At 59.5% G+C, this 57,671-nt stretch carries 43 protein-coding genes, 1 tRNA gene, 2 rRNA genes and 3 pseudogenes (1 of these 49 only partly in view); 35 read left to right on the forward strand and 14 right to left on the reverse strand.

Features of this window, described 5'->3' with window-relative positions; all coding sequences use genetic code 11:
* The 3 genes from JG747_RS08425 to JG747_RS08435 form a co-directional block, all read left to right on the forward strand.
* Positions 1-2,049: ribosomal RNA gene (locus tag JG747_RS08425) — 23S ribosomal RNA — on the forward strand (it extends 751 nt beyond the left edge of the window).
* A gap of 203 nt (positions 2,050-2,252) precedes the next feature.
* Positions 2,253-2,367: ribosomal RNA gene (gene rrf, locus JG747_RS08430) — 5S ribosomal RNA — on the forward strand.
* 156 nt (positions 2,368-2,523) lie between these two features.
* Positions 2,524-2,600 (forward strand) — tRNA-Met (locus JG747_RS08435).
* Positions 2,601-2,854: 254 nt separating this feature from the next.
* Here the strand turns inward: JG747_RS08435 and JG747_RS08440 are convergent.
* The 3 genes from JG747_RS08440 to JG747_RS08450 all read right to left on the reverse strand — a co-directional run bounded on the left by JG747_RS08440 (position 2,855) and on the right by JG747_RS08450 (position 5,891).
* Entirely contained in the window at positions 2,855-3,502 is a 648-nt protein-coding gene (locus tag JG747_RS08440) for a response regulator transcription factor (RefSeq protein ID WP_202361564.1), read from the reverse strand.
* An 86-nt stretch (positions 3,503-3,588) separates the two neighbouring features.
* Positions 3,589-3,963: a response regulator gene (locus JG747_RS08445; RefSeq protein WP_202361565.1), complete on the reverse strand. Its 375-nt coding sequence runs from the start codon at positions 3,961-3,963 to the stop codon at positions 3,589-3,591.
* Positions 3,960-5,891, reverse strand: coding sequence for a PAS domain-containing sensor histidine kinase (locus JG747_RS08450; protein ID WP_202361566.1), 1,932 nt, complete (start codon positions 5,889-5,891; stop codon positions 3,960-3,962). The genes JG747_RS08445 and JG747_RS08450 overlap by 4 nt, the downstream gene beginning before the upstream one ends.
* A gap of 339 nt (positions 5,892-6,230) precedes the next feature.
* Between JG747_RS08450 and JG747_RS08455 the strand changes: the two genes are divergently transcribed.
* The 5 genes and pseudogenes from JG747_RS08455 to JG747_RS08475 all read left to right on the forward strand — a co-directional run bounded on the left by JG747_RS08455 (position 6,231) and on the right by JG747_RS08475 (position 10,558).
* Complete coding sequence (locus tag JG747_RS08455; protein ID WP_202362244.1) at positions 6,231-7,265, forward strand: alpha/beta fold hydrolase; 1,035 nt, start codon at positions 6,231-6,233, stop codon at positions 7,263-7,265.
* A gap of 39 nt (positions 7,266-7,304) precedes the next feature.
* On the forward strand, positions 7,305-7,685 hold the full coding sequence (locus JG747_RS08460; RefSeq protein ID WP_446720468.1) for a DUF305 domain-containing protein: 381 nt from the start codon (positions 7,305-7,307) through the stop codon (positions 7,683-7,685).
* Positions 7,663-9,117: pseudogene (locus JG747_RS08465) on the forward strand (YncE family protein). Before JG747_RS08460 ends, JG747_RS08465 begins: the two are co-directional and overlap by 23 nt.
* A 16-nt stretch (positions 9,118-9,133) precedes the next feature.
* A complete protein-coding gene (locus JG747_RS08470; RefSeq protein ID WP_202361568.1) occupies positions 9,134-10,009 on the forward strand; it encodes an SDR family NAD(P)-dependent oxidoreductase in 876 nt (291 codons plus the stop codon).
* Between the two features lie 114 nt (positions 10,010-10,123).
* Complete coding sequence (locus JG747_RS08475; RefSeq protein WP_202362245.1) at positions 10,124-10,558, forward strand: hypothetical protein; 435 nt, start codon at positions 10,124-10,126, stop codon at positions 10,556-10,558.
* A gap of 188 nt (positions 10,559-10,746) precedes the next feature.
* Here the strand turns inward: JG747_RS08475 and JG747_RS08480 are convergent, their stop codons facing one another.
* Complete coding sequence (locus JG747_RS08480) at positions 10,747-12,450, reverse strand: adenylate/guanylate cyclase domain-containing protein (protein ID WP_202361569.1); 1,704 nt, start codon at positions 12,448-12,450, stop codon at positions 10,747-10,749.
* 100 nt (positions 12,451-12,550) lie between these two features.
* Here JG747_RS08480 and JG747_RS08485 point away from each other — a divergent pair, with 100 nt between their 5' ends.
* Complete coding sequence (locus JG747_RS08485; protein ID WP_244748350.1) at positions 12,551-13,009, forward strand: hypothetical protein; 459 nt, start codon at positions 12,551-12,553, stop codon at positions 13,007-13,009.
* A 129-nt stretch (positions 13,010-13,138) separates the two neighbouring features.
* On the opposite strand, the gene JG747_RS08490 is transcribed toward JG747_RS08485, so the two are convergent.
* The gene (locus tag JG747_RS08490) at positions 13,139-13,387 is read right to left on the reverse strand and encodes a hypothetical protein (protein WP_202361570.1); all 249 of its coding nucleotides are present in this window, start codon (positions 13,385-13,387) and stop codon (positions 13,139-13,141) included.
* Between the two features lie 414 nt (positions 13,388-13,801).
* Here JG747_RS08490 and JG747_RS08495 point away from each other — a divergent pair, with 414 nt between their 5' ends.
* Positions 13,802-14,026 carry a hypothetical protein gene (locus tag JG747_RS08495; protein ID WP_202361571.1) on the forward strand — a complete coding sequence of 75 codons (225 nt, stop codon included), beginning with the start codon at positions 13,802-13,804 and terminating at the stop codon, positions 14,024-14,026.
* A 317-nt stretch (positions 14,027-14,343) separates the two neighbouring features.
* On the opposite strand, the gene JG747_RS08500 is transcribed toward JG747_RS08495, so the two are convergent.
* The 3 genes from JG747_RS08500 to JG747_RS08510 form a co-directional block, all read right to left on the reverse strand.
* Positions 14,344-15,099 carry a hypothetical protein gene (locus JG747_RS08500; protein WP_202361572.1) on the reverse strand — a complete coding sequence of 252 codons (756 nt, stop codon included), beginning with the start codon at positions 15,097-15,099 and terminating at the stop codon, positions 14,344-14,346.
* An 88-nt stretch (positions 15,100-15,187) separates the two neighbouring features.
* The gene (locus tag JG747_RS08505; RefSeq protein ID WP_202361573.1) at positions 15,188-15,973 is read right to left on the reverse strand and encodes a helix-turn-helix transcriptional regulator; all 786 of its coding nucleotides are present in this window, start codon (positions 15,971-15,973) and stop codon (positions 15,188-15,190) included.
* Between the two features lie 44 nt (positions 15,974-16,017).
* A complete protein-coding gene (locus JG747_RS08510; protein WP_202361574.1) occupies positions 16,018-16,479 on the reverse strand; it encodes a hypothetical protein in 462 nt (153 codons plus the stop codon).
* Between the two features lie 63 nt (positions 16,480-16,542).
* On the opposite strand from JG747_RS08510, the gene JG747_RS08515 reads away from it, so the two are divergent.
* The 11 genes and pseudogenes from JG747_RS08515 to JG747_RS08565 all read left to right on the forward strand — a co-directional run.
* On the forward strand, positions 16,543-17,472 hold the full coding sequence (locus JG747_RS08515) for a hypothetical protein (RefSeq protein WP_244748351.1): 930 nt from the start codon (positions 16,543-16,545) through the stop codon (positions 17,470-17,472).
* 7 nt (positions 17,473-17,479) lie between these two features.
* Positions 17,480-20,539: an OmpA family protein gene (locus JG747_RS08520; protein ID WP_202361575.1), complete on the forward strand. Its 3,060-nt coding sequence runs from the start codon at positions 17,480-17,482 to the stop codon at positions 20,537-20,539.
* 11 nt (positions 20,540-20,550) lie between these two features.
* Entirely contained in the window at positions 20,551-21,045 is a 495-nt protein-coding gene (locus tag JG747_RS08525) for a Rab family GTPase (RefSeq protein WP_202361576.1), read from the forward strand.
* A 3-nt stretch (positions 21,046-21,048) separates the two neighbouring features.
* Entirely contained in the window at positions 21,049-22,119 is a 1,071-nt protein-coding gene (locus JG747_RS08530) for an adenylate/guanylate cyclase domain-containing protein (RefSeq protein ID WP_202361577.1), read from the forward strand.
* 163 nt (positions 22,120-22,282) lie between these two features.
* Positions 22,283-23,350, forward strand: a complete 1,068-nt coding sequence (locus JG747_RS08535) for a cyclic nucleotide-gated potassium channel (protein ID WP_202361578.1) — start codon at positions 22,283-22,285, stop codon at positions 23,348-23,350.
* Positions 23,351-24,020: 670 nt separating this feature from the next.
* Positions 24,021-24,167 (forward strand): hypothetical protein, encoded by a 147-nt coding sequence (locus JG747_RS08540; protein ID WP_202361579.1) that lies wholly within the window; start codon positions 24,021-24,023, stop codon positions 24,165-24,167.
* Positions 24,168-24,256: 89 nt separating this feature from the next.
* Entirely contained in the window at positions 24,257-25,186 is a 930-nt protein-coding gene (locus JG747_RS08545) for a cation-transporting P-type ATPase (RefSeq protein WP_202361580.1), read from the forward strand.
* On the forward strand, positions 25,183-26,205 hold the full coding sequence (locus tag JG747_RS08550; protein ID WP_202361581.1) for an ABC transporter transmembrane domain-containing protein: 1,023 nt from the start codon (positions 25,183-25,185) through the stop codon (positions 26,203-26,205). The genes JG747_RS08545 and JG747_RS08550 overlap by 4 nt, the downstream gene beginning before the upstream one ends.
* A 257-nt stretch (positions 26,206-26,462) precedes the next feature.
* On the forward strand, positions 26,463-28,253 hold the full coding sequence (locus tag JG747_RS08555) for an adenylate/guanylate cyclase domain-containing protein (RefSeq protein ID WP_202361582.1): 1,791 nt from the start codon (positions 26,463-26,465) through the stop codon (positions 28,251-28,253).
* A gap of 348 nt (positions 28,254-28,601) precedes the next feature.
* Positions 28,602-29,145: pseudogene (locus tag JG747_RS08560) on the forward strand (arginase family protein); the annotation flags it as partial.
* Between the two features lie 2 nt (positions 29,146-29,147).
* Positions 29,148-29,525 (forward strand): annotated as a pseudogene (locus JG747_RS08565) (ornithine cyclodeaminase); the annotation flags it as partial.
* Here JG747_RS08565 and JG747_RS08570 read toward each other — a convergent pair.
* Positions 29,524-30,246, reverse strand: coding sequence for an antitoxin Xre/MbcA/ParS-like domain-containing protein (locus tag JG747_RS08570; protein ID WP_202361583.1), 723 nt, complete (start codon positions 30,244-30,246; stop codon positions 29,524-29,526). The pseudogene JG747_RS08565 and the gene JG747_RS08570 sit on opposite strands and share 2 nt — an antisense overlap.
* Before the next feature lie 326 nt (positions 30,247-30,572).
* Here JG747_RS08570 and JG747_RS08575 point away from each other — a divergent pair, with 326 nt between their 5' ends.
* Entirely contained in the window at positions 30,573-31,757 is a 1,185-nt protein-coding gene (locus JG747_RS08575; protein ID WP_202361584.1) for a porin, read from the forward strand.
* A gap of 418 nt (positions 31,758-32,175) precedes the next feature.
* Here the strand turns inward: JG747_RS08575 and JG747_RS08580 are convergent, their stop codons facing one another.
* On the reverse strand, positions 32,176-33,858 hold the full coding sequence (locus JG747_RS08580) for a tetratricopeptide repeat-containing sulfotransferase family protein (RefSeq protein WP_202361585.1): 1,683 nt from the start codon (positions 33,856-33,858) through the stop codon (positions 32,176-32,178).
* Between the two features lie 315 nt (positions 33,859-34,173).
* Positions 34,174-35,265, reverse strand: a complete 1,092-nt coding sequence (locus JG747_RS08585; RefSeq protein WP_202361586.1) for a RelA/SpoT domain-containing protein — start codon at positions 35,263-35,265, stop codon at positions 34,174-34,176.
* Between the two features lie 1,033 nt (positions 35,266-36,298).
* Between JG747_RS08585 and JG747_RS08595 the strand changes: the two genes are divergently transcribed.
* From JG747_RS08595 to JG747_RS08605, 3 genes are read left to right on the forward strand one after another with little or no spacing between them, the layout of a single operon-like run.
* On the forward strand, positions 36,299-37,513 hold the full coding sequence (locus JG747_RS08595) for a glycosyltransferase family protein (RefSeq protein WP_202361588.1): 1,215 nt from the start codon (positions 36,299-36,301) through the stop codon (positions 37,511-37,513).
* Position 37,514: 1 nt separating this feature from the next.
* Entirely contained in the window at positions 37,515-38,759 is a 1,245-nt protein-coding gene (locus JG747_RS08600; protein WP_202361589.1) for a glycosyltransferase, read from the forward strand.
* Positions 38,756-39,952: a glycosyltransferase family protein gene (locus tag JG747_RS08605; protein ID WP_202361590.1), complete on the forward strand. Its 1,197-nt coding sequence runs from the start codon at positions 38,756-38,758 to the stop codon at positions 39,950-39,952. The genes JG747_RS08600 and JG747_RS08605 overlap by 4 nt, the downstream gene beginning before the upstream one ends.
* A gap of 108 nt (positions 39,953-40,060) precedes the next feature.
* Here the strand turns inward: JG747_RS08605 and JG747_RS08610 are convergent, their stop codons facing one another.
* Positions 40,061-40,735, reverse strand: coding sequence for a class I SAM-dependent methyltransferase (locus JG747_RS08610; protein WP_202361591.1), 675 nt, complete (start codon positions 40,733-40,735; stop codon positions 40,061-40,063).
* A gap of 159 nt (positions 40,736-40,894) precedes the next feature.
* Between JG747_RS08610 and JG747_RS08615 the strand changes: the two genes are divergently transcribed.
* The 3 genes from JG747_RS08615 to JG747_RS08625 all read left to right on the forward strand — a co-directional run bounded on the left by JG747_RS08615 (position 40,895) and on the right by JG747_RS08625 (position 45,270).
* Entirely contained in the window at positions 40,895-43,609 is a 2,715-nt protein-coding gene (locus tag JG747_RS08615; protein WP_202362247.1) for an ABC transporter ATP-binding protein, read from the forward strand.
* Between the two features lie 222 nt (positions 43,610-43,831).
* Positions 43,832-44,281: a cyclic nucleotide-binding domain-containing protein gene (locus JG747_RS08620; RefSeq protein ID WP_202361592.1), complete on the forward strand. Its 450-nt coding sequence runs from the start codon at positions 43,832-43,834 to the stop codon at positions 44,279-44,281.
* A 134-nt stretch (positions 44,282-44,415) separates the two neighbouring features.
* Positions 44,416-45,270, forward strand: a complete 855-nt coding sequence (locus tag JG747_RS08625) for an MBL fold metallo-hydrolase (protein ID WP_202361593.1) — start codon at positions 44,416-44,418, stop codon at positions 45,268-45,270.
* A gap of 1 nt (position 45,271) precedes the next feature.
* Here the strand turns inward: JG747_RS08625 and JG747_RS08630 are convergent, their stop codons facing one another.
* Together JG747_RS08630 and JG747_RS08635 are read right to left on the reverse strand one after the other, a co-directional pair.
* Positions 45,272-46,036: a polysaccharide deacetylase family protein gene (locus JG747_RS08630; RefSeq protein WP_202361594.1), complete on the reverse strand. Its 765-nt coding sequence runs from the start codon at positions 46,034-46,036 to the stop codon at positions 45,272-45,274.
* Positions 46,033-47,121: a glycosyltransferase family 4 protein gene (locus JG747_RS08635; protein ID WP_202361595.1), complete on the reverse strand. Its 1,089-nt coding sequence runs from the start codon at positions 47,119-47,121 to the stop codon at positions 46,033-46,035. Before JG747_RS08635 ends, JG747_RS08630 begins: the two co-directional genes overlap by 4 nt.
* Before the next feature lie 91 nt (positions 47,122-47,212).
* Between JG747_RS08635 and JG747_RS08640 the strand changes: the two genes are divergently transcribed.
* The 7 genes from JG747_RS08640 (at position 47,213) to JG747_RS08670 (ending at position 57,532) form a co-directional block, all read left to right on the forward strand.
* Positions 47,213-48,373, forward strand: coding sequence for a DUF3095 domain-containing protein (locus tag JG747_RS08640; protein ID WP_202361596.1), 1,161 nt, complete (start codon positions 47,213-47,215; stop codon positions 48,371-48,373).
* Between the two features lie 114 nt (positions 48,374-48,487).
* The gene (locus tag JG747_RS08645) at positions 48,488-49,831 is read left to right on the forward strand and encodes a nucleotide sugar dehydrogenase (RefSeq protein ID WP_202361597.1); all 1,344 of its coding nucleotides are present in this window, start codon (positions 48,488-48,490) and stop codon (positions 49,829-49,831) included.
* Between the two features lie 232 nt (positions 49,832-50,063).
* The gene (locus JG747_RS08650; RefSeq protein ID WP_202362248.1) at positions 50,064-51,404 is read left to right on the forward strand and encodes an adenylate/guanylate cyclase domain-containing protein; all 1,341 of its coding nucleotides are present in this window, start codon (positions 50,064-50,066) and stop codon (positions 51,402-51,404) included.
* A 158-nt stretch (positions 51,405-51,562) separates the two neighbouring features.
* Positions 51,563-53,458 (forward strand): ABC transporter ATP-binding protein, encoded by a 1,896-nt coding sequence (locus JG747_RS08655; protein WP_202361598.1) that lies wholly within the window; start codon positions 51,563-51,565, stop codon positions 53,456-53,458.
* On the forward strand, positions 53,455-55,353 hold the full coding sequence (locus JG747_RS08660; RefSeq protein ID WP_202362249.1) for an ABC transporter substrate-binding protein: 1,899 nt from the start codon (positions 53,455-53,457) through the stop codon (positions 55,351-55,353). Before JG747_RS08655 ends, JG747_RS08660 begins: the two co-directional genes overlap by 4 nt.
* A 2-nt stretch (positions 55,354-55,355) precedes the next feature.
* Positions 55,356-56,354, forward strand: coding sequence for an ABC transporter permease (locus tag JG747_RS08665; protein WP_027055340.1), 999 nt, complete (start codon positions 55,356-55,358; stop codon positions 56,352-56,354).
* Positions 56,351-57,532 (forward strand): ABC transporter permease, encoded by a 1,182-nt coding sequence (locus tag JG747_RS08670; protein WP_202361599.1) that lies wholly within the window; start codon positions 56,351-56,353, stop codon positions 57,530-57,532. The genes JG747_RS08665 and JG747_RS08670 overlap by 4 nt, the downstream gene beginning before the upstream one ends.
* Positions 57,533-57,671 lie beyond the last annotated feature (139 nt).

Consider the following 57,671-nt stretch of genomic DNA (forward strand, 5'->3'; position numbering starts at 1 on the left):
GGTAACACTTACTGGAGGACCGAACCCATAACTGTTGCAATAGTTCGGGATGACTTGTGGCTAGGGGTGAAAGGCCAATCAAACTCGGAAATAGCTGGTTCTCCGCGAAATCTATTTAGGTAGAGCGTCGACCGAATACCCCAGGGGGTAGAGCACTGGATGGGCTAGGGGTCCTCACCGGATTACCAAACCTAACCAAACTCCGAATACCTGGGAGTACTAGTCGGCAGACACACGGCGGGTGCTAACGTCCGTCGTGAAAAGGGAAACAACCCTGACCTACAGCTAAGGTCCCCAAGTTATGGCTAAGTGGGAAAGGATGTGAGGATCCCAAAACAACCAGGATGTTGGCTTAGAAGCAGCCATCATTTAAAGAAAGCGTAACAGCTCACTGGTCTAAATAAGGGTCTTTGCGCCGAAAATGTAACGGGGCTAAAGCCATACACCGAAGCTTAGGGTTCGTGAGCAATCACGAGCGGTAGCGGAGCGTTCTGTAAGCTGATGAAGCCATACCCGTGAGGGGTGGTGGAGGTATCAGAAGTGCGAATGCTGACATGAGTAACGTAAGGGGAGTGAGAGACTCCCCCGCCGAAAGACCAAGGGTTCCTGCTTAAAGCTAATCTGAGCAGGGTTAGCCGGCCCCTAAGACGAGGCGGAAACGCGTAGTCGATGGGAACCACGTTAATATTCGTGGGCTTGGAGGTAGTGACGGATCATTGAGGTAGTCCAATCTTATCGGATTGAACGGGCTGCTGCGTGGTTCCAGGAAATAGCTCCTCCTTATAAACCGTACCCGAAACCGACACTGGTGGTCTGGTAGAGTATACCAAGGCGCTTGAGAGAACTATGCTGAAGGAACTCGGCAAATTGCACGCGTAACTTCGGAAGAAGCGTGACCCTTTTCCACGCAAGTGGAGGAGGGTGGCACAGACCAGGGGGTAGCGACTGTTTATCAAAAACACAGGGCTCTGCGAAGTCGCAAGACGACGTATAGGGTCTGACGCCTGCCCGGTGCTGGAAGGTTAAGAGGAGGGGTGCAAGCTCTGAATCGAAGCCCCAGTAAACGGCGGCCGTAACTATAACGGTCCTAAGGTAGCGAAATTCCTTGTCGGGTAAGTTCCGACCTGCACGAATGGCGTAACGACTTCCCCGCTGTCTCCAGCATAGACTCAGTGAAATTGAATTCCCCGTGAAGATGCGGGGTTCCTGCGGTTAGACGGAAAGACCCCGTGCACCTTTACTATAGCTTTACATTGGCATTCGTAGTGGCATGTGTAGGATAGGTGGTAGGCTTTGAAACCTGGGCGCCAGCTCAGGTGGAGCCACCCTTGAAATACCACCCTTATTACTATGGATGTCTAACCGCGGCCCGTTATCCGGGTCCGGGACAATGTATGGTGGGTAGTTTGACTGGGGCGGTCGCCTCCTAAAGAGTAACGGAGGCGCGCGATGGTGGGCTCAGAACGGTCGGAAATCGTTCGCTGAGTGCAATGGCATAAGCCTGCCTGACTGCGAGACTGACAAGTCGAGCAGAGACGAAAGTCGGTCATAGTGATCCGGTGGTCCCGCGTGGAAGGGCCATCGCTCAACGGATAAAAGGTACGCCGGGGATAACAGGCTGATGACCCCCAAGAGTCCATATCGACGGGGTTGTTTGGCACCTCGATGTCGACTCATCGCATCCTGGGGCTGGAGCAGGTCCCAAGGGTATGGCTGTTCGCCATTTAAAGCGGTACGTGAGTTGGGTTCAGAACGTCGTGAGACAGTTCGGTCCCTATCTGCCGTGGGTGTAGGAATATTGAAAGGATCTGTCCCTAGTACGAGAGGACCGGGATGGACGGATCTCTGGTGGACCTGTTGTGGCGCCAGCCGCATAGCAGGGTAGCTATATCCGGACGGGATAACCGCTGAAGGCATCTAAGCGGGAAACCCACCTTAAAACGAGTATTCCCTGAGAACCGTGGAAGACGACCACGTTGATAGGCCGGGTGTGGAAGAGCGGCAACGCTTGAAGCTTACCGGTACTAATAGTTCGATCGGCTTGATCGTTCTCATTCCTTATGCTCATCTGACAAGGTCAGATGGTTTGTTCTCACTCACGCTTGTTCCGCCCTGCGGGCGGCGCTACGTGGGTGCGGTGCATCAGCGCCGACGGTCGGTCGACCTTGCGAAGCTTCGCTTCGAAAGGCGCCAAGATCAAAGAACGTCCAAGGCACAAAAAACAGCTTCTCGAACAACGTGCGTTTTGCCGACCTGGTGGTTATGGCGGAGCGGCTGCACCCGATCCCATTCCGAACTCGGCCGTGAAACGCTCCAGCGCTGATGGTACTTCGTCTCAAGACGCGGGAGAGTAGGTCGCTGCCAGGTCTGCTAAACGCACGTTGAACTCACATCCAATCGGATGTCAGTGAAATCTTCTCTCTACGAACAAGGCCCGCCAAGGGACCACGGGCCGCGTAAGCGGCCCTTTCATTTGGTGAGCCATCTACCTATTTGTAGGCTTGCGCTTACATCCAATGGTGACGCGGGGTGGAGCAGCCCGGTAGCTCGTCAGGCTCATAACCTGAAGGTCACAGGTTCAAATCCTGTCCCCGCAACCACTTTCATCATAAATCAATAACCGTCCCGGTCTAACCGGGGCGGTTTTTTGTGTTTCGGGGTTCTGAAATGTGGCTTGCAACCCAAAGCGTAGCCGGCGAGGGCCGCGGCCGGCACGCCGCAGATCCGGGCGAAAAAGGCACGCTACTGTGAGGGTGTGCGCACGCGCGCATCCTGCCGCTTGTCGCCCCAAAACAGACGCGGCCCCGATGACTGGTCGACTCTCCCGTTGCCGCCGCTTCCGCCGATCGCGGAATCAAAGCCGGCGCTGGAAACTCGCTTGTGCGACACGGTTGATGCCCAGGCTTGCCGCGAAGTTGACCAGCTCGGGAAGTGAGCGCGCGTGCATTTTGCGCATCACCTGCCCGCGGTGTGCTTTGACCGTAATCTCCGTAATGCCAAGCTCGTATGCGACTTGCTTGTTCAACAGACCGCTTACAACGAGCGCCATGACCTCTTGTTCGCGGTGAGTAAGCGAGGCGTGGCGCTGCTGAAGCAGACGCATCTCGCCGGCAAGTGCAAGTTCGGCGCGGCTCCGTGTGAGCGCCTGTTCGATCGCTTCGATCAATACTGTGTCGTTAAGCGGCTTCGGCAGAAATTCGACTGCGCCAGCCTTCATTGCATTCACTGTCGTTGGGATGTCGCCATAACCGGTAACAAAGATGATCGGCATTTCGGTGCGATCGCTGGCAACCAACCTCTGGAGATCGAGACCGTTAAGGTCTGGCAGGTTGACATCCAAGACCAAGCAGTTGGCAACGTCCGGCCGCACGCAATCCATGAATTCCTTGGCTGATGCACAAATCTGCGGCTTCCAGCCGGCGGAGCGGATTAGCAATTCGAGCGACTCGCGGACGGACACGTCATCGTCCACCACGAAGACAACAGGAGCCTCGTCAACCATCGATATCGCCCTTGCCAGGCACGGTCGCCAGAGCCGCTGGGATCATAATTGTCCTCCTTCCCGGCGGCGCTGGCAAGACAAGGCGCTCAGTCGGATGCGAATGCCGAACCGAGGGCCCCTTGCAATGCTGTGTCGCTGAAAGGCTTGAACAGGCAATCCACAGCGCCCTGCTCAATGAGCCGCGGCCGCATCGTCTCATCCTTGTGTGCTGTGATGAAGATGGTTGGTATCGACTGGCCTTGGCGCTGCAGCTCGTAGTGCAATTCGAGTCCGGTCATCCCGGGCATGGCAAGATCCAAGATCAGACATTTCGTCTCGACGATGCTGCCGGATGACAGAAAGTCTTCGGCGGAGGGGAATGTCTTGGCGCGAAAACCGAATGCGTTCAGCAAGTCCGGTAAGGACTCGCGGACAGATTGGTCGTCATCGACGACAGAAACGAGGGGGCCCGAGCTTGTCATGAGGACCCTGTCGTGGCTGAAGCACGCGTGGCGTCGGTGTCCGGAATACCTGGATTGCTCTTCGCACTGCTGGGAATTGTGAACGAGAAGCTGGCGCCGGGGCCGTCATGGCCTTCCGCCCAGAGCCGCCCGCCATGGCTTTCGATGATGGACCGGCTGACCGACAAGCCGATCCCCATGCCGTCGCTCTTGGTCGTGTAGAAAGCTTGAAAGACCGTGTCCGGATCCTCGGTCCCCAAGCCGACGCCGACGTCCCGAACCGTCAGCTTCACATGATCGTCGCCGCCAGGCTCGGTCTTGATACTGAGCTGTCGCGGACGATCATCGACGTCTCGCATCGCATCGGACGCGTTGCGGAGCAAGTTCATGATGACCTGTTGAAGCTGAATTCGATCGCCACCCACCAGCGGAAGCCGATCAACAAATTCGGCGTGCAGGACCACGTGGTTTCTCTGCAGGTCGCCCGCAACCAGGGCCAGCACCTCGCGCGCCGCCTCGTTCAGATCGACGGGTTGGTACCTGACGGTCTTCCTGCTGAAGAGCGCGCGCAATTGCGCGATGATATCAGCGGCACGGTTGCCATCACGGATAGTCCGGCGAGCCGTCTCTTTGGCGATCTCGATGTTCGGCGGATCGGCAGACAACATGCGAAGGCAGGTGCCGGCATTGGTGACGATACCGGAAAGCGGCTGATTGACTTCGTGGGCGATCGAGGCGGTCAGCGCGCCAAGACTCATAATCCGAGTGACTTGGGCAAGTTCGGACCGAACTCTTTCAAGTGTCTCTTCGGAAACACGCCGCTGAGTAATGTCGAGAACCGCGCCAATGTATTCCACTTCGTCACGATCCGTGGCGCGGTGCGCGATGAGGTGAAGATGTTTGATCCGTCCGTCCGCAAACATGATCCGGTGCTGGTACTCGAAATCAGTTTCGCCGCGCTGTGCTCGCCCCACCATGTCCACCATCATCGGGACGTCTTCTGGAGGGACGCGGATAGCGATCCGATCGAGAGTAACGGCGGTGCCCGGCTCGAACTCGAAGATTCTGTAGAGCTGCTCTGACCAAATGATTTCACCGCTCGCGACACGCCAGGAAAAGTTGCCCATGCGCGCGAGATGCTGGCCTTCCGCAAGGAAGGCCTCACTGCGGCGCAGCCTCCCTTCCATCTGCCGACGATCCTCAATGTCCGTATTGAAACCGTACCACTTCGCAACCTCGCCCTTCCGGTCGCGGCGAGGGGAAGCGCGAAACAGGAACCAGCGATATTCGCCGTCATGCCGTCGAATCCTGGCTTCCGCCTCTCCGGCTTTCCCGAGGATTGACAGCGCCCGCCAGGTATCCAGGAGCTTTGGAAGATCGTCCGGGTGAATTGCTTGCGTCCAACCCCAACCCAACGCTTCTTCTAATGGAAGGCCGATATAATCCAGGTAGTGCCTATTGAAGAAGTCAGCTGAGCCATCCGGACGAGCGGACCATACGGCTGCCGGAATCGTATCGATCGTGAGCTGGAGGTTTTCTGCGCTGGAATTGGGCGACTGGAAATCGATGTCACGCGGCTGGGTCTCGTCGGCGGACCGGGAATCCTCGAGGTCCGTGGCTATGGCACACCATCGCGAGATCCGTCCTTGCTCATCGCGAATAGGTCTGCAGCGCATCAGGACCGCGCGGTACTGCCCGTCGAACCTTCGCAAGAGGGCTTCGATTTCTCCCCGTTGGCCCGACGCCACTATCGATCGCCAATCGGCGACAACCGCCGACACGTAGTCCGGATGGATCAGGGCCTCCCAGTCCCATCGCCGGGCTTCCTCCGCCGGCTGGCCGACATACTCCAGCCACCTCCGGTTGATGAAGTTGACGTGTCCGTCGGGCAGCGCAGTCCAGACCATTGCAGGCAGTGAATCCAAGAGACGGGCGAGCTCAACCTGCATCGTCATTCTCCGCCCTTACGTCTATTGTGCCTTGGTATCGGGCCAATCCGCTCGGCTCGGACATTCGCGAAGTCATTCGCCAATCTGAAGGGCATCAATCCGAGGGACGCTCTGGCGGGCGCACGACCAGCGACCCTGTACGATGGTATCACAAACACCATGGTATAATAGCGATTGCCGACCGCGGATGACACTTAGGTGTCCATGAGAGCGGACGGTTCGCTCACTCCCCTCTGCCCCGTGGCTCATTCCGCGTTCCCATGTCTTGGGACCGCGAGCACGCAACTCGGGAGAAAAGGAATTGCTATGCGCGGCGTACAACAGAGCGAAGACATCCAGATGGAAAATATCGATGGCGGTCGCCGGACCTTTTGCGGCGCCGCCGTGGCATTTGCCGCCATGCCTTTCGGTATCGTGAGCGCTTCGAGCCGAGCGGCCGCCAAGACCCCAAAACCGGTTCAGCCGAAATTGGCCGCGACCTTTGCGCCCATCAAGCAGGCGCGGACGGAGCTGCTCAACATCGGCTATGCCGAAGCAGGGCCGGCGAACGGTCCCGTTGTGATCCTGCTGCACGGCTGGCCATACGACATCCATAGCTTCGTCGAGGTGGCGCCGATCCTTGCCGGCGAGGGGTATCGCGTCATCGTGCCTTACCTACGCGGATTCGGCGACACCCGCTTTCTGTCCGCGGATACGATGCGCAACGGCGAGCCGGCTGTGCTGGCGCAGGACCTAATAGATCTGCTGGACGCGCTGAAGATCGAACGCGCATTGCTGGGCGCCTTCGACATCGGCGGACGCACGGCCGACATCGTCGCTGCGCTTTCACCCGGACGCGTGCGCGGGTTGGTCGCGGTCAGCGGATATCTGATCAGCAGCCAGGAATCGAACAAGCAGCCGCTGCCACCCGACGCCGAATATCAATGGTGGTATCAATTCTATTTCGCGACCGAGCGCGGCCGGCTCGGCTACGAAAAGAACACCCGCGCCTTCAACAAGCTGATCTGGAAGCTCGCCTCGCCGCAGTGGCATTTCGACGATGCGACGTTCGATCGAACCGCGGCGTCCTTCGACAATCCCGATCATGTTGCGATCGTGATTCACAACTATCGCTGGCGGCTTGGCCTGGCGGAAGGCGAAACACGTTACGCCGATGTCGAGCGCAAGCTGGCATCGAATCCGGCGATCACCGTTCCGACGATAACCATGGAAGGCGACGCCAACGGTGCGCCGCATCCGCCGCCCGAAGCCTATCGCGCGAGGTTCACCGGCCGGTACGAGCATCGCACGATCCGGGGCGGGATCGGCCACAACCTTCCGCAAGAAGCGCCACGGGATTTCGCGCAGGCGGTGATGGACGTCGCGAGCCGATAGGCCCGGATGATCGCCGCAGTCAGAAAGGACGCGTGGCCAATGCACCGAACTGCCATTTTGCTGAGCGCTGCAATTCTCGTCGTGGCGGCCACTCCGGCCCCGACGGCTACGAGCGAGTTTGCGGATGAAATGAATGCCGCGATGGACAGCATGATGGACGCGATGCAGGCCCGGGCCACCGGCGACGTCGATCGCGACTTCGCCACGATGATGATCCCGCACCACCAGGGCGCGATTGACATGGCCGTCGCCGAGCTTCGCTACGGCACGAATCCGCAGCTCAGGCGCATCGCCCAGGAGATCATCGTCGATCAGCAGCAGGAGATCGCCGCCATGCGGCTTGCCATCGGTGATCCACTCCCCCCGCCTGAACCTGTTCCCACCCAACCGGAGGCGCATGAGCGACAGAAAGGGCATTGAGGTGTACAAGACATTCGTAGTGCTGATCTCAGCTTCCGTGGCGACGGCAGCACTTGCGCAGCAGCAGCGGCAGGCGCCTTGGGGGCGCGACGTTGCCGCGAGCCATCACGACCGCGTCTACGCCGCTGAGCAATTCTCAAATACCGTCTCCGTCACCGATCCGATCGAGGCCAAGCTGCTCGGGGTCATCCGGCTGGGCGATCCGCAGCCGGGCAATTTCAGTCCGCTCTACAAGGGTCAGGTCCTGGTCCACGGGCTTGGCTTTTCTCCCGACGGACGCACGCTTGCCGTCGTATCCATCGGCTCCAACTCGGTTACTTTCATCGACACCGCCACCAATGCGGTGAAGCACACGACCTATGTCGGCCGCTCGCCGCACGAGGCTTTCTTTACGCCTGATGGCACGGAACTCTGGGTCACGGTCCGCGGCGAGGACTATGTCTCGGTGATCGATCCGCAGACCTACACGGAGAAGGCGCGGCTCAAGACCCCCAACGGTCCAGGGATGACGATCTTCTCGCCCGATGGCCGCTACGGCTATGTCTGCTCGTCCTTCACGCCCGAGCTGGTGGTGTTCGACGTCGCCAGCCACAGCCAGGTTGCCAGCCTGCCGCAGCCCAGCCCCTTTTGTCCCAACATTGCCGCAACGCCTGACGGCCGGCAGGTCTGGTACACGCTGAAGGATATCGGTGCCACCGTGGTGATCGACGCGCATCCACCCTTCTCACAGCTCAAGGTCATGGACACCGGCCCCCTTACCAACCATGTCAACTTCATCGACACGCGGAAGGGTCAGTTCGCCTACGTCAGCGTCGGCGGACTCAACTAGGTGCAGGTATTCCGCACCGATAGTTTCGAGAGAGTCGCGACCATATCCGTTGGCCGTCTTCCGCACGGGGTTTGGCCGTCTGGCGACGGCAAGCGGATCTTCGTCGGGCTCGAGAACGACGATGCCCTAGCTATCATCGATACGGCCACGAACAGGGTAATAGGAACTGTCCCAATCGGCCAGGCGCCGCAGGCGATCGGCTACGTAACCAACGCGGTGTCGGAAGGCGACGGACTCGCGAATCTGCAGCCGCTGGCGGTCGCTGGAGGGGCTACGAAGCTCATTTTGGGCGCGGGAGGAAAGGCGCTCACGACCGTCGCGTTGTTCGACCAGGGCCTCACGCAGATCTTGCAAGCGGGAGTGACAGGGCTTCTGCCGAAGCATCCCTACCAGCTGGTGCTGTCGGCAAACCCCGACGGGAGCGGCACTGTGGAGCCGCTTGCCAAGTTCATGACCAATCCGACGGGTTCGGCCGTGGTCAACACGACCGGGCCGATCCGCCAGATCGTCCAGGGCGATGTGCCGGTTGCCCGCCGTTACCTCGGCATCCGCGAGGGCACACCCAACGCGCCTGGCGCGGTGGTGCAGGTTCAGCAGCCTTGATGAACAGGAGCTTGATATGACGAAGATTTGGTTGATTACCGGGGCGGGGCATGGATTGGGACGCAGCATCGCGGAGGCCGCGCTTCACGCTGGCGATCGCGTTGTCGCGACGGCGCGCGATGTTGCCAAGCTCGACGATCTCGTCGCGCGCTTTGGCGATAAGGCTCGCGCCATGTTGCTCGACGTTACCGACGAGGCGCAGGGCCGAGCAACTGTCCGAGGCGCGGTCGAGTCGTTCGGCAGGCTGGATGTGCTGGTCAACAATGCCGGATATGGCCAGAGCCATCCGTTTGAGGAAATGCCGTCCGAAGATTTCCGGAAGCTCGTCGAGGCTACCTTCTTCGGCACGGTGAATCTCACCCGCGCGGCCTTGCCGGTCATGCGCAGGCAGCGTCGTGGATTGATCATGCAGGTATCATCGATTGGCGGGCGTTTTGCCGGACCTGGGCAGGCCGCTTATCATGCGGCGAAGTGGGCTGTCGGCGGCTTCACGGATGCCGTGCGCGCCGAGGCGGCGCCCTTCGGAGTTCACCTCATGACGCTGGAGCCCGGTGCTATGCGCACCGGCTGGGGCAAGCGCGCCTATGATAACCGGCCTGTCATCGGACCAGATTATCAGGCGTCGGTTGGAGCGGCGCAGGACCAACTCGAGTCGCTCTGGGGCAATGAGCCGATCGATCCGCAACGCTTCGCAGCGCTGATAGTACGTCTTTCGCGCATGGAGCAGCTGCCGTCGCACCTAGTGATCGGTGCGCACGCGGTTCCCATAGTGCAGAATGTGGAGGCCGAGCGGACAAAAGAGCTGGAGCGCTGGCGTCCGGTTAGCGAGAGCGTGGAGTTCGGGTCTCCTGTTTCGATTGCTGAGGTTGAGCCGCTGCACGCGCTGCCCTGACACTAAGCGCTCGCGTCAACCACCAATGCTTGGACTTACAATACTTATGCTTAGCAGGGGTGTTTACCTTCGTGTTCAGCGACGGCTCACCAGACGGGATTTGGCTTCGTGGACATGAGCCTGGCTTACATCTCGGGATTGGCGGCCATGGCCGGCTCCGCGGTAGGGGCCCTCGCGTCCTCCGCAACAACATGGCTTACGCAGCGCCATCAAAGCGATGCGCAGCGGCGTAGTGTCGATGCGTCGCGTCGTGCGAGGCTCTTTGGCGAGTTTATCAACCAGGCATCGGAAACCTATGCGGATGCGATCGCTTGCGAGCGTCTGCAGAACCCTGCCAAGCTGGTTCCGATATACGCCGCCATCAGCAAGCTTCGTATGATTGCGACGGCAGGCACGATCGAAGCTGCCGAAATTGTGCTGCAAGAGATTTTGGAGGCCTACGATCAGCCGCCCCTTGTGCCGCGGGGCCATGATCGGAACGGTCGTAGTAGCGATATTTTGCGCTTTTTTGCGGAATGCTGCCGAGCAGAATTGAGGAACCTTCACTGACGGGAGCGCCCTACTTCCGATTCGTGACCGCATGCGAACTGCGTCATAGGCGCTACTTAACGCGCCTTTAAAACTAAGTGCTTGTTTTTATTATTGGCCGTTACCGGTCGCTCGAAATTCAGCAGTGGTTCTGGGCGAGTAGAGGCGCGGCTTCGCCCCGAGGCGGGGATTTTCGAGCCCGCCTTATCTCATTTTGCCGGCAAGGCGATCGGCACAGCCGCGCCGCGCGGCACGACCAGTACGCCGAGCGGACGGGCGCGGCCGCGAATGTCGATCTCGCGCGCCTCCGCGCCGGGGAGCTCCATGCCCGAAAGCCTTACCGCCGCTTCGGAGACGACGACTTCCGCCTCGAATTCCTTCGCCGCGGCCTCCAGCCGGCTGCCGATGTTGATGGTGTCGCCGATCGCGGTCACGTTCATGACCGCGCCGTAGCCCATCGAGCCGACGATCGCCTGGCCGACATGGATGCCGATCGCGACCTTGATGGTGGCGCGCAGTTCATCGGCAAGGTCGTCGCTGAGTGCGCGAACCCCCTCGACAATGGCGCTGGCGGCGGAAAGCGCATTGCGGCAAGCCTCGCCGGGCGTAGTCTCCAACCCGAACAGCGCCATGGCGCCGTCGCCGACGAACTTGTCGAGGCGGCCGCCTGAACTCTCGACCGCGCGGCCGATCACGCTGAAATAGCGGTTGAGCAGGAAGACCACGTCGAACGGCAGGCGCTGGTCGGCCATCGCGGTGAAGCCGCGCATGTCGCAGAACATCACCGCTACGACCTTCTCGTGGCCGGGATCGCTGGCGGTTGCGGCGAGCGGGCCCTCTGCCGTGACCGGCGGTGACAGCAGCGGCGTGACACGAAGATCGCCGCGCGGCCTGAGCTGGCAGGCGAGCCGCACGTCGCCCTCGGCCGCGATGCGGCGCAGGGTCGCCGCTTCGATCGGACCGGGCTCCGGCTGCTCGGCAAGGCCGTCAAGCACGCGGATGCGGCAGGTCGAGCAGCGGCCGCGCCCGCCGCACACGGCATAATGCGCGATGCCGCCCAGCCGGCTGGCGTCGAGCACGCTGTAGCCGCGGGGAATGCGAACCTTGCGCCCGCCGGCATAGCGCACCTCGATCAGGTTGCGCCGCTCGATGCGGTCGCGAACGATGCGCGCCACGAGCACCAGAACAATCAGTCCCGCAAAGCCGGCATAGATGCCGCTGTCGATGCGTTCCTTGGTCGCAAGTGCCCGATCGAAAAGGGCTGGCTCGATAGACCGCGACCGCGGCGGTCCCATTCCAGAGACCTCCTTTCCGGCGCTGGCGAAGCCGAGCAGCGCCAGGACCGGAACCAGCACCGCCAGGACCAGCAGGGCCGGGGCGGTGCGCGGATACCATTGACGATAGCGCAGCCAGAAGTAGAGGCCAAGGCAGCCATGCGCCCAGATGACGACCACCGCGATCGCCTGCCGCACCCCGTTCTGCGGGGTCAGGATCCACAGCGAGCGCACCACAAACTCGTAAGTGTCGTTGGCTTCATAGAGGGCGTGCATGGCACGCGTGCCGACCACGTGCTCGGCAATCAGCAACGGGATGGCGAGGCCGAGCAGTATCTGCGCCCACTCCCGCACCGGCATGGTCACCGTGCGGCGCTGGTAGAGCGCCAGCAGCGAAAGGATGGGATGTGTGGCGACCGCGCCGTAGAGGAGCAGCGTGCCGGCCGGGTTGCGCCAGATCAGCAGAAACACTGCGCGCCCCTTCTCCGCTGCTTCAAGCGAGATCAGGAGCAACGCATGGTTCAGGAGATGCAGCGTCACGAATGCCATCAGCACAAGGCCCGACGCCAGCCGTGCATTGCGCAGCCACGCGTCCGGCAGCCGTCCGGACGGCGCTGCCGAGACCTGCGATTGGCTCATTTCCAGTCCCTTGAACGATTCGCTGACCAAGACACACCGGCAATAGCGCCTTCCGGTCAAGATTTGCCGGCGGTGACAATCAGTCAATCAGGCCTTGCCGATGCGGCTTCGCGTCGACGAGCATACGTCAGGCCCACCGTCTGTCTGGCTGCATCCCGACGGCAGCACCACGGCGTGGATTATTGTGGATATTGGCGAGCGCGACTGGTCGAAGCTTGCCTACCAGTTTGGACACGAGCTCGGCCATGTCGCAGCCAACAGCTGGCAGGCCGATGCCAAGCCGGCGCCACCCTGCCAGTGGCTCGAGGAGGCGATGGTTGAAGCCTTCTCGCTGCGCGGGCTGGGGCGCCTAGCGAAGGACTGGAAGCAGAATCCGCCCTTCGCCGGCGACAACGTTTTCGGCGATGCCATTGCCGAGTACCGCCAGAACATTATCGAGGCTATACCGCGCTCGCCGACAGCCAGGGGTTCACCCGCGACGCCGCGGCGTGGTTCATTGATCATCGCAGCGAAATCGAAATACCCGGCCTCAATCCTTTCGCCCAGGCGATGTCAGTGACTATCCTCGCCGAATACGACAGCACGCCGGACTGTGTCGAGGCACTGGGCGCACTCAACCGCTGGTCCGGCCGCACCGGTATCCCGATCGCCGAGTATCTGAAGCTATGGGAGGGGAGTTGTGCCGACTTCAAGCCTTGCCGCGATTGCCGGTCCGCCTGCGCGAGCTGTTGCGCATCGCGTGATCAGCCCAAGCCGGCGAGTATTGTGGTCTGGTATTGATCTCCTGATCGGCTGCATCGACCAGACATCGCATCTTGCGGCTGAGCGCGATATTTTCGGCCAGCATCTCCTCTGTGCGCTGAAGTGCTAGTTCGGTGACACGAATGCGTTCCTCCGCATCTGCAATCGGGTCGAAGTTTGGGGTCAGGATCACCAAGAAACCTCGTTGAGCTGGTTTGAGCTACAGGCAAGTCGAACATCAACATTTCCCGGCTGAGTAAGTTCCGTCACTCTTGGCTACAGCCTGTCACTCGCGATGGCTGAGCGTGTCTGCGGAGAGAAGGCATTGCGCCTGAATCCGCGCCCGCCGAGCTGGTATTGCTGGCTACTCGGAGGTGACATCATTCGTGAGGTGCTTGCCTACAGAACCTATCGGTTTCTCTTCATGGTATGGGTCTTCGCATGGTAAGGACCGGACTGGCGACGGTCGCGCTTGGCCTGCTGGCATTCGACATCGCTGGCGCGGGTCCGGGGCTTAACTCGGCGCTCGCCACGGAGATGATTGCTGATGTCGACGTCTCGCCGGTTACGAGCGTTCGCAAGGCTTTGTCGTTGACGATCGGCATCCGAAATGGCCAAGGGCGAGTTGACGGTCGCAATGCTTGGTGACGGTGCCGCCTTCGGCGGAATGTTCCTGACCGCGTTCGCCGCCGCGACCATTCCTGCCGCTGCAGTCGGAGGCCCTGCTCGCTGGGCAACATTCACCGACAGCGCTCAGGCTGATCGCGACGATCGGCAAAGTGCTGGGCTCGATCGTCAACAGGCTGCTCGGTCGTGGCATCAATCGGTTCGGTGATTGCAAATGGGTTTCCGGCGAGTTCCGCCCTGCTCGACGCGCCGCGACGCGCTACCATCGCTATGGAAGATCAAGCCTGCTCATGAACTGGGCACCCATCATCGATGACCCCCTGACGGTGCTATCCGGTGCGCCGCGCGAATCGCTCTGGAGCTTATACCAACTGGAAAGCGGGCAGTTCCCTACATTCTCCGAACTGGCCGAGGCCAGGAAGCTGGATAGGCCGCTCCCAAAATCTACGACTAGCGCTGCTAGCGCCGGATCTGATCGAGGCCGTCCTAGATGGCCGCCATTCGCCGATGATGCAATTGCAGCCGCTAGTGCGTGGGTTCCCCGTCGATTTGGGCAGTCAACGGTGCGAGATCAGATAAGCCGTCTTTAAGGTAGTCTATCTCAGGTGACGCCGAGTAAAGTCGCCGCATGCTGCGGACCTTGTTGAGCGGCAACACCTCTATGGCTTTGCCGTCAAAGAGAATGGCAAACCCTGAAGTCATTCTCAGGATTCGACCTCTGACCAGGCCCCTATCAGTCTCGATCTCTGTCGTTGCAAGCGAACCATTTGAGATCTTTCGTAAACTATCAGCGGCGCCGAAACAGAAGGGAACATAAATCAAAGAGAAGGCGAGCCACACGCGACCCGCCGTTCTCGATGTAAGTATCAGATTTGCAATTGCCGCGAGACCTGCAAGCGCGAGATAAGCGAAGGCAAGATGCCCACCGGTCGATTGATGAGGACCCTGATAAAAATAGAAGGATCCCGTGAGGCCGAAAGCGACCATCACAATTGAGATTCCTAAGGTACGCATTTGGCGCTGCGGCGCATTGGCGATGAAGCGTGCGATGAGTAGGGCGAGCCACGCCCCAACCGACATCGGGAGAAGTGCAATCGACGCTCCGATCAACAGGTCTTGCACGGTGAGTACGGAGATAAGACTCCACTCGACCGGCGCGAAGAAGCCGAGATTATAGAGCGTCGCCCCGAGCATTGCGGCGACCGAGAGCGCCGTCGCAATCTCGGTGAGGCTCCGTCTGTCGAGTGAGAGCTGGTCGCGCAGGACCGCAATCTGGATCATTATTGCTTCCTTGGGTTCGAGGAATGCGTCGAGTTCGTGATGCACAACTCGATAGGCCCCTTCCTCAGCAAGAACTTGAACGAAGGGGCTAAGCAATCATCGGGCGGACGGCCAACGAGATGGTCTGGCGGATGGAACTTGGAGCGATCCCGTACATGCGCCGCGCCGAGCGACTGAGATGCGCGGAATCGGCGAAGTTGGCCGCGTGGGCAGCATCGGTCCACGATGCTCCGCCGAAGCCGAGTTCAAGCGCTCGATTGAGCCTTGTCCAAAGAAGATAGCTTCGAAATGAAATACCGGTTTCCTCGACGAAGAGGTGCCTGAACCGACCTGATGAGAGTTCAACGTGGCTGGCCACGGTTAGCAGGCTTAGGGATTCAGTCAGGTTTGCCGAAATGAAAGCGATGGTAAGATTGATGCGCCGGTCGACCGGGCGCGCCGGGACCGATCCCGAAAGGGAGTAAAGAATATCGAGTGCCGCGTCCTCAAGGTCATCGTCGGAGTGCCCGTCGTCGAATGCGAGCCGCAAAGTCCGGGCAGGTCGAGCAATTTCCAATGCAGAGACGCCCATAATGCGCTCACGACCGAAGCGCCTCAAAAGCCCTCGACCTAAGGATGACTCGGGTTCGCAGAAGATGTTGGCTACCATCTTTCCGGGTGCCTGGAACGCGTGTGGCAGGTTTGGCGGGACCACCGCACAGCTATAGCTTGCCCAAGGGATCGTATCGCCGGTGCGCAACTGGATTTGATCTGGTAAGCCGATGCACGCTTGGATGGCATGGTGGGAATGCAGTTCGATTGGCGCGATGGCTTGCCCCATCCACAGGCTGCCTCCCGTCCAAAAGATAACCCGACCAATTCCAGTGATCGCCATCGTCCCGTATGTCATGAATTTGACGAAGAGTGGAGGGCCATAATTCATTGGAGGGATCGGTAGACCCATTCGTCCATGATGCGACCATGGCCCGAAGACCGTACGCTCACCGTTCCGAAGGCCAAGGAGGAGGCGGCGAGCGGCGTTGATACGGCTGTTGAGTGCCGCATCCGATACGGCTTGGCCGGGGCCAGAATGCGATGCCGCCGCGCCTCGTCGGGGCTGAGTGCAATGACCTGCAGCGCCCTATCGTGTGCCTGATCCAGCACGCTGCGGGACGCGTCGGCGTAGCCGCCGATGATGACATCGGCGAGGCGTTCGCCTTCGGCTTGTCGATCACCATCGAGACCGCAATGGTGAGGTCCGAAAACACCCAGGTTCAAGGAGAACAGAACCACCATGACGACCATCGCCATCCGCGAGTGCGTGCGCAAAACACCGGCAGCGTTGCCGTTGTTTGGTGAAGCGGTTCTATCGAGCTTGATCCGGGCGCTTGCTTTGAGCACGAAACTGCGCCCTGACGCCGGTGTAATTCGGTTGATCGCCTTTCGGTTGAACGTCGGGAGGCCGTGAGCGCAGAGATTGCGGGGCGACACTGCTTCGACGGCCGGGTTTACCGCCTTAGATCACCGACCAGCGGCGGCTACCACCTTTCAAACAGCTTCGCCCCCAAACCTCCCTTGCTTCGTCTGCGACGCAGCGTTCGGCTGCCTCAGGAATCGGCTCAAGTCAAGACGATACCGGCTTGCGAGCCGGGTATTTTGCTGACATGCTCAGTTTCTTATATATGGGGTTTTGCACTGTGGCAGGTGTTCAAATGGAAGGGCAAAAGCATGGCAAAGGAATCTTCGAATTCCGTTTCTTCAGAAAAGAAGGCGGACGGAAACCTGATAGGTAACGCAGAAGGAAACGGGCTGAACTTCATGGGAGTCCAGGCTCGCGAAAACGGCGGCTCCGGCGACGCTGTAGGTGTCGACAAGATACGTGATCTGCTATTCGGCAACCAGATGCAGGACTATGACCGCCGCTTCTCCAAGCTTGAAGAACGGGTCTTGCAGCGCTTCAAGGATGTCGAATCCGAGGCCAAGCGCAATCTCGACATGTACGAGTCAAATGCAAAAAAACAGGTCGATTCGCTTGCGGGGCAATTGCGGAGCGAAAAAGATGCGCGAGCCGATGCCGACAAGGAGATAGATCGGAATCTTCGCGAGCAAAACCAGGCACTTGAAAAGCAGGTGCGCGCGTTGTCAGATCAATTGAGCGCGCTTGAGCGCGACGTTGCAGACCGGATAAATCGGAACGATCATTTACTGCGTGAGGAGATCAAGCAGAAGAATGAAGGCGTGCAGATGCTGATAGAGAAAATGTTTGCTGATCTCAGCAACGTCAAGACCGACCGAAATCTTTTGGCCGGCCTGTTTGTCGAGGTTGCAAAATGTCTAAATCAGGATCCCGTTGGCAGCAAGAGCAACTCGGACCGTAGTTGGAAAGCGAGTTGATGGGACCTTGACGTCGACCGTCGACCCGATCAGCCTTCCGCAAAGAACAGCCTCGAACGATACAGAGATAGATCGCGAGGCTCTGGCTCGTCTTTTGATCGAAATTGCCCGGAACGTTGATCCGGCCTATCGTGCGCGTTTCGACGGAGTTCCAACCGTCGATCCTCGCATGGAAACGCTGCGCCAGTTGCTGGTCAGCCGCGAAATTTCAGAGCTTTCACGGGTTACGCATCTGCTGGACGAGCCGGCGCAGCTCGCGGCGGCCGTGGGCGACGTTCTTCCAAGTGCGGCCGCACGAGCGCCCCATGCGCAACTCGGCGAGGCCCTTGCGCCAGCTGTCGAAAGGGCTGTGCAACGGTCGATCCAGAAGAGTCCGCGCACGCTGACGGATATTTTATACCCGGTGTTTCTGCCCGCAATTCGCAAGTCGATCGGGGAAAAGATCGACCAGACCTTTCAGTCGCTGAATGAAACTTTGAGACACATATTCACTTGGCATGGACTGAAGTGGAGATTTGAATCTTGGAGAACAGGTGCTAGCTTTTCAGAAGTTGTTCTGAAGCATTCTCTTGTCTATCGCGTAGAACATGTTTTTCTAATTAGCCGAAATTCCGGAATTTTGATAGCGCATGTAGCTGCCGATAACGCAACAAGCGAGGATCCCCAACTCATTTCTTCGATGCTTAGTGCGATTCAAGATTTTGTGAAGGACTCATTTAACGAAAAAGAACAGAGCAGTCTGGACACGATTCGTTTTGGTGACCTTCGCCTCTGGTCAGAAGTTGGACAATTCGCGACCTTGGTTGCCGTGATCCGAGGAAATCCGCCCGAGGAATTACATGAAATAATTCGCGACGTATTGGTCCGCATCCATCAGGAATGCTCACAGGCTCTAGAGGACTTTGACGGCGACAGTTCCCTGTTGGCCGGGGTAGAGGCGCAATTGCAGAATTGCGTTGAGCTGAAGCAGGAGGAATCAAACCAGGGGTTTCCGTGGCTGGTGGTGGTGGCAGTCTTGGTGCTTTTGCTTTCGGCAGGCGCTTGGTTTTTTCTTTCCTGGCAATCCGGGCAGCGCTGGCAGGCCTATGTTTCTCGACTGGAGATCCAGCCGGGCATTATCGTTGCCGAACAAAAGGTACGCGACGGCCAATTCTACATTGCCGGCCTGAGAGACCCGCTTGGCGCCGACCCACAGTCGCTGCTGTCGGGAACGCAGGTCGATCCCGCCCGCGTCCATTCGCAGTGGAAATTCTATCAGAGCCTTGAGCCGGAGTTCGTGTTGAAGCGGCTGACGGCGTCGCTGGCTCCGCCGGATACAGTACGACTTTCGATCGTCAAGGAGCGCATCGTCGCCGAAGGTGAGGCGAGTGCCGCTTGGATCGGCCGGGCCCAGGCAGCCGCCCAGCAGCTTTCGGCAGGCGGGCCGGTGTTCGATATCTCCAGGGTCCGTGACGTAAGCCTCGAAGAACGCGAGGCGGAGCGCTGGCAGGCCTATGTATCGCGACTGGAGACCCAGCCGGGCATCATCGTTGCGGAGCAAAAGATACGCAACGGCCAACTCTATGTTGCCGGCCTGAGAGACCCGCTTGGCGCCGACCCTCAGTCGCTGCTATCGGGAACGCAGGTCGATCCGGCCCGCGTCCATTCGCAGTGGAAATCCTATCAGAGCCTTGAGCCGGAGTTCGTGTTGAAGCGGCTGACGGCATCGCTGGCTCCGCCGGATACAGTGCGACTTTCGATCGTCAAGGATCGCATCGTCGCCGAGGGGCAGGCTCCTGCCAACTGGATCGACCGGGCGCAGGCCGCCGCCCGGCAGCTTTCGGCAGGCGGGCCGGTGTTCGATATCTCTGGGGTCCGTGATGTAAGCTCCGAAGAGGCGGAGCACTGGCAGGCCTATGTGTCGCGACTGGAGACCCAGCCGGGCATCATCGTTGCGGAGCAAAAGATACGCGACGGCCAATTCTATGTTGCCGGCCTGAGAGACCCGCTAGGCGCCGACCCGCAGTCGCTGCTGTCGGGAACGCAGGTCGATCCTGCCCGCGTTCATTCGCAGTGGAAATTCTATCAGAGCCTTGAGCCGGAGTTCGTGTTGAAGCGGCTGACGGCATCGCTGTATCCGCCGGATACAGTGCGACTTTCGATCGTCAACGACCGCATCGTTGCCGAGGGTGAGGCTCCCGACACCTGGATAGATCGGGCGCGCGCAGCGGCCCGACAGCTTTCGGCCGGCGGACCGGAATTCGACATCTCCAAGGTTCGTGATGTGAGCCCCGATACACGCGCGGCAGAGCACTGGCAATATTATGTGTCGCGACTTGAGGCCCAACCGGGAATCATCGTCGCCCAGCAAACGGCGAGGGGCGGACATTTCTACATTTCCGGCCTGAGAGATCCGCTTGCCGCCGACCCGCGGTCGCTGTTGTCCGGAACGCAGGTCGATCCCGCCCGCGTTCATTCGCAGTGGCAATTCTATCAGAGCCTTGATCCGAAGTTCGTGGTCAAGCGGCTGACGGCGTCGCTGAACCCGCCGAAATCGGTTCAGCTTTCGATCGTCCAGGGTCGCATCGTTGCCGTGGGTGAGGCTCCTGCCGGCTGGATCAGCCGGGCGCAGGCCGCCGCCGAACAGCTTTCGGCGGATGGAGTGGTTCTGGATGTCTCGCAGCTGGGTGAGCTGAACCTTGCAGAACTTAACTATTTGCGAGAGGCCATCCAGGCGACCAATATTTTCTTCCCTTCCGGCAAAGTTGTGCCGGGACCAGAGCAGGCGCCGGTTCTCGACAGACTGGCGGGTCAAATCAAGGAATTCGCCGAAAATGCCCGCAAGTCAGGCGTAACAGCGCGGTTCATGTTGACCGGCCATTCGGACGCCACTGGTCGTGAGACGGCCAACGCGTCGATCAGCACCGCACGCGCCGAGGCAGTTCGTGCGCTTCTCAACAAGCGCGGCGTCGCTCCCGAACTGCTGCTGGTTCGGGGCGCGGGCACTTTTGAGCCGCTGGTACCTGAAAATAATCAAGCTGGGAGCTCCACCAATCGCCGGGTTTCGATTACTGTAAACTTGGACTAGCGGGGCCCAAAATGTTGCAAAAAAAGATCTGCATGCTGGGCGGCTTCGCTGTCGGGAAGACGAGCCTGGTTCGCAGGTTCGTGCAAAGCATCTTTTCAGAAACCTACCTGACCACGGTGGGCGTGAAAATCGACAAGAAAAGTGTCGAACTCCCCGGCAAAACCGTGGATCTGATCTTGTGGGATTTGGCCGGCGAAGACGATATTGGCTCATTCCGCGTCAGCTATGTTCGAGGTGCAACCGGGCTCGTGCTCGTCGTCGATGGAACCCGCGCCCCAACCCTTGCCGTGGCACTCACGCTGCGCGAACGGGTGGAGGCCGAATTCGGCGCTATGCCGTTTGTATTGCTGATCAACAAGTCCGATCTGGCCGACCGATGGGCAATATCGGATAGTGAGATTGAAGAACTGAGGCAACGTGGATGGCAGATCTATCTGACAAGTGCGCTCACGGGTGAGCATGTTGATGATGCATTTCATCAACTTGCTTCGATGGTCACAAAATAGACCATGCATGGATTGCCAAAAGAGGTCGGAAGTTGGATTCTCAACTTCTTCTACGATGGGCACTCTGTCGCATATGTGAAAATCGACGCCCAGCTTTGCGTAGCTGCGAAGGGAGGTAATGTCGAACATTACGGACTCTCGTCACTTCGCATCGGCGAGCCTGTTGCCGGGCAGCTTGAGTTCATGGAAGGTTTGCTGCCTTGCCCGGGGCTTCCGTTTCATATCCCCATGGTCGAACTGCCCAGCGGGCGTGTCGCGGACTTTCATTTTTTTGCTGACGATGCCTGCGTGTGGCTGCTCTTTCTTGACGCCTCCGCCGAGCGCGCCAACAGACAGCGGCTTCAGCAGAAGGCTTATGAAATGACGCTCCTGCAAGAGAGGGAGCGTCAACTCAACGAGAAATTACAAGCGGCGAACGAGGCGTTGAGGAAGAGCCAGGAGGGATTGGCACGTGAATACCAGCGCGCCGAAGCCCTTCTCCTCAACATTCTTCCGGCGTCGATCGCGGAGCGGTTGAAAGCGCACAAGAAAATTGCTGACAATCACGCAGAGGTAAGTGTGCTTTTTGCCGACATCGTCGGTTTTACGGAACGGGCGCGGACCGTCGGTGCCGTGACGACGCTCGCTATTTTGAATTACTTCTTCAAGGCGGCGGATCGGCTCTCGGAACGACACGGCTGCGAAAAGATCAAGACAATCGGCGATTGTGTGATGGTAGTCGCTGGCCTGCCCACCGCGCGATCCGATCATGCAAAAGCCCTCGCGCAGTATGCCATTGAGCTGCGCAAGGCGGTTAAGCGCGAACGCTTCGCAGGAGAACCGATAAGGCTCAGAATTGGAATTCACTCCGGCCCGATCGTCGCCGGCGTCATAGGCAAGAGGCGGTTCGCTTATGACCTGTGGGGTGAGACCGTCAATCTCGCCTCACGCATTCAAACGTCCGCGGAGCCCGATGAGATCCGTATTTCTGATGCAACTCACCAACTGCTCGGACCAAAGTTCGCTTGCGACCCACTCGGGGAAACGGAATTGCGTGGTGCAGGTCGTGTGCGAATGTGGCGCCTCTCGGCTTGATTGCCGCTTTGCAGTGCCGACCCGCATTGCATCTTGTCGCCTGTCCGTTGACGTCCGGTCACGAAACGATCCCGGGTGAAGCACATCGCAGCGAGAGCAAGCACCTTTGCGCTTGCCTTGAAGCATCCTATTCTTGAGGATAGTAGGCGCTCGTGGGCATAGAATGTCGGTACTGCCTTTCTTAAGAATTTACGCCCCGCTCAACGCGGTGCTGGCTGCGCCTGGGTTGTTGGCGGTGGCTGCGCTCACGATACCGGGCATGTCCGGACGAAGCAGACTGGCTCTGGCTGCCCTGCTCGCCGTCATCTGGGCCGCCTATGTCCTGCAACTGGCCGCGACGCTCCTCAAGCGCCTGGCGGGAGACGTACGGGACAGGACGCCCAAAATCGCCATCGATGTGCTCGCGGTTTTGGTTCCACTCGCCGCTTTTCTGCTCGTCGGCACGCCCGACCGGAGCCTCTACTGTGCTGTCTGGCTGCTGAAACCGCTGCGCGACTCGACTTTCTTCCCGGTGCTGGGCAGGGTCCTGGCCAACGAAGCACGCAATCTGATCGGCGTCACAACGCTCTTCGGCGTCGTACTGTTCGTTGTCGCGCTCGCGGCCTATGTCATCGAGCGCGACATCCAACCGGAAAAGTTCGGCAGCATCCCCCTGGCAATGTGGTGGGCGGTTGTCACGCTGTCCACCACCGGCTATGGGGACACCATCCCACAAAGCTTCGCCGGCCGCGTCCTTGCCGGGGCGGTCATGATGAGTGGCATCGGCATCTTCGGACTCTGGGCCGGCATTCTTGCCACCGGCTTCTATCAGGAAGTCCGTCGCGGGGATTTCGTCCGCAATTGGCAATTGGTCGCCGCCGTGCCGTTGTTTCAGAAGCTCGGCCCGGCCGTGCTGGTCGAGATCGTGCGCGCGTTAAGAGCTCGCACGGTGCCGGCGGGCGCAGTGATCTGCCGCATTGGCGAGCCCGGTGATCGGATGTTCTTCGTCGTGGAGGGGCGCGTCAGCGTCGCGACGCCGAACCCGGTGGAGCTTGGCCCTGGCGCCTTCTTCGGCGAGATGGCGCTGATCAGCGGCGAACCGCGTTCGGCGACCGTCAGCGCCGCAACGGAGGTCTCACTCCTGTCGCTGCACTCGGCTGATTTCCAGATGCTATGCAGCAGCAGCCCGGAGATCGCGGAAATCATCCGCACGACCGCGCTCGAGCGGCGCGGCGCGGCGGCGAGTGCTTGACGGTTTTCTCAGCGATATCCGGGTAGCCCTGGCAGGCCGGGCTGGGATGACAAAAAACCTTTGACGATCTCAGTGCGCTGTGGGTCGGGTAGGCCGACCAAGGCCGTCTTGTCACGTCATCGTGTCGGTCGCTCGAAGGAATGACCATATCTTCACTTTCCGGAGCACCGCCGCTCTAATCTTATGGGAGCTGCTTGGAAGTCGGTCTTGGATCGCGGAGGGAGCGTGACATGGATTCTGATTGGATCGAAAGACTGATCGCAGCGGCTCCGCCTTGGTCCTTGGCGCTCGAGCCGGGCTGTACCTTGGCATATTCACACGGCTCGGTGGCGATGCTGCGACTGCCGACAGCCTTGGGGCCGCGCTCAAAGTCGAGCCGATCGTCTGTCGCGGCTCCGCTCAGCGCTCGCCAACATCGGTCTTTCGAAGTCGAGGGTGGTCGATTTCTGACGGAGCGGAAGGATTACGGCACTTATTCCAAGCCATCATCGCGGATACCGTCTGAAGGAGTTGGATGGACCGCTGATGGTCAGGCTAGCCGATCAGGGTGGCATTTTGGCCAAATTGTCTTTGACCGGCTCGCGCGTCGCCGACTTCAAGGTATGGGCTGAAAGGCCGAGAAAGAGCTTTTTTGACCTCTAGCGGCCCATCCTGCGGAACCGGAAAACTCTTGGAATTTGCCAACGCGGAACTCAAACAAGCGTGCGAGACCGGCGACGTCGAGGCGATGGATGCCTTCCTCATAAAACATCAAGAACAGTTGCTCGAACCTGCTCCTTTTCGCAGCAGACTGCAGATGGCGTTCGATAGTGGCTAAAGCGGTTTGCTCAATGGCTTTAGAGCTCTGACCACATCCGGATAGAGCTATGGAAGCGATAGCTAAGCACGGTGACTCATAACGCGAATATGGTCATCAACACTAATGCCGACCACATCATTATTGCCAACGTGTCCGAAATCACGGGCAGGGGCCCGTCAGGGAGCACCTATCGATCTGGCATTCTGGGTAAGGCCGTTATTCGCCAGAGCGTCTGTGAGATCCTCGAAGGCGGAGAAGCAGCGCCCGCGCCCCGTAAGTTTCACATCAAATTCCAGCACCTAGAGCGGCTCCGGCAGGACGATGGTCGCGGTTCACGCAACGCTCTGAGCTCTCCAGCGCAACTATCGCGCAGCCTGCCTGCTTCAGCCCGGATCGTAGATTCTCCGGCCTTGATGTCGATCAAGGAGGCTCGCGGCCTTCTTCGCTATCAAACCGCGATGATCGATAACTCAGCCTGCCCAACGTGGCGCGATGGCAAGCCCTACTGGTCGCGACCGGCTATCGAGGTGCCGCAGGAATACCGCTCTATGCCCACCGGACCGACTTCCACCGAGGCACGCGACGGGCTTTCGCACCACTGGCCAGACACGTTCGCTGATCATCGGCGAGAACAAGCGCTGGCGGTCCTGTTGCGGCGGTTTTGCAATCCGCTTGTTCTGATCGGGATCGTCGCGGCGATCGTTTCCTGTGTCGTCCGTGAAGGCCGCGAGGCCGTCATCGCAGCAATCATCCCAGCGAGTTGTGGTCTCGGCTTCGGTCAGGAATACAGCGCGTCTCACGCGGTCGACGCTTTGAAGCAGCGCATCACGATCGCCTATGCCCTTGTCTCGAAATGGTCGAAGAGGCTCTTCTTTGAGCACGACCGGCACCACTCGGGACCACGCCAGCGCGCAAGGCATGGCCGAGCGACGGTACCGGGCAGGATTGAGGATGACCGTTCAGATGGTCACCGACAGGGTGCGTTGGTCTTATCGGCTGGACCGGACTTGGAGGCGACTGGAGCGCACCGAAGGTGAGCAGAATTTTCACGACAGTTGCAGGGCACTTCACCCCGTTTAAGCCGATTGCCGACGCGATCCTTCCGGGCGAGAAGTTTCCTAGTTTTGTCCGACGCGCCAGCGGCACGCATCAGGTCTATGTCAGCGTGATCGCAATTTCGGTTGCCTTGGCCAACTTCATCCCCATCGACCTGCAGAGACGGGTCGTCGATGTTGCGATTGCCGACAAGGACGTACGAGCGCTACTGACACTCGCCGGCCTGTATCTTGCGGCTATACTGCTGCATGCGGGGCTGAAATACGCAATGATCGTCTATCAGGGCTGGGTCGGAGAGAGCGTGGTGAAGACGGCCCGCGACCAACTCGCTCTCGTCGCAACGCAAAGGTCCGCGCGCGACCACGCAAGGAGTGGTCAGACCGCCAGCATCATCGGTAACGAGATCGACTATGTTGGCGGATTTGTCGGCACCAGCATCTCGGAATGCGTAGTCAACGTCACGATTATGATCTCCGTCGTATCTTACATGATCTACATGCAGCCGGTGATTGCTCTGGTCAGCGGCGTTTCACTCCTGCCGCAGATACTGCTTGCGCTTTACATGCAGAATGACCTGAACACACTCGTTGAACGGCAGGTCGCGCTCGTTCGAAAGCTTGGCAACCAAGCAGTCAATTCCTTCGCCAGCCACTCGCCGAAGCGCCGAGCGGCCTTTCGCACGATACGCAGCATCTTCAGCAATCGCATCGAATTCTATTTCTTGAAATTCGGGCTGAAGACGTTGCTGAATATAGCCAACGCGCTTGGGTCGCTGATGGTCCTGATCGTTGGCGGCTATCTTGTGATCCGCGGGCAGACGACGATCGGCACGGTCGTCGCCTTCATTTCGGGCTTCCAACGCCTATCGGAACCCACGGGAGAACTTCTCGACTTCTATCGCACGTATTCGGAAGCGAAAGTGCAATTCCGGATGATCGTCCAGTGGGTTGACGGCGATCATCCCGCGCAAACCGGACATTCCGCGCACAGCCAGAATTGATCGATGTCTTGCCCGCCAGCTTGTTGCCATAGAGATTTGCTTGGCCGCTGCCTGAAACCAGACCGACTAGCGACAAGGCTAGACGTCTTGATTGCACCAGGTCTGGCGCTTTGCCGACCTGTCTCGAACGACTCCGGGTCGATCCGAATGCGGACATCCGCCCATCGGCTCGGGGCTATCTTCCCTGTGCTCAACGGCTCTATGTTGAGGAGGACGGAACTGATCTGGCTGCGTTCGGCTGGATAGAGGAGCGCGACGTGAGTGAGACCCGGAAAATAGCAGCGATTCTGGTCTCGGATGTGGTCGGCTACAGCCGGCTCGCCGGCGCGGACGAGGATCGTATCCTGGCTCGGCTGCGGGCGCTGCGCAGCGATCTAATCGATCCGACGATCGCCGTGCATCACGGTCGCGTGGTCAAGCGCACAGGGGACGGAGCCCTAGTCGAGTTTCGCAGCGTCGTGGACGCCGTGCGCTGCGCCATCGAGGTGCAGAATGGCATGGTTGAGCGCAATGCCGGGCTGCCGCCCGACCGCCGCATCGACTTTCGCATCGGCATCCATCTGGGCGATGTCGTGGAGGAGGGCGACGGTGATCTGATGGGCTACGGCGTCAATATCGCCGCGCGGCTCGAAGGCATTTGCGAGCCTGGCAGCATCTGTCTCTCCGAGCAAGCGTACTGGCAGGTCAAGGCAAGGCTCGATCTCGCAATCAACGATCGCGGCGCGGTGCAACTCAAGAACATCGCTGATCCGGTCCGAGTCTTTTCCCTGCAGGTCGGAGTCCCTGCTCAGGCGAAGCCCGCGGCACCCGTGGAGCCCGCTCGGCGGGACAAGCCTTCGCCACAGCTCGCGCTGCCCGACAAGCCTTCGATCGCCGTGTTGGCGTTCCAGAACATGAGTGGCGATCCTGAGCAGGAATATTTCGCCGACGGTATAACCGAGGATGTGATCACCGACCTCTCTAAGGTCGGGGGATTGCTGGTGATCGCGCGCAATTCGAGCTTCGCTTATAAGGGCAAGGCTGTCGACGTCCGGCGGGTGGCCAGTGAGCTCGGTGTCCGCTCGGTGCTCGAAGGGAGCATCCGCCGCGCCGGCAATCGTGTAAGGATTACCGCACAGCTGATCGATGCGGAGACCGGCGGACACCTTTGGGCCGAGCGCTTCGATCGCGAACTCAGCGACGTCTTTGCGGTCCAGGACGAGGTCACCCGGCGGATCGTCGACGCGCTGATGATCAAACTGAGCCCGAGCGAAGCCGCGATGCTTGGTGCTGTCAAGACGACCAGCAGCAAGGCACACGACTTTTTCCTGCTGGGGCGCGAGGCGCTGTGGGGGACCATCAGGAATCGTGAAGTGTTCGATCGCTCGACCTCTCTCTTCGCGCAAGCGATCGCCCACGATTCGAGCTATGGCGAACCCTATGCCGGCCTCGCAATGGCCGAGGTGCTCAACTGGCAGTTCCGTTGGACGGAAGGCTGGAGCGAGTCGCTTGAAAAAGCCGAGCGGCATGTCGACCTGGCCTTGCAGAAGAGACCGCAGGTTGCCTTCGTGCACTACGTTGCCTCGGTCTTCTACTTGTGGAAAAAGGATCTCGACCGATCCGCTGCTGAAGCGGACGCGGCGCTGAATCTCAATCCGAACTACGCTCAGGCGCACAACTCGCGCGGCATAGTCAACATCTATGGCGGCCAGCCCCTCGCGGCTATTCCCCATATCGAGCAAGCCATCCGGCTCGATCCCGCGCTAAAGCAGCTATACATCCACTTTCTCGGCTCCGCCTATCTTGTCGCCGGCAAATTCGAAGCTGCCTCGGCGCTGTTCAGGGAGCGTATACAGCTCGCGCCGAAGACCGACCTCTCTCGCGCCTTTCTTGCTGTCGCGCTCGGCCATTTGGACGAGGCCGAGGAAGCCGGCCGGGTCTGGCGCGAACTGATGGAGATCAATCCGAAATACTCCTTTGCCGAGCATGTTGGACGTCTCCCCTTCCGCGATCAGGCCGACATTGACCATCTGTCCGAGGGCCTCAGCAAGGTTGGCCTCCCGGTTTAAATGCAAATCTGCATCGATCTGTCTGCCTGAAAGACATTGTCTCGGGTCTCCTTACCGAGCTTCAAAAAAATATTGGGCGTTCGGAGTCGCGTCCGTCGCCGGCACAATGCCGAGTGCCAGCACTGGGTCGCCCTCGGCCGTTTTCATTCGTAGCCCGGACTACGGCAAACGTGATCGGCTATATGTCGAGCCCCTTTGTGGGGAGTCCGAGCCGGAATCGTTCGAGGCTCTGTTGCTTGTCTAAGTTTTGCATGGCCAAGCCGAATGTCTTCAACGGGATCATAGCGACGATGCCCACATCCACCTGACTGTCCGGCTTGGCGGTCCGCACAATGAAGCTGCCAACCCTCTCTTGGCATTGTGTCAGGCCTGGCCCGCCGCGCCACCGAGGCCGGGCGCCCGCTGTTCGTGTTGTGGCTCGACGCACATCCGGACTTCCACACGCTCGACACCACCGCCAGCGGCAACCTGCACGGTGTTCCGCTTGCCTACGCCACCGGCCGAGCGCAGCGCGCTCAACCAAGCGGGCGTCAGCGTGCACGACATGCGCGCCGTCGATGAGCATGGCATCGCGCCGCTGCTGCGCGCTTTCCTGGCGCGCGTGTCTGATGAAGACGGCCTGCTGCACAGTCTCGACGTTGACTTTCTCGACCCGTCGATTGCGCCGGCTGTCGGCACCACGGTTCCTGGCGGCGCGACGTTCCGCGAAGCGCATCTGGTGATGGAGATGCTGTCCGACAGCGGCCTCGTCTCCAGCCTCGACCTGGTCGAGCTGAATCCTTTTCTGGACGAGCGTGGCCGAACCGCGACGCCTATGGTCGACCTGACGGCGAGCCTGATGGGCCGCCGCATCATGGATCGCCCGACCCGCAGCCATTCCGGGAGCTTTTGATCATGACCACGGCAAAGCTGAACATCGTCCCCTTCGTCAGCGTCGACCGTATGATGAAGCTGGTGCTTGCCATCGGCGTCGAGCGCTCCCTGACCGAGCTCGCCAGCTACATCGAGGAGGATTTTCGGCGCTGGGAGCTTTTCGACAAGACGCCTCGCATAGCCTCGCACAGCCATGACGGCGTCATCGAGCTGCTGCCGACAAGCGACGGGCGGCTCTATGGCTTCAAATATGTCAACGGCCATCCCAAGAACATGCGCCTGGGCTTGCCGACGGTCACCGCTTTCGGCGTGCTTGCCGATGTCGGCAGCGGCTACCCGATGCTGCTCACCGAGATGACCATTCTCACGGCGCTGCGCACCGCCGATGCTGAGGTGATCAAGTTTTAACCAGAACGAGGCCATGCGATTTTCGACTACGAGCCCAAAGTCCCGCCGCCTCCACCACCAAATCGACCTTACCCGATGCCAGCAAGTCGATCGGTGCGTCGCCAGCAATGTCTGGATTTGGCGAAATCAACCATCTCCACGCCTCACGATGGCTACCCACGATTGAGATTGTCGAGGCAATGCCAGGCAGCGGCCGGCCATCTACAAATTGCCTCAACGGAAATACAGGCTTCCTGCTAGTCCGGGTATCGATAGCCACCGCCTCGTTGTGTTTCTGCCACCTATATAAAGTCGACCGCGGGATTCCGTAATACCGCTCGATCTCAGTAGGGCCTGCGACGGGGCCTGCCCAATCATCGGCTAGCGGTAGAGTCGCTTCCGGCTCAGGGAGGCTTGCCCTGAACCGTACCAGCCGTTGTGAAACTTGCCCGGTCGCGATTTGCACCAGATCCGCCGCAAATTCGGTGGCATAATTGGCGATGTCGTCCTCAACCGTCTTGAATGCCCGCTGCACAGCGTCTGTCTGGCAGACGATTTGAGACACAATAATCGCCGCTAACTCGGATGCCACCCTCATGGCAGGCAGGCGCATCTTCGGCCCATCTGTTTGCAGGACACTCTCTATCGCTAGAAAGAGCGTTTCCTGCAAAGCCTCTCGGGTGGCTAGCTTCTCTCTGTGACGCTCTTTCGACAGACGCCTTCGCGTAACCATTTTTCTCTCCGATTCCAGTTTGGCTGCGGCCCGATTCTCGCCATACAAAGAACATGGTGCCGGGCCCAGGCAAGGCCAATTCGTTACCAAATTGTTTATCAAGAGGCGAAAACGTGACGTTTCTGCAACAGGCAGTTCGGATAGCAGCCGGTCAGGGACACTCCTTCAACGATCTCGGTTGATCACAATGCTCCGATGGGTAATGTCGAATTCGAAGGAGCGGCGCGGTGCGCATCTTTTTCGGTAGTGGGGATGGGGCAGGGAACGCTGTCCTTCAGCAAAGAATACCCAGACCCGTTTTTTAACTTTTGACTGGAGGTCAGAAAATGAACATCAAGAGCCTTCTTCTCGGCTCCGCTGCGGCCCTGATCGCAGTTTCCGGTGCGCGCGCCGCCGACGCCGTCGTCGTCGCCGAGCCGGAACCCGCTGAATACGTCAAGATTTGCGACGTCTACGGCGCTGGCTACTTCTACATCCCCGGCACCGAGACCTGCCTGCGCATCGGCGGCTACATCCGTTACGACATCGGCGTCGGTGACATCGGATCGTTCGATGGTGCTCGCAGCCACGACGTCGTCGACGGCAAGGATCAGGGTACCTTCCAAAAGCATGCCCGCTTCTCGCTGAAGACCTGGACCGGCCAGGAAACCGAGCTCGGCACCTTGAAGACCTACACCGAGACCCGCATCAACTTCCAAAACCACAATGCCGATCTCGATCCGAACGCCGCTGAGAACACTGGGATTTCGCTGAACTTCGCCTGGATCCAGCTCGGTGGTCTTCGCGTCGGTAAGGATGAATCGGCCTTCGACACGTTCATCGGCTACGCCGGCAACGTAATCCAGGATACGCTTGTCCCCTACGGCGGCTTCGACACCAACCTGATCAGCTACACCTTCGATGCCGGCAATGGTTTCTCGGCCATAGTCTCGCTCGAAGAAGGTTCGGGTGGCGGCAACCAGGCTTTTGGTCACTTCTATGGCGTCGGCACGATCGACAGCTATGTTCCGCACGTCGTCGGCGGTGTGAAGTGGACGCAGGGCTGGGGTGCGATCACGGGCGTCGTTGCTTACGACAGCAACTATGAATCGGTGTCCGGCAAGGTCCGCTTGGACGTGAACGTCTCCAACGAACTGTCGCTGTTCATCATGGGCGGCTACGGTAGCGACGGCAAGCTCGATGATAACACCATTCATGATCCGGCTGGCGATCGCGGCTTCTACAAGCCGTGGGGCGGCAACTGGGCGGTGTGGGGTGGTGGCACCTACAAGTTCAACGAGAAGACCTCGTTCAATCTGCAAGCCTCGTATGACGATTGGAAGAACCTCGGCATTGCGGCGAATGTCGCTTATGACGTCGTTCCCGGCCTCACTGTCACAGCCGAAGTCGACTACGTGCATGCAGGCAGGTTTGACGACGCTTTTGACGGGACCGGAAACAATTACAACTGGACCGGTGGCACCAAGAAGAACAGCGTCGGCGGCGTGCTCCGCTTCCAGCGCTCCTTCTAAGACCTGATATTTCGGGACAGGAAAACCCGGCGGGCAACCGCCGGGTTTTTCATTTTGTACGCGCAAATTTTGTGCGAGTTCGCCGCCGCGCCTTTGTGACTTATCGCCTTTCCGCAAACCGCATGGCGATCCTATCTGAGTGTCTTGAAGCAGTTCCGGCCGAAACCGCCGGGAATCGCGGACTTGCCCGCACAGCACCGCGCACATTCCGACGCAAGCCCGCTGCCGCGGTCGGCCTAAGCACGATCTTTTTCGAAGATGGGGTAGTGGTTTCGGTCAGGCGCGGCTGATAGCCGCCGAAACCGGCTTCCTACGATGGCCACATTCAACCGGTTCACGAAGAACAGAACCACCGACGCGCTTTCAACGCATCGCCTCCCGGCGCACCGCTGCGCCCTCACGGCGGCTTTACCGAAGATCAGGTGTCGGCCAGGTCACCCAAGGCTTCGATCAGGGGAGCGATCTCACCTTCGAAATTCTTCCAGCGCTTCACGGAGGATTTGTAGATCGGCTGACGGACCTGCCAGCGGCTGGGCGTGGTGACCGCCCCATCCTTATCGAAAAAGCGGAGGCATGCGTCATCCCAAGGCAGCCCCAGATAGTCTATGAGCCGGCGCGATTGTGCCTCTTGATCCTCTACGAGCGTCTCATAGCGATTTTCAAAGATACGACCCGGTAAAACCTCGTTCCAGTGCCGCATCAAGCGGTCATATTCGCGATAGTAGAGGCCGACTGTCCGCAGGTCTGTATTGTAGCTGTGTGCCGAACTGAAAGGCAGGGCAAAGCACGACACGCAATTGTCGATGGCATCGCGGCGGCAGTGAATGATGCGGGCATTGGGAAAGAGCAGGGTGAGGAGGCCGATCAATTCGAAATTGTGCGGCATCTTGTCAACGATGCGCTGCGCGGTTGGAGCGCGCTCCCTCAAATAAGATAGGTGCTCTTCGGCCAACGTCCTGGACAAGCTTTCAGTGACCGTCATGACCGGCTTGTCGAGATTAGAAGCGGTGGGTTTCAGACCCATCGCGTTGGCTACCCGACTCAGTTTGCTGAGCTCTCCGGCGCCATGGACCTTCGGATGACTGGCGCATATCTGTTCGGTAAGCGTTGTGCCGGAACGCGGCATCCCGACCACGAACACAGGGGCTTCCGAAGGATTGCCGTAGCCGGACCGTTCGGCAAAGAAGTCCGCCGTGAAGGTCTCGATCGACGCGTCAATGAAGCGGCGGTACTGGTCTATGTCGAATCTATAGCCTTCGGCCTGTTTCGCCTTTTTGAAATGGTCGAAGGCTTCCGCATAGTGCTTGAGGTCGTTTTCCACCTTACCGGCGGCGTAGTAGAGACTCGCTTTCGTCTCCGGCTTAAGTCCCGGGCTCTCCAACTCGCGCAGGATCGGCTGGAGTTCGGCCGGTTCCTCGGTGAATTTTCGGGTCTGCACAAGATCGTAGTACGCCGCCCCTACGTCGACGCGGCGATCGATCGTCTCCTTAAGAAAGACACCGGCCTCTTCCATGCGCCCAAGACCAGTGAGCGCAGCCGCCATACCGATCCGCGCCTTGGGGTGATCACGGTTAATCTTCAGCGCCTTCTCATAAAGCGGCAAGGCCAGGTCGGGTTTGTCGTACTGGGTGTATACGCGCCCCAAGGCACAAAGGGCTTCCACAAGATCAGGCTGCACTTCCAGGGCATACTTGATGTGCTTTATCGCAGCTGAAAATTCACTCAGCTTCCCATAGGCCTCGCCGAGGCTAAGATGGTAGTAGGGATTTCTAGGCTCCTCCGCGATCGCGCGTCCGAAATAGCGCAAAGCCGCTTCGTCGTCATAACCCAGGTAAACGGTGCCCATGATGTAGAGAGCCAGCGGATGGTTCGGCGTGCGCGATAGCACCTTGAGGCATATGTCCTGAGCTTCTGCCAGCCGTTTGGCCTGTTGATGTTCATACGCCTGCATCAGCAATTGGTCATCAGCCCGCGCACGCGCGTCGTTGGCAGCGCGCACGAGTGGTTTTGCCACTGTCGGATTTGCTTGAGGGAAGCGCGGCTTCGGCGCAGGACCAGACTTGAGGTGCTTTGCCCAGGCGGGTGGCAGACGGTTGTTCATTGAACCTTGCTAGCAAAATGGACAGGAAGAATCCAGTCGAGCTATGCTGTCAATGTCGGAGTTTGGCGGCGGCTGGCGACCTGTCCAAATAGCCCCCGAAGGCCACCCGGAAGAAAGATTGGAAAGCTTAATCAGAAAGAGCAATCCGGGCGGTTCGAGGAAGGCGCTCAGAGGCTAGAGGGAAGCGGCAAGGATTTGAACGGCAATCGGGCAAATTTTGCTGAGGAAGGCAGCTGCTCCGGCTACTTCAGACGGAAGCGATGCTTGGGCCGACCATAATCGGGCCTTTTTGCAGGACTTCGGGACTGCCACTTGTTACGGCGCCAGACCGTATTCGACAGCCGCCTTCTCCGTGCAGATGGATTTCAGATTACGAGCAAATAACGAAACGTCTCCGAAGTAATTCGGATACGTTTCAAAAAGCTTTTCGACCTTATCTACCTCGACCAATACAGCAGTTACGTCAATGCCCCTTAGCTCTATTTTTTTCTCTATCTCTTCCAATGTCCGCACGCCTAACATAAGCGTTCGGAATGGTTCGAGGGTCACGCTATGATCTCTGCCATACTGGATCAAATAGTATCGAGATTTTTCCGTTGACCGCACGAAGTTCTCTGAGTAGTGAATAAGATTCTTAATGTCTTCTAGTATGCTGGTCGCACCTATACGCTTATTGATATCTCGCAATTCTCGCACCCGGTCATCGTGATCCGGAACACCGATATAAACGGGACACTGCTCAACGAGCGCGAATTCCGCCGACATAAGCTGGAACAGACGTAGCCAGTCCTGCTCGCCCTTTCCGTGCTGCAAATCCTGACCCCGGAATAGCCCGACAGCCTCGACTGCAGTTGCCCACGTGTGCTGAAGTCTGGTCCGAACTTGCAATTCGATGCGTCGTCCCTCGAAAGCCTCAGTGTCGGCATTTTTGGGCCGGTACTTGAAAACAATATGGTGACTTCGATACCCGTCCGGCTTCGGCTCATCGATATAGTTAAATTCCCGAGTGTGGATCTCGTGGGGGAAATTCTCCCGCATCGATGCCAGAAGCGAGCGAACACCTTTGATATCGGCCATGATCGCTCGGCAACCGCCAATGTCGTCCATGGTGTCCAAATTCGTGGTGGACTCTCGGAGCCTGCGACGTATGGATGCCATACGCTTCGGGCGGGATGCCATGTCGCCCTTCAGTCGAAGGGCTCTCATGTGGTGACCGACAGAAAACCGAACGCTCCGCATGGGCAGAAAGTGCGAGTCGCGCCAGCTATTGGCGATTGAGAAGATCTCGAGCGTGTCCACGTAGTGGCCGGCAGTGATGTCTCGTCCGAACTGAATAGGTTTTGCCAGCTGGCCGCCTGCCTTGCGAACGGCTTCCATGCTGTAGGCAAGGCGCGGGTACTCAGTCATTGGACCCATGAAGTCAAGGTAGTCCGCCTCATTCTGACTGGCGAGAGTACCGCGGGGAATCAAATCTCTTGGATCATGAGCTTTGGGTACGCGAAGTACAATATGTGGTAATATAACCCTTCGCTGCGCCGAGCCCCATTCAGCAGGAGATCGCCGTATCCCTAAAGCCCCTAGCCGATACCCTGGTCGCTCGACAAACCTTGGCATCGTCGCACTCTTAGACAGGCTAGGCCCGATCACGGCTCGAGGCATCAGGATCTCATCGGGCTGTTTGGATGCTCGAATTGCAAGGCAGCGAGTCGCGACCGCCGGCCTATGTTCTTTAAATTCATCCCCGGTTACCAACGCCAGTGGTGGGCTGGAACCGCAACGGGCGCTTCCTGGCCGTCGTGGGATGGCCTCTGGATGCACCGACCTAGACTCCTGGGTGCAACGGATGCATTCTGCCCCGTGGGGAAGGGAATGGGTAACATCTCTCCTGCTGCCAGACCTAGGAGGCGTAGGTCTGGGGTGCATCTGGTTCTTCACTATCGTCTCATGACAGTGCAGGCGATGCGCGGGGTGACCTGCGCAGCCGACATTGCGTTCGCAATGGCAAGTCGGATAGCCGCGGCTGATATCTGAGATCCAGCGACACAGAGAGGTGCAAGGATCATATGGAAGACGGCCTACTGGTCCTCGAACTGGCCCGAGAGGCCAGCCGCCTGTTTGCTCAACAGGCTCCCAACGAGAAGAAACGGCTCTTGAATCTGCTGCTTTCGAATGGCGAATGGAATCGCGGCGAGGTTAGCGCGAACTTCAGGCAACCCTTTGACTTACTTATAGATTCAGCGGCCGCTGCGGCATCGAACGAGCCGCCGGGGTGAGATTGTCCGCAAGGCATGCAGTTTGGCTGAGCAATCTACGGTTTTTTGGTAATACAAATTGAAAATTGCGCCCTCATGTTTCACAACAGGTCGGTAGAGCCAGGACGGTTCGAAGCCTGCGGGTTTGTCACGGTCCTCAAGGCGAGAATTCGAAAAGACGTTCAACGATGACCCAGCACGCAGAAAACGCTCGAATTCTCATGTACAGCCACGACACGTTCGGGCTCGGCCACTTGCAGCGCTGCCGGACGATCGCGCATTCGCTGGTCGAGGATTTTCGCGGACTTCAGGTGCTTATCATTTCGGGTGCGCCTATCGCTGGCGCCTTCGACTACCGCGCCCGTGTCGACTTCGTGAAGATCCCCAGCGTCATCAAGCTGCGCAACGGCGAATACACCTCGCTGGAAAAGGATATCGATCTGCATGAGACGCTGAGGATGCGCCAGTCGATCATCCGCCACACGGCCGAGACCTTCCGGCCGGATATCCTCATCGTTGACAAGGAACCGCTCGGCCTGCGCGGTGAGATTGAGGACACGCTGTCCTACCTCAAGACACGGGGCACAACGCTCGTGCTGGGCCTTCGCGAGGTGATGGACGCGCCGCATCTGCTCGAAGCAGAGTGGGCACGCAGGGATGTGCTGCGCAAGATAGGGCTATTCTACGATAAGGTCTGGGTCTACGGTCCGCCGGATTTCTACGATCCGTTGACTGGCCTGTCTGTACCGCCGGGTGTCAGAGCAAAGATGAAGTTCGTGGGTTTCCTGCAACGGAGCCTGCAGAAGAACGAGTTGCCGGGCCACCGGCCCGAGGGCGAATATATCCTCGTTACCACCGGTGGCGGCGGTGACGGTGGTGAGCTGATTCACGACGTCATCGATGCCTATCAGCAGGATCCGCAATTGCAACATAGGGCGCTAATCGTGCTTGGGCCTTACATGCCAGCGCGCAAGCGCAACAAGCTGCTCAGAAAAGGGTCCAAGATCCCCTATATCAAAATCATCGAGTTCGACAATCGCATGGAAGAGCTGATTGCCGGCGCCAAGGCGGTGGTGGCGATGGGCGGTTACAACACCTATTGCGAGATACTGTCTTTCGACAAGCCGGCGCTGATCGTGCCGCGTGTCAAGCCTCGCGAGGAACAACTTATACGTGCACGGCGCGCTGCCGAACTAGGCCTCATCGAGATGCTTTTGCCGGAAGAAGCAGAGGATTCTCAGCGGTTTGCCAAGGCATTGGAAGGGCTGCCAAACCGGCCCCGCCCATCGCAGAGCAATCCGCATCTGACGCTGGAAGGGCTGCCCCATATTTCCGAAATCGTCGCGGAACTGCTCGACCGGCGGGCCGGCCATCACCTTTCGGTCATTGAAGGCATGAGCTGAGTTGCAACATCGCAAGATCGTCGTGGTTCTGAAGGGCTATCCGCGGCTGTCGGAAACCTTCATCGCGCAGGAACTGCTCGGTCTGGAGCGTTCGGGGTTCGACCTAATACTCGTCGCGCTCAGGCGGCCGACCGACGCAAGACGTCACCCCGTGCATGACGAGATCAAAGCGCCCGTCCATTATCTGCCGGAATATCTGCATGAAGAGCCGCTGCGCGTGTTTCGCTCGCTGTTTGCTTATCTGCTGCGGCCGGGCTTCTGGCGCGCGCTCGGATCGCTAGCTGCCGATATCCCCCGCGACTTTACGCGCAGTCGCGTCCGCCGCTTCGGACAAGCGCTCGTGCTGGCGGCCGAATGGCCGGAAGACGCGGGGTGGTTGCATGCCCATTTCGCTCACACGCCGGCATCGGTGACGCGCTATGCCAGCCAGCTTCGTGGCCTGCCCTGGAGCTGCTCGGCCCATGCCAAGGACATCTGGACTTCGGCTGACTGGGATCTGGCCGGCAAGCTTTCCTCGGCGCGTTGGACGGTCACTTGCACGAGAACCGGGTTCGACCGTCTTAAGGAACTCGCTAACGGCAACGCGCGTGTGCATCTTAGTTATCATGGGCTCGACCTTGATCGCTTCGGCAGTTTCGGCGAGGCTCGGAACCAAAATGACGGCTCGACGCCGGACGACCCGGTTATTGTTCTGAGTGTCGGGCGAGCCGTTGAAAAGAAAGGTTACGATACCTTGCTGGAGGCCCTTGCCCTCTTGCCTGGTGATTTGGCGTGGCGTTTTGAGCATATCGGCGGCGGCGAGGAACTGGAACGGCTCAAGGCGCTGGCGCAAAAACTCGGACTGGATGGTCGCGTCTCTTGGAAGGGGGCGCTTGCGCAGCAGGAGGTGCTTGAGCACTACCGTTGCGCCGACCTCTTCGCCCTGGCCTGCAGGATCACCGCAAATGGTGACCGGGACGGTCTGCCGAATGTGCTGGTGGAGGCGGCTAGCCAGCGGCTTGCCTGCGTGTCGACCGATATTTCCGGCGTGCCAGAGCTTTTATCGCCGGATGAAACCGGGCTGCTGGTTCCGACGGAAAACCCAGTTGCCTTGGCACAGGCGCTGGAGCGCCTGATCCGTGATCCCGTGCTGCGCGCCCGCCTCGGCGAGGCCGCAGAGCGGCGCGTGCGCGACAATTTCGATCATTTGGCAAGCATTGGACAGCTCAAGGAACTGTTCGAGCGGGAGTGGCGGGCCGCCGAATGAAGCGGCTGCGGGTTTTCTTCTATGTCCAGCACCTGCTCGGTATCGGCCATCTCGCGCGCGCCAGCCGCATCGCGGCGGCTCTGGTCGATGACGGGTTCGACGTAACCGTCGTGACCGGCGGAGCGCCGATCGCGGGGTTTCCCGGACCGGGGGTAATATCTGTAACCCTTCCGCCTGTCACCTCCGGTGATGAAGGATTTTCCGGACTTGTCGACCTGCAGGACAAAGCCATCGACGATGATTTCAAGAAATGGCGTTCCGAGACGCTACTGCAGGCATTCCGGGATTGCAGGCCTGATATCGTCATTGTCGAGGCGTTTCCATTTGGACGCCGGCAGATGCGTTTCGAACTCTTGCCGCTCATCGAGGCCATCGACGCTGCCTCGCCCAGACCGCTGCTGGCGACGTCCGTCCGTGATATCCTTCAGGAGCGCGTCAAGCCGGGTCGAACCGAGGAAACGGTCGATCTCCTCAACCGGCATTTCGACCTTGTCATGGTCCACGGCGATACGGCTTTCGCAACCATCGACAAGACATTTCCAATGGCTGGGGCCATCAGGGCCGAGGTCACCTACACAGGGCTCGTTGCCGCGCCGCCGTCGCCCGCGGCTTCCGAGCTGTACGACGTTGTGGTTTCGGTTGGCGGTGGGGCTGCCGGAAAGAGCCTTGTCCGGTCCACCGTCGCGGCAGCGCGGAATGCCACCAACGGTTGGAAATGGTGTTTGCTCACCGGCCCGAACCTGCCGAAAGACGAGTTCGACGCGATCGTGCGCGATGCCTCGCCTGACTTGGCCATCTTCCGGTTCCGCGAGGATTTCGCCAGCCTGTTGACCGGTGCCCGGGTGTCAGTCTCGCAGGCGGGTTATAACACGGTCTGCGATGTCCTGCGCGCGGGTTGTCGCTCGCTGCTCGTTCCATTTGCAGCCGGCGGAGAAACCGAACAGACGGTTCGCGCTCTGATGCTCGAAGAACTCGGTCTCGCAACGGTGCTGACGGAAAAAGACCTGACGCCTGAGGGCTTGGTGCGAGCGATCGAACAGACACTTACCGGACCGACGCCATCCGCGCATCGTCTCGACCTGGAAGGTGCGCGTCACTCCGCGCAAATCCTGCGCGAACGGTATCGAACATGGTCCCTAAAAATGGGGTCCGGTTTCGGAAAGCAACATGCCCAAACAGACGATGGGTCCTAGACTGTTCATGGGCCTTATCGCCCACTTTGTCTGGCGACTACGACGCACTTCAAGTCCTTGTTTTATGTCGTCGTCCCAAAATCGCTGCGCGCTTCTGAGCCAAATGCATCAAACAGTCCCGATCAGCATGAAGCGCGTATAGTTTCTTGTAGGCAGTTCGCCGGAGAACCGCACCTCGCTTAGCGCCGCCATCGCTTCGAATGCTGCAAGTGAAGCCACGCAGTTGATGTGTGTTGGCTCGCTGAAATAGTCGTTCGATTGCAGCAGCACATTCGTGCCCCGCGGGAGCAGGGCAAGCCAGGCGCGCAGATCGGCTATATGTTCGCAGCTGGTATTGACCGTCAAGTCGGGCCGCCCGGCCGCATAGTCGAGCGCGTACATATCTGCCGTCAGCGCCCGGAACCGGTCGCCAGCTTCCCGATTGAGGGTCCGGGCGACCGCCGCGACTCCGGGATCGATGTCGATGCTGTCGACCGCCGCGACGTCGAAGCGGGCGTCGTTGAAGAGCATCGCCGGCAATACGCCGTACCATCCACCCAGAACCCAAATGCGCCCGAACCGGCCGCCGCTGCTTTCGAACAGCCTGTCGAGGGCCCATATCTTGCACGCGACCTGCTTGTGGTTGAAGGCGTTGGCGATATCGGCCTTCGGATGCTTGGCGATGACGCGTGCAAGCCCTGCCACGAGAGGGTTGTTGACATAAGCAGCAATTCCCCTCGTGAGGTCTAGGGCTTGCTCGTGCCCGTCCGTGCCGACATTGCGTGGTTGCGTGATATCTATCATATTCGCCTTGTATGTTGGGATTTTGGGCGACACAACGCAATCTTGCCAGCAAAGCCAACCCGCAGGCTTCGAACGTGTCGCCGGCGATGATTGCCGATGCGCCGTTCACCAGCCAGCGCTTTTACTTTTGTTCTTAAAACTGGAGGTCCACAGTCGCATATGGAACCCAGCCTAGCCCGCTATATCTGGAGGCACACCAAGAAGCAGCAGCTCTGGATATTGATGATCGTCCTGCTTTCGATGATCCCGTATTTCATGTCCTTCGACCTGCCGAAGCTGATCGTCAACGGCCCGATCCAAGGTCGGGGCTTCGAGCAACCGGGTGCGACCCAGGCATTCATGCGGCTGCACTATAACCTGCCGTTCGTTGGCGATGTCTTGTTCTTCTCCGGTATTCAGCTTGACCGCAAGGCGACGCTGCTTGCCCTTAGCCTTGTGTTCCTCTTGCTGGTCGTCGTCAACGGCCTGTTCAAACTCTACATCAACACCTACAAGGGTCGCCTCGGCGAACGCATGCTGCGGCGGATCCGCTTCGATCTGGTCGATCGTGTGCTGCGGTTTCCGCCGATCTACTTCAAGCGCGTCAAATCCGCCGAAGTGGCGACCATGGTGAAGGACGAGGTGGAGCCGCTGGGCGGCTTCATCGGCGATGCCTTCCTGCAGCCGGTGCTGCTCGGCGGCCAGGCGCTGACGGCCATGCTGTTCATCATGGTCCAGAATGTCTGGCTCGGGATGATAGCGGTCGTGATCGTGGTGATCCAGATCGTCCTCATCCCGCGAATGCGGCGGCGGCTGATCGTGCTCGGGCGGCAACGGCAGTTGACGGCGCGCGCACTTTCGGGACGGGTTGGCGAAATCGTCGAAGGCATCGGCGCAGTTCACGTCCACGATACCTCAAACTACGAGCGCGCCGACATAGCTACGAGGCTCGGGCTCATCTTCAAGATCCGCTTCGATCTTTACCAATGGAAATTCATGGTAAAGTTCCTGAACAATTTTCTCGCGCAGATTACACCCTTTCTGTTCTACATGATCGGCGGGTATCTGGTCATCCAGGGGCGGCTGGATGTCGGCCAGCTCGTGGCCGTGATCGGCGCCTACAAGGACTTGCCCGGCCCGATGAAGGAACTCATCGACTGGGATCAGGATCGGCAGGATGTCCAGGTCAAGTATCAGCAGGTCGTCGAACAGTTCACCGTCGAGGGTCTGATCGCGCCGAGAATCGGGGCGTTGACGATCGACGATCCAGGTCCCATGACCGGCCCCCTGTCGGCGATCGGTCTGTCCATAGCGGACGATAGCGGTGCAATGCTCCTCAACCGCATCTCCCTGCAGATCAAGCCGGGAGAGACGGTGGCGCTGGTCAGTACCGCAACAGGTGGAGGGGAGGCACTTGCAGAAGCCTTCGCGCGGCTGAACTGGCCGGATAGCGGAAGAGTCGCTTCGGGCGCGGACGACCTGCTTGAACTCCCCGAAGCAGTGACCGGCCGGCGCATGTCCTATGCCTCGTCGGATGTTTTCCTGTTCCAGGCGAGCCTCCGCGACAACCTGCTTTACGGGTTGAAGCATGCGCCGCTGACATCGGTACCTTATGACGGTGCCGCGGCAGTCCAGCACCGCTGGAACATCGATGAGGCGCGCCGGTCGGGCAATCCGGATCTCGATATCCACAGCGACTGGATCAACTACGCTTCCGCCGGCGCTACCGGCCCGCACGACCTCTTTGAAGCAGTGCGCCGGGTGCTCGACGCCGTTGTTCTGTCGCGCGACATTCTCGATCTTGGCTTACGCTCTTCGGCCGATCTCACGCGTCACACAGAGCTAGCCAGGCGGATCGTCGAACTGCGCGCGGCGCTGCGAACCCGGCTGGAACACGAAGGGCTGAGCGGACTTGTGGTTCCCTTCGAACCGGGTGCCTACAACAAGGAAGCAACGATCGGCCAAAACCTGCTCTTCGGCGCTGCCGCCGGTCCCGAACTGGCAGACAGAGCCCTGGCGGCCAATCCCTATTTTGCGTCTGTGCTGAAGCAAGCCGGCCTCGACCGCACACTCTACGATATGGGCATGGAAATCGCCAAACAGGCGATCGAGCTGTTTGCCGACCTGCCGCCCGATCACCAGTTCTTCCAGCAGCTCGCCTTCATGAGCGCCGAGGAGATACCTGCGTACGAAACCTTGCTGCAACGGCTCAAGAACCGTCCTTACGAGACGGTTTCGGAGAACGATCGCGCCATGATCGTCACCTTGAGTTTTGCCTATATCGAGCCCCGGCACCGCTTTGGCCTGCTGAGCGACGAGTTGATGAGCAAGATCGTTGCTGCGCGCAACCGGTTCTATGAAAACCTGCCGCCCGAACTGCAAAATGCGGTCGAACGGTATGATCCTGCCAAATACATTGCCGCGGCCACCGTCATGGATAACGTGCTGTTCGGGCGTGTGGGCAACAACCATCCCGACGCTCCGGAACGTATACGATCCATCGTCTATGACATTCTTGACGAACTGGGGCTTTATGGCGAGCTTCTGGATGTCGGTCTGGACTTCAACGTCGGCGCCGGCGGCAGGCGGCTTACAGGTGGACAGCGACAGAAGCTGGATGTTGCCCGGGCCCTGCTCAAGCGTCCTGATTTTCTCATTCTCAACCGGCCGCTGTCGGCGCTTGACCAGCGCATGCAGGACAAAGTGCTGCGAAACGTGCTCGAGGAAGCCAGGCGCGACGGCCAATCGCCGGCAATTGTGTGGGTCGTAACGAATCCGGCAATGGCGACGATGTTCGATCGCGTCATCGTCTTCGACTCGGGTCAATTGGTGGAAGACGGAACACACGAGACACTTTTGGCAGGCAACGGTGTTTTCAAGGAGCTGCTGTCATAGAGCAACTGACAATCAGATGGGGTCATTCTGCCGGTGGAAATTTGCGGTAAGATCAAGGGATTCCGCGATGGGTGAAGCGGGACGACATTCACGTCAAACCCCGATTTCCCCGGCCCTCCGGGTTTCCGGCTGGCGGACGTCGCATCCCGGAAACAGAACTGATTCCATCTGCGCGTTCGTTGCTCTAGTCTGGCAAGGCGAATTTTGGGAAGGTTTGCGACAATGCTGCTCAAGGATGAAGTTGGAATGCTGCAACGCGTTCCCTTGTTCTCTGGCATCGAGCCGACAAAGCTCAAGCTGCTTGCGTTCACATCCGATCGCGTGAACTACAGCGCCGGCGAGATCCTTTTTCGGCAGGGCGACGAGGGAGATGCCGCCTATGTCATCCTTTCAGGGAGGGCGGATATTCTGGTCGATTCCGACAGCGGACCGATAAAAGTTGCTGAACTAGTGCCAAATTCCATTGTTGGCGAGATCGCCATATTGTGCAACAGTTCCCGCACTGCGACCGTCAGAGCGGCAAGTCCGCTGGAAGCTTTGAGAATCCCCAAAGATCATTTCCTGAGGCTTATGAGCGAGTTCCCGGAAATGACCATCGAGATATTGCGGGTTCTTGCCAATCGCCTAAGCCATACGACGGCAGATCTGATCGACGCGCGAAGCGCCAGATAACGAATGATGTGCGCTCGATGCTCGTCGTCATAATGGCAATGGCCTCTGGCTGAGAAGGTCACCCGGAGAAGACCTGTCCCGCCTGACAGCGGTTGTTTGGCTACGATGGGCGACGGCGACTGCAAAGAGGTAGCATGGACGACGATGTTTTCCTGGTCAGGTTTTGGGGTGTTCGCGGCAGCATTCCGGTATCGGGGCCAGAATTCTCTCGCTATGGCGGCAACACAATCTGCATTGAGATGCGATGCGGCAAGCATACGCTTCTGTTCGACGCAGGCTCTGGCCTACGGCCTGCCGGCAGGGCGCTTCGGGCGTCGGGCGTGATCGATTTCGACCTGCTTTTCACCCATTGCCATTACGACCACATCATCGGGCTGCCGTTTTTTGGGCCGATCTATGACCGGAGCGTCACGGTTACCCTCTGGTCCGGGCATCTTGCAGCACGCATGACGACCCGGCAGATGGTCGAAGAGTTCATGCGGCCGCCGTGGTTTCCGGTGAAGCTGGATATCTGCAAGGCGAGCCTCGACTGCCGCGATTTCGCATCCGGAGACGTGCTTCGGCCGCGTGAAGGGGTGGTGGTCAGGACAGGGAGTCTTATCCATCCGGGCGGCTGCATAGGCTACCGGGTCGAATGGGGCGGCCGCGTCGTGGCGGTAATCACAGACACTGAGCACGAACCGGACAAACTCGATCAGGCGGTGCTCGACCTGATCGAAGATGCCGACCTCGTCGTTTACGATTGCACCTACACCGAGGAGGAAATGGATCGCCGCCGCGGTAACGGGCACTCGACATGGCAACAGGGCGTCAAGCTGTGTGAGGCGGCCGGTGCGCGCGGGCTTGCCTTGTTTCATCACGATCCGACACGCACCGACCAGGAACTGGACGAGATCGAGAAACTGGCCAAAGACAGGTTTGCCGGCGCTTTTGCAGCACGGGATGGCCAGACGCTCAAATTTCGTGCCTCGTTGCACAAGGACAGCTGAGCTATTTCCCTTTGCCGGCGCCGCGCCCGATCAATGTCTTGATCGGAAGCCACACGCAGGCCTCGTTCCGTGCTGTGACTGCGAACAGCCGTTCGAGGAAAAGCCAGGCGGATTCATCATGTACGAGATGATGGGTCAGCAGGCCGACCGGTTCGCCGCCATCGAATGCATGCTGCAATTGTGCGATGATATCCTGAACCAACAAACCATGATCGCGGCAACCGCGCGTGCCATGCCAATCCATGATATCGACATTGCTGTTGATGATCGCAAGTGAAGCCTGCTTCGGCGGCCCATAGACCGACAATGCCGCAAATCCTGCCGATCCAAGGTCGGATACAAAGCCGGCGTCGATCCGATTCCAGGGTGGCACCAGCATCGGAACGGCGCGTGCGCCGTGCAGGCCGGTCACGTGCGACAGCCCGCGGGCCAGATCATCGAGCACCGCCTCGCGCGGCCGATGCGCGCCCAGCTCCTGCTTTTTGTGGCCCTCGGGCGCATGATTTCGGTGCGCCCAGCCATGGATCGCGACCGTGGCATGCGGCGCCTCGTGAAGCCGGACGACAAGCTTCTCGTCGGTCAGGGCCGGAATGACGGCCAGAGTGATCGGAACCGCGAATTCCCCAGTCAGGTCGAGTAGCCGATCGAGCGCAGGGGTCGGATCCACCGCATCATCGTCGCGCAGCCAGAACTCTGCCTTGCTGCCTGCCCGTTGCAAGCACGCCAGTTCTTCCACCAATGGCTGCCAGATCTGAGCGTATGTCATGAAGCCGGGATCTTCTGAAGAAGTTCGACCAGACGCGCCGCCGCGGCTCTAAGAGAACGTTCCTCGAGAATGAAACGCCTGGCTTTCGCGGCCATGATGGTTCTTTCGTCGTTACGGGCCAGCAGCCTTTCAATGGCAGAAGCGAATGCCGCCACATCGCCCGGTGGGGTGAGAAACCCGGTCTGGCCATCCCGCACGACCTCCGGCACGCCGGCAATGTCCTGAGCCACCACCGGAAGGCCGGCGGCCTGTGCTTCAAGATAGGCAAGGCCATAGGCCTCGCCGTAACCCGGCCAGACGTAGATTCCCCCTCTGTAGAGGACATCCGGCACGGCGGCTGGCTCAATCGCGCCAAGCCATTCGATACAGTGGGCGGGCAGGCCAGCGAATTGGGCTTTGACCTCGTCGCGGGCAGACCCGTCGCCGACGACCGACATCGTCCAAGGCAGGTGGCCGATCGTACCAAGCGCTTGCGCCAGCATGCGATAGCTTTCGGCTTTGTCGCCTGGGCGCATCATGGCGATGGTAACGAGGCGCGTCGGACAACCCCGTGCCGGCGTTTCCTGGAATACCGATGTGTCGATGAAGGGTGGAAGCATGCCAAGAGCGGCGTCGGGTATCGCATCTGTCAACCCCCGACGGTCTCTTTGCGTTAAGCAGATATTCAGCGCTGCCTGTTCGACGGCTCGCGCCACCAAGGCTTGCGCATCGGCCCACACGCCGGCGTTGCGCCGCCTCGAATAGGAGGCTTCCGCTGTCACATAGGGGACACCAAAGGCCGACGCCAGCTCGGGTCCGACCAGGTCGGGCGCCTTGTAATAAGGATGATAGGAGAACCAGAGATCGGGCTTGCCGCCACGATCCCAAAGCTTTGCCAGCCGCGCGACTTCCTCCCGGGCCTCGATCTTGAGTGCATCGAAACTTTTCGACACCGGTTGGCGTACATAGGAGCGCAACTCGGATGCCAGTTCGACGCTATGCCCTCCATGCTCCAGCGCCTTGACCAGCATTCGCGCCATCTGGCGGTCGCCGGAGACAACGGGATGATTGGGTGACTTCAGCGGCGCGTAGAAGGCAATTCGCATCGCCGAACCCTATCATCGGAAAGCCGGCGCAAGTCAAATTCCAGGCACGATCTACTCAACTTCAAGCAGTGGAGTGTGCTATCTGAAGCTCATGGAAACAGCTGTCGCATCCGATCCGTTTGTCGCTTCCTTGCCGGTCTTCGCAAAGTTCGAAAGCGTTGCCGATATCGATAACTATCGGCCTCTTCCAGATGGCTGGGCGCTGGCCACCGCCGACATCGTCGGCTCGACCAAGGCTATCGAGGCCGGGCGCTATAAAACCGTCAATATGGCCGGTGCCAGCGTCATTTCGGCGCTGCTCAATGCGCTGGGTCGACAAGATCTTCCCTTTGTCTTCGGTGGCGACGGCGCGCTCGTGGCGTTTCCCGGCTCGGCGCTGGACCTCACCCGCAACGCGCTGGCGGCTGTCCAGAGATGGGTGGCGGACGAACTGGACCTGACCTTGCGTGCCGCAATCGTGCCGATAAAGGATATAAGGGCGCAAGGCCTCGACGTTCGCGTGGCGAGGTTCCAGGCCTCCGAAGCGGTCTTCTACGCCATGTTCGCCGGCGGTGGCGGCAGTTGGGCGGAAGCAGAGATGAAAGCGGGACGCTATCGCATCGAACCCGCGCCGGCCGGCGCGCGGCCGGATCTGACCGGCCTCTCCTGCCGCTGGAACCCGATAGAAGCCCGGCATGGCGAAATCGTCTCGATCATAGCCATTCCGGGGGTGTCGCGCGACTTGCGCGGTTTTCAGTTTCTGGCTTCCGACATCATTGCCCTTGCCGGCAGGCAGGAGCGCGATGGCCACCCCGTGCCGGTGGACGGGCCGCGCTACAGTCTGTTGCCGGCCGGCCTCGATGTCGAGGCGCGGGCCACGGCGCCGCCAGGGCGGCGATGGCTGGCGAAGCTGTGGGTGATCTTCCTGATGACGCTTACCGCGGTCGCCGATAGATTTGGCTGGGCCATCGGTCGTTTCGATCCGAAGGTCTACAAACGCGAGGTGGCAAGCAATTCGGATTTCCGGAAGTTCGACGACGGCTTGAAGATGACCATCGACGTTGACGCGAATCTGTTGCAACGCATCGAGAACCGACTGAAACAGGCGGAAGAGGCGGGCATCTGCAGCTACGGCCTGCACCGCCAGAAATCGGCCTTGATGACATGCCTCGTCGCCTCGCCGCTGCAGCGCGACCACATTCATTTCGTCGATGGCGCCGACGGCGGCTATGCGATGGCTGCCGCAAGCCTGAAGGCGAAGGTGCCGGTTTGATGACGGCTTGCGGAAATCGACCTTCCGCAATATGCCTCCGCCATGGTTCTTGGGACCAGGTGAGCCTCGCAATGGAAGCGGACAGCCTGTCCGAAGTGACGGAAGAACAGATTTTTGGACGCCTCAAGATCGACATATGACCGTCTTGTGAACCGGATTTCGACGCGCACCGCGCAAGTCGGCGTGATCGGACTGGGCTATGTCGGGCTGCCGCTGGCGGTTGCCATCGCACGCGCCGGCTTCCCGGTTTCCGGCTTCGACATCGAAGCCCGGAAGGTCGAGTGCCTGAACAACGGCCAATCCTACATTGAGGCGGTAACGTCGACTGTCCTTGCCGGAGAGGTGGCGAGCGGACGTTTCCGCGCCACTGCGGATTTTGCCGAACTGACCGTCTGCGATGTCATCATCATCTGCGTTCCAACACCGCTGACGAAGCATCGTGAGCCGGACCTCTCCTTCGTCAGGAACACGGCAGGCACCATCGCCAAGCATCTGCGTCTCGGCCAGCTGATCGTGCTGGAATCGACCACCTATCCCGGCACCACCGACGGTGTGATCAAGCCCATATTGGAAGAAACCGGATTGCAATCGAAGATAGACTTCTTCCTCGGCTTCTCGCCCGAACGCGAGGATCCCGGCAACCGCAGCTTTGAAGTCGCAACGATCCCCAAGGTCGTGGCAGGCGACGGTATTGAGGCGGCGACGCTCGTGCAGGCATTCTACCAAGGTGTGATCGCGACCGTCGTTCCTGTTTCCACCACGGCGACCGCCGAGGCGGTCAAGCTGACGGAAAACATCTTTCGCTCGGTCAATATAGCCCTCGTCAACGAGTTGAAAATCGTGCTCGGTGCGATGGGCATCGATATCTGGGAGGTGATCGAGGCTGCAAAGACCAAGCCCTTCGGCTACATGCCTTTTTATCCTGGCCCCGGACTTGGCGGGCACTGCGTTCCGATCGATCCGTTCTACCTGACGTGGAAGGCGCGCGAATACGAACTGCCGACCCGCTTCATCGAGCTGGCGGCAGAGATCAACACGGCCATGCCGCGTCATGTGGTCGATGAATTGGCGAAAGCTCTGGACCGGCGCTGCGGCAAGGCGCTCAGCCGCTCGCGCATTCTCATCATCGGGCTAGCCTATAAAAAGAATGTGCCCGACATCCGCGAAAGCCCCTCACTACGGCTCATTGAACTCATCGAGGAATGGGGCGGCAAGGCGGAATTCCACGACCCGCACGTTACCGAGATCCCGACCACACGGGAGCATATGGCTATCAAGGGGCGTCGCTCGGTCGAATTGACCGAAGCGGTCTTGAAGGATTTCGATGCTGTGCTCATTGCAACCGACCATGATGCGATAGACTATCAGGCGATCGCCGATCACGCTCTTCTGATCATCGACACACGCAATGTTTTTGGCCGCCTCGGGCTAGCCCGGGAGACGGTGGTGAAGGCCTGACGGCGTCCGATCCGGTGAATTCTTTGCCCGATGTCAGGCTCGGGATTGCACTCCGCCGGGAGCCTCGCCACATATGTTGGCCAGGAGATAGATTCAGTTACGGCTGCTGCTTGCCTGCAATGAAGTCATCCGGGAATTGTTCGCCGGCTTTGCCGCCGACGCCGATTTCATTCAATTCGAGGGTCTGGCGGATCAAAGGAGATGGCTCGTCTTCGACGGGTTTCGAGATAGCATGAGCACAGCGCAAGCAGAAATTTCCACCATTCTCATGGACAAAGTCGCCGATTGGCTGACCCAATCGGCGCTGGCCGGCAACGACCTGGAAACATTGGTACAAGGTTTTTGTGAACGGCTGGCTGCTGCCGGCCTGCCACTGAAGCGGGTGCATTTGAGTTTTTCGATGCTTCATCCGCTTTATGACGCGCTTGGCTTCACCTGGCTTCGCGGCCAGGGCATGGAAATGGAAGGCTTCCGCAAGGAGGGCGGCGTACAGTCCGACAGATTCCTGACAAGCCCGTACTACCATCTGCTCAGCAACAAGCTCGACCATCTGCGGCGCCGGTTGAACGCGTCGGTGCCCTCCGAGTTTCCTGTTTTCGATGAATTGAAGCTTATGGGCGTCACCGATTACATGGCTTTCGTCCATCCCTTCAACGGCAACACCAGTCAGGGTATGTTGGGGTCCTGGTCCACCGACAGTGCTGCAGGCTTCAGCGACAGCATGATTTCGGCGCTGCTTCGAATCCAGAACCATCTCGCTATCGCAACCAAAATGGCGGTACTCACCAAGCTCGCCGACAACATGATGACCACTTATCTCGGCGGCGACGCCGGCAGGCGCGTGCTCGACGGCCAGATCAAGCGCGGCGAGGGTGATACAATCCGGGCCGCTCTGGTCATGGGCGACATGCGCGGGTCGTCAAGACTTGCCGAAACCTCCGGCCGCGAAGTCTATATCGATACGCTCAACCAGTTTTTCGACGCCGTTGCTGCACCGTTCAATCGCAAAGGCGGGCAGATCATGAGTTTCATAGGGGACGGCTTCATTGCCGTCTACCCTTGCGAAAGGCACCGTTCGCAGTCCGAAATCGCTTGCCAGGCTGCTCTTGCGGCAGCGCGCAAAGCCAGCGCGCGCATGATGGATCTCAATCAGCGCAGAAAGAAGCAGGGATTGGGCCACATAAAATTTGGTATCGGCCTGCATGTCGGCAATGTAATGTTCGGTAATGTCGGGCTTACCGACCGGCTGACATTTTCTGTCTTCGGCTCGGCTGTGAACGAGGTCCAGCGCCTCCAGACCCTGACCAAGAAATATCCGCTCAGCGTGCTTGCCAGCAAAGAATTCGCCGGCTATTGCGGCACCAACAGCTGGCTGACGCTCGGCGAGGAGGAACTGGCGGGCATCAAGCAGAAGCTGACGGTACTTTCACCCGATCTGTCGGGTGCTCTCGCACTCGATGAAGATGCTGCGCTGGAACCGATACACGATCGAAGATCGGATGCCGAGCAGCTCATGCTGCTTCATCGCGATGCCGCCCGGCTATCGGCGGGCGACCGCAGGAAGCTTCAGTAACCCGCCACGATCCGATCCGTACGCCTTGCTACCGAGTCCATCGCAGGTTCCGCCTCTGGCGACCGTTTCGAATCCAAGTTGCTCTAGGCTGGCAATGCGCTAGTCTCAATTTCTGGGCCTGCCGCCTGGCAGGCCTCCAGAGTGGGGCTGGTGTGAGAATGAATAAAGGCGTTGACCTGCTGCGGATCGAGGATGTTGGCATCTCTTTTGCCATCATCGGGGGACCGTTGCATGCCGTCCGGCGTGCAAGTCTTCGCGTCCTGCCAGGCAAGGTTACCGCGCTTGTGGGCGAGTCCGGCTCCGGCAAATCGGTTCTCAGCCAGGCAGTGATGGGCATTTTGCCGAAGACGGCCCACGTTCGCGGCCGCATCCTGTTTTCCGATCCTGAAAAGCCCGGCATAACCCAGGATATCCTGCAGATGCCACGTGACGGACCTGAAATACGGGCGCTGAGAGGCAGCCGCATCGGCAAGATCTTTCAGGAGCCGATGACATCGCTGTCGCCGCTGCACACGATCGGCAACCAGGTTAGCGAATCCCTGCAGATTCATACGCCCATGGCTCGGGCGGAGCGCAAGGTGCGGACCGAGGAAATGCTCGGCCTGGTCGGGTTTCCCGATCCCAAGCGCGCCTATGACATGTATCCCTTTGAACTGTCGGGAGGATTGCGTCAACGCGCCATGATCGCCATGGCGCTTATCTGTCGGCCCGCCCTGTTGATCGCAGACGAGCCGACGACGGCATTGGACGTCACCATCCAGGCGCAAATCCTGCAATTGCTGCGCGGACTTCAGACCAAAATGAACATGGCGATGCTGCTGATCACGCACGATCTCGGCGTGGTGGCCAATGTCGCCGACGAGGTGGTGGTCATCTACCATGGCGAGATAATGGAAGCGGGACCTGTCGAGGCGATATTCCGCCGGCCAGGTCACCCTTACCTGAAGGGCCTGATGGCAGCCGTGCCGCATTTCGACCTGAAGCCTGGCGAAAGGCTAAAGGCGCTCCGCGACGTGCCGGTCAATGTCGGGAACCTGCTCGGCACGCAGACGGCGCCGGCATCGACGGGCCCAGACGACATCCTGCTGTCGGTCAGGGATCTGACAAAGACCTTCACCACCCGCAAGTCTGGATGGTTCGGCGGGGATCATCAAACCCTCGTTCGCGCAGTGGACGGCGTGAGCTTTGATATCAGGCGCGGTGAGTGCCTGGGTCTGGTTGGCGAAAGCGGGTCCGGTAAAACCACCGTCAGCAAGATCCTCATGCGGGCCGTCACCCCTAGCGGCGGCTCGGTGATCTTCAACGGCCGCGATGGACCGATCGACGTCTTAGAAGCCGAGAGGGGCGCATTGCGCATGCTGCGTGCGAAAATCCAGATGGTCTTCCAGGATCCGGTTTCGTCGCTTTCACCTCGCATGACTGTGGAGAACATCCTGAGCGAGCCGCTGGAAATCCATCAACGTGGCAATGCCGCGTCTCGACTCGCCACGGTCAAGAGCCTGATGCAGGCGATCGGGCTCGATCCGCGCTTCATCAAACGTTATCCGCACAGTTTCTCCGGCGGGCAGCGTCAGCGTATCGGCATCGCGCGCGCACTGGCACTGGGGCCCGAACTCCTGATCTGCGACGAACCGGTTTCGGCGCTCGACGTCTCGGTCCAGGCGCAGATCCTGAACCTTCTGAAGGACTTGCAGAAGGAATTGGGCCTGACCTACCTGTTCATCTCCCATAACCTGGCGGTGGTGGACTACATGGCCGATCGCATCGCGGTGATGTGCGGCGGGCGCATCGTCGAGGTTGCGCCGCGCGAAATTCTGCTCAGGAAACCGGTCCACCCCTATACGCGCTCACTGGTCGCCGCAGTCCCTTTCCCCGATCTCGACAGGCCGATGGATTTCAAGACGCTGAAGCACAGCGGCGCTTCGGACACCAGCACATGGGGACCGCAATTCCGCGACGAGGGCGACGAGGATATGCTGTCGCCGCTCGATCTTGGCGGCGGCCACCTCGTGCTGGCCCGACGTTCGTCCGACATCAGCGAGCTACGCCATTGATCCGCCGGCGCACCCTCCTTGGCTTCATGGCTTCCGCATTTCTGCCTGGCACGGCGCGCGCCGGCGATCTGGAGCCGGAATTTCTTCAGCCGCAGTTGAAGGCCAGGGCGCTGCCGGCACTCGCCGACCGCCTGCCCAAGAGCCCGCGTTCTTTGAATCTCACAGCGATGGGCCGGCAGCCCGGCCAGTATGGCGGTACGCTGCGCACGATCATCGGCAGCCAGAAAGATATCCGGATGATGACGATCTACGGGTATGCTCGGCTGGTAGGCTATGACGAAAAGCTTAAGATGCAACCCGACATTCTGGAAAGTTTCGATGTAGCGAATAATCGCGTCTTCACTTTCAAGATACGGGCAGGACATAGATGGTCCGACGGTAGCCTGCTCACGCCGGAGGATTTTCGCTATTGTTGGGAAGATGTCTGGCTGAACGACGAGCTTTCGGAAGGCGGGCTCGCCCCGGCACTGCTGGCGGACGGCAAGCCGCCTCGTTTCGAGATCGTCGATCCGTTGACGGTCCGCTATAGTTGGGATGCGCCCAATCCCGACTTCCTGCCAAAGCTCGCCGCTGCTTCGCCTCTACCGCTTGTTCTGCCTGCCGCCTATCTCAAACAGTTCCACAAGAAATACCAGGATCCATTCCGGCTAGCCGGCCTGATGAAGGAGTACCGGGCCAAGAAATGGACGCTCTTGCATATCCGCATGTCTCGGCAGTATCGCCCGGAGAACCCGGAGCTGCCGACGCTGGATCCCTGGCAGAACCGGACCAAGCCGCCGGCTGAGCAGTTCGTCTTCGAGCGCAACCCATTCTTTCATCGAATAGACGAAAATGGCCGGCAACTGCCCTATGTTGACCGGATTGTCATGAATGTCAGCTCGTCGGCGATCATTTCCGCCAAGACGGGTGCTGGCGAGAGCGACCTGCAAAGCATGGGAATTGATTTCGCCGATTACTCCTTCCTAAAGGACGCGGAGAAGCGCTATCCGGTGAAGATGCATCTGTGGAAACGCACACAGGGCTCGCGGCTGGCGCTGCTGCCAAATCTGAATTGCTCCGACCAGGTGTGGCGTAGCCTCTTCCGAGACGTGCGCGTGCGCCGGGCACTTTCGCTCGCTGTGGACAGGCGCGAGATCAATTTGGCCGTGTTCTACGGATTGGCGCAGGAAAGTGCCGACACGGTCCTGCCGGAGAGCCCGCTCTACCGGCCGGAATTCGCGAAAGCCTGGGTCGCCCACGATCCCGACAAGGCCAATGCGCTGCTCGACGAGGTGGGGCTTCCGACGCGTGACGATGACGGCTTGCGGATACTTCCCGACGGACGACCGGCGCAGGTCATCGTGGAAACGGCCGGCGAAAGCACCCTGGAAACCGACGCGCTCGAACTCATTACCGATCACTGGCGCAAGATAGGCATTGCCCTGTTCATCCGGACTTCGCAGCGAGACATCTTCCGCAGCCGCGCACTTGGCGGCGAGATCATGATGTCGATCTGGTCGGGCATCGACAACGGCGTGCCGACTGCCGACATGAACCCGTACCAGTTGGCCCCCACCATCGACGACCAGCTGCAATGGCCCCTCTGGGGCGCTCACTATTTGTCTCATGGCACGATCGGTGAAGCGCCCGATCTTCCGCCTGTGGTCGAGCTGATGGCTTTGCTCAAGCGCTGGAACGCATCAACCGAAGCCGCGGAGCGCGCCGAAATCTGGAATTCGATGCTATCGATCTACACCGATCAGGTGTTTTCGATCGGCACCGTGAACGCAACATATCAGCCGGTTCTGGTGTCCTCGCGACTGCACAACCTGCCTGACAAGGCGCTCTACGGCTATGACCCGACTGCCTATTTCGGTGTCTATATGCCCGATACATTCTGGCTTGGAGAGACCTGAGCGTGCTTCGATATATTGTCTGGCGCATTGCCGTGATGGTTCCAACGCTGCTGGTCATATCGGCGCTGGTGTTCACGATCATCGAACTTCCACCAGGCGACTATTTCGACAGCTATGTTGCCGAGCTTCGAGCTCAGGGCGAAGCGGTGGATTCCGATCGCATCCAGATGATGCGCAAGGAATACGGTTTCGACCAGCCGCCGGTCATTCGCTACTTCTACTGGGTCGGCGGGATGCTGCACGGCGATTTCGGCTATTCCTTCGAATATGAGCTGCCGGTTCGCGACGTCGTCGGGGACCGAATGTGGCTGACCGTGCTGGTTTCCTTCGTCACGATCATCGTCACCTGGCTCATCGCCTTTCCGATCGGCATGTACTCCGCCACGCACCAATACAGCTGGGGCGACTACGGCCTGACGTTCTTGGGCCTCCTCGGCCTTGCCATTCCGAACTTCATGCTGGCGCTGATCTTGATGTATTTCGCCAACATCTGGTTCGGCACGTCCATCGGACATCTCATGGACCAGCAATATCTCGGCGAGCCTATGAGCTGGGCCAAGGCGAAGTCGATCCTCGCCCATCTCTGGATCCCGGTCTTGATCATCGGCACCGGGGGCACGGCAAGCATGATCCGGCGGCTGCGCGCCAATCTGCTCGACGAGTTGCACAAGCAGTATGTCGTGACTGCACGCGCCAAAGGCCTTCATCCCTTCAAGGCGCTGGTCAAATATCCGCTGCGTATGGCGCTCAATTTCTTCATTTCCGACATAGGCTCTATCCTGCCGGCCATCATCTCCGGCGCCGAAATCACCGCGATCGTCCTGTCCTTGGAAACGACCGGGCCGATGCTGATCAGGGCGCTGCAGAGCCAGGACATGTATCTGGCGGGGTCGTTCCTGATGTTCCTTGCCTTCCTGACGGTCATCGGTGTCCTGATTTCCGACCTGGCGCTGGCGCTGCTTGATCCACGAATTCGCTTGCAGGGCGGCAGCACCAAATGAGCACGCCTTCGCCGCTGCCCGCTCCAGGTGCTCCGCTGCAACACTACGTTTCCACCGCGCCCTTTGACCTGCAGTCGGTCGAGGCGATGACGCCGGAGCAATCGAAGGTCTATCAGGCGTCGCAGTTGCGGCTGATGTGGTGGAAATTCCGAAAGCATCGGCTTGCCGTTGTATCCGGCATATTCCTAGCGGCGCTTTATTTCGGGATACTGATCTGCGAGTTCCTGGCACCCTACAATCTGCACACGCGCAACATGGACTACATCTATTCGCCGCCGCAGCAGGTGCACCTGTTCCATAACGGCCAGCTCGTCGGGCCATTCGTCTATGGCCGCCACATGACGCTGGATATGGACACGCTCAAGCGAAACTACATCGAGGAGCAGGATGAAGTTCAGCGGATCCGTTTCTTCTGCAAGGGCGACAGGTACCGCTTCTGGGGCCTGATCGAAGGTGACAGGCATTTTGTCTGCCCTGCCAAAAACGGGCAACTCTTTCTCGCTGGCACCGACAGGCTCGGGCGGGATGTGCTCTCTCGCATCATCTATGGCGCACGCATTTCACTGACAATCGGCCTCGTCGGCATCAGTTTCAGCTTTGTGCTCGGCATTGTCATCGGCGGACTGGCCGGCTATCACGGCGGTCTCTTCGACCTGATCGTTCAACGGATAATCGAAGTTCTGCAATCGATTCCCAGCATTCCGCTATGGCTGGCTCTAGCGGCCATTATGCCGATAACCTGGAGCCCGATCCTGATCTACTTCGGCATCACCGTCATCCTCGGGCTGATTCACTGGACCGGACTGGCGCGGGCCGTTCGTTCAAAGCTTCTAGCCCTGCGCGAGGAGGATTACGTTCTGGCCGCGCAATTGATGGGCGCCAACAGCAGCCGCATCATCGGGCGTCACCTCATTCCCGGCTTCATGTCGCATTTGATCGCGACGGCGACGATCTCCATACCTGGCATGATCCTGGGCGAGACGGCGCTAAGCTTCCTCGGGCTCGGCCTGAGGGCGCCGACAACCAGCTGGGGCATCCTGCTCACCGAGGCACGCAGCGTCAGCGTGATCGCGTTCTATCCATGGCTGCTTTTGCCGATGCTCCCCGTCATCCTCGTCATCATGGCGTTCAACTTCCTCGGCGACGGCTTGCGGGACGCAGCAGACCCCTACAAGTGAGACCGCTATTCCGGCCGCGCGCCGGACGCCGGCTCCACTCTTTGTCGGCAGCCTGTCCGGTTATTGCAGTGTCCACAGTTCGCCTCTATATCACGTGAGACGCGATCGGAGTTAGCACGTCGGCCCTGGGTTTCATCTG

It is taken from the genome of Mesorhizobium sp. 131-3-5 (assembly GCF_016756575.1).
Lineage (GTDB): Bacteria > Pseudomonadota > Alphaproteobacteria > Rhizobiales > Rhizobiaceae > Mesorhizobium > Mesorhizobium jarvisii.

What these genes read in the sequence shown, in the direction of transcription:
- JG747_RS08440 (WP_202361564.1), bottom strand. Translation starts at nt 3,502, where the DNA reads ATGGTTGACGAGGCTCCTGTTGTCTTCGTGGTGGACGATGACGTGTCC.
- JG747_RS08445 (WP_202361565.1), bottom strand. Translation starts at nt 3,963, where the DNA reads ATGACAAGCTCGGGCCCCCTCGTTTCTGTCGTCGATGACGACCAATCT.
- JG747_RS08450 (WP_202361566.1), bottom strand. Translation starts at nt 5,891, where the DNA reads ATGCAGGTTGAGCTCGCCCGTCTCTTGGATTCACTGCCTGCAATGGTC.
- JG747_RS08455 (WP_202362244.1), top strand. Translation starts at nt 6,231, where the DNA reads ATGGAAAATATCGATGGCGGTCGCCGGACCTTTTGCGGCGCCGCCGTG.
- JG747_RS08460 (WP_446720468.1), top strand. Translation starts at nt 7,305, where the DNA reads ATGCACCGAACTGCCATTTTGCTGAGCGCTGCAATTCTCGTCGTGGCG.
- JG747_RS08470 (WP_202361568.1), top strand. Translation starts at nt 9,134, where the DNA reads ATGACGAAGATTTGGTTGATTACCGGGGCGGGGCATGGATTGGGACGC.
- JG747_RS08475 (WP_202362245.1), top strand. Translation starts at nt 10,124, where the DNA reads ATGAGCCTGGCTTACATCTCGGGATTGGCGGCCATGGCCGGCTCCGCG.
- JG747_RS08480 (WP_202361569.1), bottom strand. Translation starts at nt 12,450, where the DNA reads ATGAGCCAATCGCAGGTCTCGGCAGCGCCGTCCGGACGGCTGCCGGAC.
- JG747_RS08485 (WP_244748350.1), top strand. Translation starts at nt 12,551, where the DNA reads ATGCGGCTTCGCGTCGACGAGCATACGTCAGGCCCACCGTCTGTCTGG.
- JG747_RS08495 (WP_202361571.1), top strand. Translation starts at nt 13,802, where the DNA reads ATGGCCAAGGGCGAGTTGACGGTCGCAATGCTTGGTGACGGTGCCGCC.
- JG747_RS08500 (WP_202361572.1), bottom strand. Translation starts at nt 15,099, where the DNA reads ATGATCCAGATTGCGGTCCTGCGCGACCAGCTCTCACTCGACAGACGG.
- JG747_RS08505 (WP_202361573.1), bottom strand. Translation starts at nt 15,973, where the DNA reads ATGGCGATCACTGGAATTGGTCGGGTTATCTTTTGGACGGGAGGCAGC.
- JG747_RS08525 (WP_202361576.1), top strand. Translation starts at nt 20,551, where the DNA reads ATGTTGCAAAAAAAGATCTGCATGCTGGGCGGCTTCGCTGTCGGGAAG.
- JG747_RS08530 (WP_202361577.1), top strand. Translation starts at nt 21,049, where the DNA reads ATGCATGGATTGCCAAAAGAGGTCGGAAGTTGGATTCTCAACTTCTTC.
- JG747_RS08535 (WP_202361578.1), top strand. Translation starts at nt 22,283, where the DNA reads ATGTCGGTACTGCCTTTCTTAAGAATTTACGCCCCGCTCAACGCGGTG.
- JG747_RS08545 (WP_202361580.1), top strand. Translation starts at nt 24,257, where the DNA reads ATGGTCATCAACACTAATGCCGACCACATCATTATTGCCAACGTGTCC.
- JG747_RS08570 (WP_202361583.1), bottom strand. Translation starts at nt 30,246, where the DNA reads ATGGTTACGCGAAGGCGTCTGTCGAAAGAGCGTCACAGAGAGAAGCTA.
- JG747_RS08575 (WP_202361584.1), top strand. Translation starts at nt 30,573, where the DNA reads ATGAACATCAAGAGCCTTCTTCTCGGCTCCGCTGCGGCCCTGATCGCA.
- JG747_RS08580 (WP_202361585.1), bottom strand. Translation starts at nt 33,858, where the DNA reads ATGAACAACCGTCTGCCACCCGCCTGGGCAAAGCACCTCAAGTCTGGT.
- JG747_RS08585 (WP_202361586.1), bottom strand. Translation starts at nt 35,265, where the DNA reads ATGACTGAGTACCCGCGCCTTGCCTACAGCATGGAAGCCGTTCGCAAG.
- JG747_RS08595 (WP_202361588.1), top strand. Translation starts at nt 36,299, where the DNA reads ATGACCCAGCACGCAGAAAACGCTCGAATTCTCATGTACAGCCACGAC.
- JG747_RS08605 (WP_202361590.1), top strand. Translation starts at nt 38,756, where the DNA reads ATGAAGCGGCTGCGGGTTTTCTTCTATGTCCAGCACCTGCTCGGTATC.
- JG747_RS08610 (WP_202361591.1), bottom strand. Translation starts at nt 40,735, where the DNA reads ATGATAGATATCACGCAACCACGCAATGTCGGCACGGACGGGCACGAG.
- JG747_RS08615 (WP_202362247.1), top strand. Translation starts at nt 40,895, where the DNA reads ATGGAACCCAGCCTAGCCCGCTATATCTGGAGGCACACCAAGAAGCAG.
- JG747_RS08620 (WP_202361592.1), top strand. Translation starts at nt 43,832, where the DNA reads ATGCTGCTCAAGGATGAAGTTGGAATGCTGCAACGCGTTCCCTTGTTC.
- JG747_RS08625 (WP_202361593.1), top strand. Translation starts at nt 44,416, where the DNA reads ATGGACGACGATGTTTTCCTGGTCAGGTTTTGGGGTGTTCGCGGCAGC.
- JG747_RS08630 (WP_202361594.1), bottom strand. Translation starts at nt 46,036, where the DNA reads ATGACATACGCTCAGATCTGGCAGCCATTGGTGGAAGAACTGGCGTGC.
- JG747_RS08635 (WP_202361595.1), bottom strand. Translation starts at nt 47,121, where the DNA reads ATGCGAATTGCCTTCTACGCGCCGCTGAAGTCACCCAATCATCCCGTT.
- JG747_RS08640 (WP_202361596.1), top strand. Translation starts at nt 47,213, where the DNA reads ATGGAAACAGCTGTCGCATCCGATCCGTTTGTCGCTTCCTTGCCGGTC.
- JG747_RS08650 (WP_202362248.1), top strand. Translation starts at nt 50,064, where the DNA reads ATGAGCACAGCGCAAGCAGAAATTTCCACCATTCTCATGGACAAAGTC.
- JG747_RS08655 (WP_202361598.1), top strand. Translation starts at nt 51,563, where the DNA reads ATGAATAAAGGCGTTGACCTGCTGCGGATCGAGGATGTTGGCATCTCT.
- JG747_RS08670 (WP_202361599.1), top strand. Translation starts at nt 56,351, where the DNA reads ATGAGCACGCCTTCGCCGCTGCCCGCTCCAGGTGCTCCGCTGCAACAC.